The organism is Olsenella uli DSM 7084 (genome assembly GCF_000143845.1).
Classification (GTDB): Bacteria; Actinomycetota; Coriobacteriia; order Coriobacteriales; family Atopobiaceae; genus Olsenella; species Olsenella uli.
Genome location: NC_014363.1, coordinates 571694 through 628815 on the forward strand (window position 1 = coordinate 571694; position 57122 = coordinate 628815).

At 65.4% G+C, this 57122-nt stretch carries 51 protein-coding genes and 1 riboswitch (2 of these 52 running past the window's edge); of the genes, 37 read left to right on the top strand and 14 right to left on the bottom strand.

Annotated elements, in window-relative coordinates; genetic code table 11:
• On the top strand, positions 1–693 hold the 3' portion of the coding sequence (locus OLSU_RS02545; RefSeq protein ID WP_013251382.1) for a DUF2130 domain-containing protein. It extends 609 nt beyond the left edge of the window; only the last 693 of its 1302 coding nucleotides appear in the window; its start codon lies off the left edge, out of view; the stop codon is at positions 691–693.
• An 18-nt stretch (positions 694–711) separates the two neighbouring features.
• On the opposite strand, the gene OLSU_RS02550 is transcribed toward OLSU_RS02545, so the two are convergent.
• From OLSU_RS02550 to OLSU_RS02565, 4 genes are all read right to left on the bottom strand, one after another.
• Positions 712–1806, bottom strand: a complete 1095-nt coding sequence (locus OLSU_RS02550) for an ICP22 family protein (RefSeq protein WP_013251383.1) — start codon at positions 1804–1806, stop codon at positions 712–714.
• 210 nt (positions 1807–2016) lie between these two features.
• Positions 2017–3420, bottom strand: coding sequence for a PASTA domain-containing protein (locus OLSU_RS09050; protein ID WP_013251384.1), 1404 nt, complete (start codon positions 3418–3420; stop codon positions 2017–2019).
• Positions 3421–3944: 524 nt separating this feature from the next.
• The gene (gene glpK, locus OLSU_RS02560; protein WP_013251385.1) at positions 3945–5435 is read right to left on the bottom strand and encodes a glycerol kinase GlpK; all 1491 of its coding nucleotides are present in this window, start codon (positions 5433–5435) and stop codon (positions 3945–3947) included.
• 3 nt (positions 5436–5438) lie between these two features.
• A complete protein-coding gene (locus tag OLSU_RS02565; RefSeq protein WP_236697201.1) occupies positions 5439–6485 on the bottom strand; it encodes an alpha/beta fold hydrolase in 1047 nt (348 codons plus the stop codon).
• A 491-nt stretch (positions 6486–6976) separates the two neighbouring features.
• Between OLSU_RS02565 and OLSU_RS02570 the strand changes: the two genes are divergently transcribed.
• The gene (locus tag OLSU_RS02570) at positions 6977–7954 is read left to right on the top strand and encodes a flavodoxin family protein (RefSeq protein ID WP_013251387.1); all 978 of its coding nucleotides are present in this window, start codon (positions 6977–6979) and stop codon (positions 7952–7954) included.
• 75 nt (positions 7955–8029) lie between these two features.
• On the opposite strand, the gene OLSU_RS02575 is transcribed toward OLSU_RS02570, so the two are convergent.
• Positions 8030–9655 (bottom strand): PucR family transcriptional regulator, encoded by a 1626-nt coding sequence (locus OLSU_RS02575; RefSeq protein ID WP_013251388.1) that lies wholly within the window; start codon positions 9653–9655, stop codon positions 8030–8032.
• 175 nt (positions 9656–9830) lie between these two features.
• Between OLSU_RS02575 and OLSU_RS02580 the strand changes: the two genes are divergently transcribed.
• The 8 genes from OLSU_RS02580 (at position 9831) to OLSU_RS02615 (ending at position 16912) form a co-directional block, all read left to right on the top strand.
• Complete coding sequence (locus tag OLSU_RS02580; RefSeq protein ID WP_013251389.1) at positions 9831–10463, top strand: TetR/AcrR family transcriptional regulator; 633 nt, start codon at positions 9831–9833, stop codon at positions 10461–10463.
• A gap of 253 nt (positions 10464–10716) precedes the next feature.
• Positions 10717–12006: a thiolase family protein gene (locus OLSU_RS02585; protein ID WP_013251390.1), complete on the top strand. Its 1290-nt coding sequence runs from the start codon at positions 10717–10719 to the stop codon at positions 12004–12006.
• A gap of 38 nt (positions 12007–12044) precedes the next feature.
• On the top strand, positions 12045–12515 hold the full coding sequence (locus OLSU_RS02590; RefSeq protein WP_013251391.1) for a Zn-ribbon domain-containing OB-fold protein: 471 nt from the start codon (positions 12045–12047) through the stop codon (positions 12513–12515).
• 134 nt (positions 12516–12649) lie between these two features.
• Positions 12650–12889, top strand: coding sequence for an acyl carrier protein (locus OLSU_RS02595; protein WP_013251392.1), 240 nt, complete (start codon positions 12650–12652; stop codon positions 12887–12889).
• A gap of 136 nt (positions 12890–13025) precedes the next feature.
• Entirely contained in the window at positions 13026–14033 is a 1008-nt protein-coding gene (locus OLSU_RS02600; RefSeq protein ID WP_013251393.1) for a phosphate acyltransferase, read from the top strand.
• Positions 14034–14035: 2 nt separating this feature from the next.
• Complete coding sequence (gene buk, locus OLSU_RS02605; RefSeq protein ID WP_013251394.1) at positions 14036–15154, top strand: butyrate kinase; 1119 nt, start codon at positions 14036–14038, stop codon at positions 15152–15154.
• Positions 15155–15221: 67 nt separating this feature from the next.
• Positions 15222–16415: an MFS transporter gene (locus OLSU_RS02610; RefSeq protein ID WP_013251395.1), complete on the top strand. Its 1194-nt coding sequence runs from the start codon at positions 15222–15224 to the stop codon at positions 16413–16415.
• 218 nt (positions 16416–16633) lie between these two features.
• Positions 16634–16912, top strand: a complete 279-nt coding sequence (locus OLSU_RS02615) for a hypothetical protein (protein ID WP_013251396.1) — start codon at positions 16634–16636, stop codon at positions 16910–16912.
• A 46-nt stretch (positions 16913–16958) separates the two neighbouring features.
• Here OLSU_RS02615 and mscL read toward each other — a convergent pair whose 3' ends face one another.
• The 3 genes from mscL to OLSU_RS02630 form a co-directional block, all read right to left on the bottom strand.
• On the bottom strand, positions 16959–17396 hold the full coding sequence (gene mscL, locus OLSU_RS02620) for a large conductance mechanosensitive channel protein MscL (RefSeq protein WP_013251397.1): 438 nt from the start codon (positions 17394–17396) through the stop codon (positions 16959–16961).
• A gap of 156 nt (positions 17397–17552) precedes the next feature.
• Positions 17553–18017 carry a D-aminoacyl-tRNA deacylase gene (gene dtd, locus OLSU_RS02625; protein ID WP_013251398.1) on the bottom strand — a complete coding sequence of 155 codons (465 nt, stop codon included), beginning with the start codon at positions 18015–18017 and terminating at the stop codon, positions 17553–17555.
• A gap of 4 nt (positions 18018–18021) precedes the next feature.
• Positions 18022–19665, bottom strand: a complete 1644-nt coding sequence (locus OLSU_RS02630; protein WP_013251399.1) for a carboxypeptidase M32 — start codon at positions 19663–19665, stop codon at positions 18022–18024.
• A gap of 168 nt (positions 19666–19833) precedes the next feature.
• Between OLSU_RS02630 and OLSU_RS02635 the strand changes: the two genes are divergently transcribed.
• The 3 genes from OLSU_RS02635 to OLSU_RS02645 all read left to right on the top strand — a co-directional run bounded on the left by OLSU_RS02635 (position 19834) and on the right by OLSU_RS02645 (position 22965).
• Positions 19834–20778, top strand: coding sequence for an ROK family protein (locus OLSU_RS02635; RefSeq protein WP_013251400.1), 945 nt, complete (start codon positions 19834–19836; stop codon positions 20776–20778).
• 177 nt (positions 20779–20955) lie between these two features.
• Positions 20956–22467, top strand: coding sequence for a PTS fructose transporter subunit IIC (locus tag OLSU_RS02640; RefSeq protein WP_013251401.1), 1512 nt, complete (start codon positions 20956–20958; stop codon positions 22465–22467).
• A 45-nt stretch (positions 22468–22512) separates the two neighbouring features.
• Positions 22513–22965 (top strand): fructose PTS transporter subunit IIA, encoded by a 453-nt coding sequence (locus tag OLSU_RS02645; protein WP_013251402.1) that lies wholly within the window; start codon positions 22513–22515, stop codon positions 22963–22965.
• Positions 22966–23122: 157 nt separating this feature from the next.
• On the opposite strand, the gene OLSU_RS02650 is transcribed toward OLSU_RS02645, so the two are convergent.
• Positions 23123–24043, bottom strand: coding sequence for a 1-phosphofructokinase family hexose kinase (locus tag OLSU_RS02650; protein WP_013251403.1), 921 nt, complete (start codon positions 24041–24043; stop codon positions 23123–23125).
• A gap of 64 nt (positions 24044–24107) precedes the next feature.
• Positions 24108–24959 (bottom strand): class II fructose-bisphosphate aldolase, encoded by an 852-nt coding sequence (locus OLSU_RS02655; protein WP_013251404.1) that lies wholly within the window; start codon positions 24957–24959, stop codon positions 24108–24110.
• 442 nt (positions 24960–25401) lie between these two features.
• Between OLSU_RS02655 and OLSU_RS02660 the strand changes: the two genes are divergently transcribed.
• The 3 genes from OLSU_RS02660 to OLSU_RS02670 all read left to right on the top strand — a co-directional run bounded on the left by OLSU_RS02660 (position 25402) and on the right by OLSU_RS02670 (position 28514).
• Positions 25402–26199: a DeoR/GlpR family DNA-binding transcription regulator gene (locus OLSU_RS02660; RefSeq protein WP_013251405.1), complete on the top strand. Its 798-nt coding sequence runs from the start codon at positions 25402–25404 to the stop codon at positions 26197–26199.
• A gap of 152 nt (positions 26200–26351) precedes the next feature.
• Positions 26352–27521, top strand: coding sequence for an N-acetylglucosamine-6-phosphate deacetylase (nagA, locus tag OLSU_RS02665; RefSeq protein WP_013251406.1), 1170 nt, complete (start codon positions 26352–26354; stop codon positions 27519–27521).
• Positions 27522–27668: 147 nt separating this feature from the next.
• The gene (locus OLSU_RS02670; protein ID WP_013251407.1) at positions 27669–28514 is read left to right on the top strand and encodes an HAD family hydrolase; all 846 of its coding nucleotides are present in this window, start codon (positions 27669–27671) and stop codon (positions 28512–28514) included.
• A 9-nt stretch (positions 28515–28523) separates the two neighbouring features.
• Here the strand turns inward: OLSU_RS02670 and OLSU_RS02675 are convergent, their stop codons facing one another.
• The gene (locus OLSU_RS02675) at positions 28524–29699 is read right to left on the bottom strand and encodes a GGDEF domain-containing protein (RefSeq protein WP_013251408.1); all 1176 of its coding nucleotides are present in this window, start codon (positions 29697–29699) and stop codon (positions 28524–28526) included.
• A gap of 477 nt (positions 29700–30176) precedes the next feature.
• On the opposite strand from OLSU_RS02675, the gene OLSU_RS02680 reads away from it, so the two are divergent.
• The 7 genes from OLSU_RS02680 (at position 30177) to OLSU_RS02710 (ending at position 40748) form a co-directional block, all read left to right on the top strand.
• Positions 30177–32735, top strand: coding sequence for a Cna B-type domain-containing protein (locus OLSU_RS02680; protein ID WP_013251409.1), 2559 nt, complete (start codon positions 30177–30179; stop codon positions 32733–32735).
• A gap of 115 nt (positions 32736–32850) precedes the next feature.
• Positions 32851–32928: riboswitch (cyclic di-GMP riboswitch) on the top strand.
• Between the two features lie 64 nt (positions 32929–32992).
• Complete coding sequence (locus OLSU_RS02685; RefSeq protein WP_013251410.1) at positions 32993–33607, top strand: hypothetical protein; 615 nt, start codon at positions 32993–32995, stop codon at positions 33605–33607.
• A 433-nt stretch (positions 33608–34040) separates the two neighbouring features.
• Positions 34041–35108 (top strand): phenylalanine--tRNA ligase subunit alpha, encoded by a 1068-nt coding sequence (gene pheS, locus OLSU_RS02690; RefSeq protein WP_013251411.1) that lies wholly within the window; start codon positions 34041–34043, stop codon positions 35106–35108.
• Positions 35109–35178: 70 nt separating this feature from the next.
• On the top strand, positions 35179–37650 hold the full coding sequence (gene pheT, locus OLSU_RS02695) for a phenylalanine--tRNA ligase subunit beta (RefSeq protein ID WP_013251412.1): 2472 nt from the start codon (positions 35179–35181) through the stop codon (positions 37648–37650).
• A 150-nt stretch (positions 37651–37800) separates the two neighbouring features.
• On the top strand, positions 37801–38577 hold the full coding sequence (locus tag OLSU_RS02700) for a hypothetical protein (RefSeq protein ID WP_013251413.1): 777 nt from the start codon (positions 37801–37803) through the stop codon (positions 38575–38577).
• A complete protein-coding gene (locus OLSU_RS02705) occupies positions 38578–39315 on the top strand; it encodes a GntR family transcriptional regulator (protein WP_013251414.1) in 738 nt (245 codons plus the stop codon).
• Positions 39316–39377: 62 nt separating this feature from the next.
• Positions 39378–40748, top strand: a complete 1371-nt coding sequence (locus OLSU_RS02710; RefSeq protein WP_013251415.1) for an alpha-amylase family glycosyl hydrolase — start codon at positions 39378–39380, stop codon at positions 40746–40748.
• A 581-nt stretch (positions 40749–41329) separates the two neighbouring features.
• Here OLSU_RS02710 and pyk read toward each other — a convergent pair.
• Positions 41330–42772, bottom strand: coding sequence for a pyruvate kinase (gene pyk, locus OLSU_RS02715; protein WP_013251416.1), 1443 nt, complete (start codon positions 42770–42772; stop codon positions 41330–41332).
• A 136-nt stretch (positions 42773–42908) separates the two neighbouring features.
• Entirely contained in the window at positions 42909–43910 is a 1002-nt protein-coding gene (locus tag OLSU_RS02720) for a 2-hydroxyacid dehydrogenase (RefSeq protein ID WP_013251417.1), read from the bottom strand.
• 287 nt (positions 43911–44197) lie between these two features.
• Here OLSU_RS02720 and rsgA point away from each other — a divergent pair, with 287 nt between their 5' ends.
• The 13 genes from rsgA to OLSU_RS09610 all read left to right on the top strand — a co-directional run bounded on the left by rsgA (position 44198) and on the right by OLSU_RS09610 (position 55553).
• Entirely contained in the window at positions 44198–45457 is a 1260-nt protein-coding gene (gene rsgA / locus OLSU_RS02725) for a ribosome small subunit-dependent GTPase A (RefSeq protein WP_013251418.1), read from the top strand.
• Between the two features lie 278 nt (positions 45458–45735).
• Positions 45736–46425: an SAF domain-containing protein gene (locus tag OLSU_RS02730; RefSeq protein WP_013251419.1), complete on the top strand. Its 690-nt coding sequence runs from the start codon at positions 45736–45738 to the stop codon at positions 46423–46425.
• Complete coding sequence (locus tag OLSU_RS09055; protein WP_013251420.1) at positions 46422–47807, top strand: AAA family ATPase; 1386 nt, start codon at positions 46422–46424, stop codon at positions 47805–47807. The genes OLSU_RS02730 and OLSU_RS09055 overlap by 4 nt, the downstream gene beginning before the upstream one ends.
• Complete coding sequence (locus tag OLSU_RS02740; RefSeq protein WP_013251421.1) at positions 47807–49141, top strand: CpaF family protein; 1335 nt, start codon at positions 47807–47809, stop codon at positions 49139–49141. The genes OLSU_RS09055 and OLSU_RS02740 overlap by 1 nt, the downstream gene beginning before the upstream one ends.
• Complete coding sequence (locus OLSU_RS09060; protein WP_013251422.1) at positions 49105–50043, top strand: type II secretion system F family protein; 939 nt, start codon at positions 49105–49107, stop codon at positions 50041–50043. Before OLSU_RS02740 ends, OLSU_RS09060 begins: the two co-directional genes overlap by 37 nt.
• Positions 50043–50684, top strand: a complete 642-nt coding sequence (locus tag OLSU_RS02750; RefSeq protein WP_013251423.1) for a type II secretion system F family protein — start codon at positions 50043–50045, stop codon at positions 50682–50684. Before OLSU_RS09060 ends, OLSU_RS02750 begins: the two co-directional genes overlap by 1 nt.
• Positions 50685–50748: 64 nt before the next feature.
• Positions 50749–50916, top strand: a complete 168-nt coding sequence (locus OLSU_RS09780) for a class III signal peptide-containing protein (RefSeq protein WP_236697218.1) — start codon at positions 50749–50751, stop codon at positions 50914–50916.
• 3 nt (positions 50917–50919) lie between these two features.
• Positions 50920–51393, top strand: a complete 474-nt coding sequence (locus tag OLSU_RS09605) for a hypothetical protein (RefSeq protein ID WP_156407857.1) — start codon at positions 50920–50922, stop codon at positions 51391–51393.
• 285 nt (positions 51394–51678) lie between these two features.
• Positions 51679–52113 (top strand): pilus assembly protein, encoded by a 435-nt coding sequence (locus OLSU_RS02770; protein ID WP_236697199.1) that lies wholly within the window; start codon positions 51679–51681, stop codon positions 52111–52113.
• On the top strand, positions 52085–54145 hold the full coding sequence (locus OLSU_RS02775; RefSeq protein ID WP_013251427.1) for a hypothetical protein: 2061 nt from the start codon (positions 52085–52087) through the stop codon (positions 54143–54145). Before OLSU_RS02770 ends, OLSU_RS02775 begins: the two co-directional genes overlap by 29 nt.
• A complete protein-coding gene (locus OLSU_RS02780) occupies positions 54142–54630 on the top strand; it encodes a hypothetical protein (protein ID WP_013251428.1) in 489 nt (162 codons plus the stop codon). Before OLSU_RS02775 ends, OLSU_RS02780 begins: the two co-directional genes overlap by 4 nt.
• Positions 54631–54688: 58 nt before the next feature.
• Positions 54689–55009, top strand: coding sequence for a DUF192 domain-containing protein (locus OLSU_RS09900; protein ID WP_407635726.1), 321 nt, complete (start codon positions 54689–54691; stop codon positions 55007–55009).
• Positions 54990–55553, top strand: a complete 564-nt coding sequence (locus tag OLSU_RS09610; RefSeq protein WP_013251430.1) for an FHA domain-containing protein — start codon at positions 54990–54992, stop codon at positions 55551–55553. Before OLSU_RS09900 ends, OLSU_RS09610 begins: the two co-directional genes overlap by 20 nt.
• A gap of 81 nt (positions 55554–55634) precedes the next feature.
• On the opposite strand, the gene OLSU_RS02790 is transcribed toward OLSU_RS09610, so the two are convergent.
• Entirely contained in the window at positions 55635–56150 is a 516-nt protein-coding gene (locus OLSU_RS02790) for a ferritin (RefSeq protein WP_013251431.1), read from the bottom strand.
• 128 nt (positions 56151–56278) lie between these two features.
• Between OLSU_RS02790 and OLSU_RS02795 the strand changes: the two genes are divergently transcribed.
• A protein-coding gene (locus OLSU_RS02795; protein ID WP_013251432.1) for a DUF2207 domain-containing protein crosses the window boundary here: on the top strand, positions 56279–57122 show its 5' end (the start). It continues 1139 nt past the right edge of the window; the window shows 844 of its 1983 coding nt (coding positions 1–844); its start codon is at positions 56279–56281; the stop codon falls past the right edge of the window.

Genomic DNA, 57122 nt, shown 5'->3' on the forward strand with positions numbered 1-57122 from the left:
CACAGCAAGGGCGACTACGTCTTCCGTGACTTCGACGAGGAGGGCGTCGAGTACCTCTCCGTCATGTTCGAGATGAAGAACGAGGAGGACCAGTCGACCAACAGGAGGCGCAACCAGGACCACTTCGACAAGCTCGACCGCGACCGTCGCAACAAGGGCTGCGAGTACGCCGTCCTGGTGTCGACCCTTGAGCGTGACAACGAGTTCTACAACCAGGGCATCGTCGACGTCTCGGCGATCTCCGGGCATGAGCGCATGTACGTCATCCGACCACAGTTCTTCATCCCTCTGCTCACGTTCCTGCAGTCCGTCGCAAAGGGGACGCTCGACTACCGTCGGCAGGTCAGGCGCCTGCAGGACGAGAGCATCGACATCGCCTACTTCAACCAGGCCCTGGGAGAGTTCAAGGAAGGTTTCGGCAAGGACTACGAGCACGCCTCCAAGAAGCTCGCGGGCGCCATCGATGGCATCGACAGGGCAATCAAGCAGCTCGAGGCCATCAAGGAGTCGTTCCGCCTGACGGAGACGCACCTGAGCCGTGCCAGCAGGAAGGCCGAGGACCTCACCATCAAACGCCTGACGCGACACAGCCCCCTGCTCTCGGAGCGCTTCTCCGAGCTGGGAAAGGAACCACCCGCACCAGGGCTTGGGGAGGCCGTCGAGCCTGACAGCGTCGAGGGCCCCGTAGAGTAGCCGGACTGTGGGGTAGGCTTACAGCGCGATCTGTGCGTAGGCTGCATCGAAGTCGACCTTGGCGGCAGGTTGGTCCGATCCGCTGGCCTTGGATCCGTTCACGAGCTCCATGAGCTCGTCGGGATAGTAGTCGGGGTAGTTGTAGAGGACGCAGCGTGACCAGGAGTCGTTGATGGTCCCCATGCGGGTGACGAGGTCCTGGTAGCATTGGGCGACGAGAAGCAGCTGTGCGTGATAGGAGGACCCGTCCGTGATCCCCGCTGCGTTGAGCGCATCGAGGTCCGCCTGGATGGTCGAGGTGAGGGTGAGCGCCTCCTGGCGGGCGGCCTCTCGCACCGCATGGTCGCGGTTCGAGTAGGTGCCGGCGTAGGTCTCCTCCGCCTTTGTCACCTGGCCGTCGTAGTCCTTGAGCTTGTCGTAGTAACCCTTGAGGGTCGCATGGACGGCCTTCTCGGCATCCGACTCGTCTGCGGCGGGCTTCGACTCGTCCGTGGTCGCGTCGGCCGCAGACGAGTCGTCCCCGGGGTCGTCCGCGGCCTTGCCCTGCTTGCTGGCCGCAGCCGCCACCTGGCTCTTCACGATGTCGGCCTGAGGGTCGTGGAAGCCCTTGCCGCAGCTGCCCATCGCCGAGAACGCGGCGACCAGGCAGATGAGCGCGATGCCGCCGATGAAGTAGATGACCCGGTGGTCGCGGTACCATCCCTCCTGTTCGCGACGCGCGTTCTTGCGCGGGTCGAGGGGAAGGGGGGCTATGACGTCAGTCGTGATGGTGCCCAGTCCCTCCCGCTCGCCATCCGAGGGCTGCTCGTCGCCCTCGCGGGTGCCTCCCGTGGGTGCCTCTGCGGGCGTCTCGGCTGAAGGGCCCTCGCCGGGGGCGTCCTCGGCGGGGACCTCTTCGCCGGGCAGCGGGTCCTCGCCGGGCTCGTCTGCATCGGACGGACCGTCGCCAACGGGCTCCTCCGAAGGATTGCCAGCCTTGGCGTCAGGCGCAGCGTCCGGGGAGGGGACGTCTGTGTCGCAGAACGTCTGGGACTCCTGTTCGGAGTCACAGGAATCTTCACGACTGGAGGGGGTTTTCAGGCTCATCGTCTGCTCCGAGGACGTCGGTGGCATGTGGTTGCTCCTCAACTATACGTCGGCATCCCTGCCAGTATCGCATGATTGGTGGATTTTGGGGAGGCTGGAGGTTTCAAGGTCGGTCGCGCCGCCGTGTGAGGCAGCGCATGGTCAGTCACACGTATCCATACGACATGCACTTCCGGCACCGCAGCCGCGCGGCCGTCCATGCGATTGGGGGACCGATCGTGCGTGCGGCGAGGGGTCCTAGCGGTTCGTGCCCGTGGGGACGGCCATGTGCACGACGACCGTGCCCCCGACTCTCACGTCTGTGTTCACGGGCGGATCGACCTGGGCGACGGTCCCGTTGGCGAGGATGTCCGTGGCAACGTCCTCCCCGCGCTCGACGGTAAGGCCCATTCCCTCGAGGAGCACGAGTGCGTCATCGTAGTCCATGCCCGTGACGTCCGGCACGGAGATGCTTGTCAGGCCACCTTCGTCCTCGTCGTCCGAAGAGGACGGGCCCATGGACACGACCAGGTCGATCTTGGTCCCCATGGTCCTCAGGCTCCCTGCGACGGGGCCCTGGCTGATGATGTGGCCCTCCTCGACGGTGTTGGAGTGCGTGTACGTGATGTCATCCTTCACGAAGAAGGCGCTTGCACCGATCTGGTCGACGGCCTCCCGTTCGGTGAGGCCGACGAGTGCCGGCACCTCGCGCGTCTCGATGCCGACGTGCCCCACCTTGAGGACGATGATGGCTCCTGCGGGAACTTGCTCGGAGGCGACGGGGTTGGTGGCGATGACCTTGCCACCGTCGTTGACGACCTGGGTCTCCTGCTCCTCGATCTTCACGGAGTAGCCCTCCGACTTGAGCAGCGAGCTGGCGTCCTGCTCCGAGTAGCCCACTACGTTGGGGAGCGTCTTCCCCGCGAGTAGCCCAAAGCCCCTCGTGAGGATGAGGGCGGAGACGAGCGCGGCCGCCATGACGGCCGTGAGGGCACCACGCATCCAAAAGGGCATGTGCCGGATGGCCTCGACGGGAGGCGTCGCTTCGGGTTGGGGGTCACGGTAGGTTGCGGGCACATAGAGGTCACTGCGAGGCTCGGGCACGTCCGGGGCCTCAGCCACGCTTGGCACGCTCGCGCCACGCCCGCCTGGCACGGCCCGTACGTCTCGCACGCCTGCGTCTGACGCATCAGACGCGTCTGGGGCGGGGGGCGCTTCCATAGCGGGGGAACTCTCTGTGGCGAGGGAATCTCGAAGCGAGGAGGGACCGACGGATGCGTCGGGGACCGGAGGCTCGATGGGAATCTTGGGAACGCCCGGAACGGCTGGAGCGTCGATGACGGGAGGGACCTGGTCGGCGGGGACGTCAAGCCCGTCGAAGATGAGTCCTTGTCGCTCGGCGGGATCTGACGCGGGGCCATCGGCGGGTCTGGGGTTCGCTGTGCGTGGCGTGGGACCTGCGGTATCTCCGTCGGCGGGAACGGGCTTGGCGGTGAAGGAGAGCTTGCCAGCGAGGGGGGGCTCGTCGGTGGGGACGGACTTGCCAGTGGGTTCGGCCTTGGGGGTCAGGTGCTTAGGTGCCTGGCGGGATGTGCCGCCCTGCTTCGATGAGCCGGACGGGGACTGGTCGCTCTGCTCGCCTGTGCCGAACTCGTTGCTCACGCAGTCTCCCCTCGAGGCCCATTAGGACAGGCGCAAGGTGCAACGCCAAAACAAATACTATAGAACATCGCATGTCGGTGCAAAACGGGTCGCTTGCCACGCGTCTTTCGCGTGCGGGTGGGTTGGCTGCGGTGGTGGGAGGAACTTCCGCACGGTTACTCTGTACAGTTAAATAACTGATTCACAAAAGTTTCCCTGCCATCCAGTTTTTGAGCTTTGCTGGACGGTAGGCGAGCTTTTGTGAAAAGTTCTTGTCCTAACCAAGGAGCGGGCTCACACTAGTTCACCACGCATCCCATGCACTGCTCAGAATGGATGGCTGGAGAGTTAGTGTGAGCCATAACGTTCAGCACACTCACACAGCCTGCCCTCCCATCCATGAGACCCCGTAAGATGGACGTCAGGAGAGAAATTGTGAGCGTCGTTCTCATAGGCGCGCCCTCATGGCGCCGCCCTCGTGTGCCACGCCCGTGAGCGATGCGGCGGTTGCCCGCCATCTCCCTTTTGCCGCCCCCTCGCATCGCCTACGTCGTGCGGCGTACCGCATCTGCCCATCCCGCGAGAAGGGCCCTCGCCCTTCCTTCGTCCATGTGCGGGACGTAGACGTCATCGGTGGCCCTGAGTGCCGAAAGCTCGTCGGTGCCCGCCCAGAAGCCGCTTGTCAACCCTGCGAGATAGGCTGCACCCAGTGCCGTGGTCTCGACGCTTTTCGGTCGGCGGATCTCGCTGCGCAGGACGTCCGCCTGGAACTGCATGAGGAAGTCGTTCCTCGACGCACCGCCGTCGACGTTGAGCGTCGCAAGCGACACGCCCGCGTCCGCCTCCATCGCACGCACCAGGTCGACGGTCTGGTAGGCGAGGGCCTCGAGCGCCGCCCGCACGAGGTGGGCCGTCGTGGTGCCTCGCGTGATGCCGCAGATGAGCCCCCGCGCGTCAGGTTGCCACCAGGGGGCACCCAGTCCCGTGAACGCAGGGACTATGTAGACCCCTCCCGTGTCGTCCACGCCGCGCGCGAGAAACTCGCTGTCCTCGGCGTTGCGGATGAGATGCAGCTCGTCGCGTAGCCATTGGACGAGCGCGCCCGCCACGAAGACCGATCCCTCGAGCGCATACTCCGTGCGGTCGCAGCCCGGTGGCGTGGCGACGACGGTGGTGACCAGGTTGTTGTGCGAGAGGGCCGCCTCGGCCCCCGTATGCATCAGCAGGAAGCAACCGGTCCCGTAGGTGTTCTTCGCCTGTCCCGGCTCGAAACAGCACTGCCCAAAGAGGGCCGCCTGCTGGTCGCCGGCCACGCCGCAGATGGGGATCCCGGCGGGCACGCCAGGGTAGCTCGTCTCGCCGAAGTATGCCGCAGAAGGTCGTACCTCGGGCATCATCTGCATGGGGATGTCGAAGAGCCTCAGCAGCTCCTGGTCCCAGCGGCCCTCGTGGATGTTGTAGAGCATGGTGCGGCTTGCGTTGGTGGCATCCGTGGCGTGGACGAGCCCGCCTGTGAGCACCCAGACGAGCCAGCTGTCCACCGTGCCGAAGAGGAGCTCGCCCGCCTGGGCGCGCTCACGGGCCCCCGCAACGCTGTCGAGCAGCCACCTGATCTTGCTGGCCGAGAAGTACGCGTCGGGCAGGAGCCCGGTCTTCCGCTGGACCATGCAGCGCACGTCCTCGCCGCCGCAGAGCTCCTCCACGAGCGCCGCGGTGCGCCGGCACTGCCAGACGATGGCGTTGGCGATGGGCTCGCCCGTAGTGGGGTCCCAGACGATGGTGGTCTCGCGCTGATTGTCGATGCCGATGGCGGCCACGTCGCCCGTGACGAGCCCGTGGCGGACGACGAGCTCGTTCAGGGCTCCCAGCTGAGAGTAGAGGATCTCCTGGGGGTTGTGCTCGACCCATCCGGGCTGGGGGTAGATCTGTGGGTAGCTTCGCTGGACGCAGTCGACCATGCTGCCAGCGCGGTCGACGAGGATTGCCCGCGAGGAGGTCGTGCCCTGGTCCAGTGCGATGACGTAGCGTCCTTCCATGCCCTAGACCCCCTCTGGGTTGGTGTGGGCGTCCAGCCAGTTGCGGATGTCGCCGTATACGATCCCACGGTCGTCCTCGTTCAGGATCTCGTGGCGCATGCCGGCGTAGATGGTGCAGACGACGTCCGTCGATCCCGCCTGGCGTGCGAGGCCAGCCGCCGCCTGGACCCCCTTGCCGCATGCGCCCACCACGTCCTCGGATCCGGAGACGTAGAGCAGCGGCAGGGCGTGGGGTACGCGCTGTGCGCACTCGAGCGAGCAGGCCTCGGCCGTGAGGTCGGCGAGGGTTGCGTAGCCACCGGCCCCGAACGCGAAGCCGCAGGCGTCATCTGCCAGGTAGCGCTGGACGTTCTCCCTGTTGTGCGAGAGCCAGTCGTAGTCCGTCCGCGCCCCCTCGATGGCCCTGCCATAGGCCCCCTCCGCCAGTGAGTGCAAGAGGCTGCTGCGGTGGTCGGCACCGCAGACCCGTGCGACGAGGCGCGCCAGTGCCCCACCAACGCGCGAGGTGGCGGCGGGGACGGTGCCCGTGCCACAGATGATGCCGCCCCCGACTCGGTCTCCGTAGAGCGAGAGGTAGACGCGGACGACGAAGCTACCCATCGAGTGCCCGAAGACGAACAGCGGCGTTGCCGGCGCACAGAGCCCCACCACGAGCTGGCGTAGCCGCTCGACATCTCCCACCAGGATGTCCTTGCCGCCATGGGTGGGAAGGCAGCCGTGTCGCTCGGGGGCGCAGCTCCTGCCGTGCCCCAGCTGGTCGTGACCGCACACCAGATAGCCCGCACCCACGAGGGAGCGGGCGAACTCGTCGTAGCGCTCGATGTGCTCCGCCATGCCGTGGACCAGCTGTACCATGCCGCGTGGGCGCAGTGGGCGTCTCGCACGGAAGGGGTTCTCGTCCCACCAGACGAAGCCGCGGATCCTCGTGCGGCCATCCTCCGAGTCGAACTCTATCGGCCAGCGTCCCATTGTCCGTGACACCTCGCGCATCCTCTCGTCCGCATTGCGCGTCCCTGCTCGTGCGCCCAGGTTGCGGGCCTTCTTCGGCATGCTGTGGCAGGCACGTCGCGCCCGTGCGCCCCGATGCCTTGGAGTGTACGGGCGCCTGGGCGTCTGCGCAGCCACTCATCGCCGAGCTGTGTCGTTCCGTCCGTATTAGGTTGGGGGTCACCGTCAGCGTCGTGAAGGATCCTGCCGCGCGGCTCGCCTGAGAGTTCCCGGTTGCCGTTGACATCCAGCACGCGGACGGCGAGCCCGTCCTCGTCGCAGGTGTCGTACGCACACGCCGTGCCGAAGCGCACCTCGGCCCGCCCGATGCGGCCCCCCTCGCCCTCCCCCTGGCTGTGAATCCGTCGTTGTCCGCATGCACGAAACGGACGGGAAATACGTTCCTATCTTAGGGTCGCGAGACGGTGCCGTCTTGCCCCGCGGACAGCATACTTGCGGATGGGGAAGGGGCGTGGGAGCACATCTGTGGGCGTGCGTCCGCACGTCAATCGCTCGCGTCGCTCACGCAGGAGGTTCTTGGAGAGGAGCCACACATGTCCTTCAAGGTAATGGCGGTTTGCGCCGGACGTAAGGGCGGCAACGGCGAGATGCTCGCGAAGGAGGCGCTGAGCGCCGTCCGGGAGTCTGGCGGCGGGGTCGAGCTGATCAACCTGTTCGACTACAGGATGCTCCCCTGCACCGGCTGCGAGGGCTGCACCATGCAGATGGGCAAGATGGCCGCCGGCTTGCAGAGGGAGTACCACGGCTGCGTCCTGAAGGGCAAGGACGACGTCGACGCCATCATCACCGAGATGCAGACCTGTCAGGGGATCATCTTCGCGGTGCCCACCTACGACCTCACGCCCAGCTCGCTCTACCTCCGTCTGGCCCAGCGCTTCCTGGCCTACGAGCTGTCCTTCCTGCTGGCCGTGGGCGCGGTCAAGGAGAACCCGCACACCGTGGCCGGCCTCATCGCCGTGGGCGGCTCCAAGCATGACTGGCAGACCCTTGCCCTCGAGGGCATGCAGGCCACCATGTTCACGCAGTCCGTGCAGGTCGTGGACCGCTTCATGGCCACGCGTGACGGCCGCCCCGGCAACGTCGCGCTCTACGACGACCAGCTTCCCCGCGCCCGCAAGATGGGCGAGAACATCGCGAGGGCCATCAACACCCCCGTCGAGGAGCGCGGCTGGCTTGGCGACCCCAATGACGGCGTCTGCCCCAACTGCCACTCCAGCCTGGTGTACCCTGGCGACGAGCACTGGGATGGCGTGCAGTTCCCATGGGAGTGCGCCGTGTGTGGCTGCGGCGGCACCCTGGGGGAGAACCCCGAGACGGGCAGGCCCATGCTCGTCATCGACCCGCGTAACGGCAGGATACGCGACCGAAACGACGACAGGGCACGCGCCGAGCACCTCAACGAGATCAACAAGACCCGCGACGACTTCTTCGCGCACATGGACGTGGTCAAGCCCATCATGGAGAAGTATAGGAGCATGGAGTTTCCGACCCTCGTCATCGACCGCGGGTAGCGGGGGCTGCGACAGGCGGCGTTGCCTTCCGGGCGCCCGGCCACAGGCCGGGCGCCCTTCTGTGTCCCTGGCCAGCTATGCGTCCGACTTGTGCAGGTCGCTGCGGTCGAGGTGCACGCGCGGCTTGAAGAGGTCGAGGTAGAGAAGGACGCGGAAGGAGACCTGCAGCATGAAGCAGTCCTCGCCCGAGCTGAGGTCGCAGCCAAGGATCTCGCGAATGCGGCCCATGCGGTAGAGCAGGGTGTTCTTGTGCAGGCTAAGCATCTTGGCCGAACGTCGGGTGTTTCCCGAGTTCTGCAGGTAGATGAAGAGCGTGTCCATGAGCTCGGAGCCATGGGCCTGGTCGTAGTCCATGACGCGCCTGAGAGCGGGATGGCAGAAGTTCAGCAGGTTGGCCCTGTGATTGGTGATGTCCAGCATCTGGGCGTAGGCGTAGTCGCGGTAGTGATGGACCGAGCGGTCGTCGAGGAAGACCGAGACCAGCTCGCCAAACTTGATGGCCGCAAGCGCCTGGTGATAGAAGTTCCTGATGTCGGTGAGGTCCGTGAACATGTTGCTGACGCCCACGACCAGGTTGTTGAGGGCGGCGACCTCGCGCAGGCTCCCCTCGGTGTACTTGCCAAGGGGCCTTTCGGCGTCCCTGGAGAAGAGGATGACGAGGCGTCCCTCGTACGAGGCATAGATGCTGGCGGTCATGGTTCCCGAGAGCTGCGAGGCTATGTGGTCGAGATCGTGAGGGGTGAGGTCCTCGCTCTTGGACTCGCATACCGCGACGTAGAGGTTGGGCAGGGGCTCCCAGCCCAGCACCTTGAGGCGCCTCTCTATCACCGCGCAGCTTGGCTGGTCATCGTTCAGGAGGTTGACGAGGAAGTAGGACTCCATCTGGCCCTGGCTCGTCTCGTAGAGCGAGGCCTTCTGCATCTCCTGGCCCACGAAGAGCGTGAGGCGGGCGAAGCACTCCGTGTCCGTCTCGCGAAACTCGTGGTTGCGGGCAAGCATCATGACATGGGCTATGCATATCCCATGGACCGTCACGGCACTGATCATCGTGTTGCACTGCAGCAGCTCATGGTAGTGGAGCAGGGGCCTTCGCGCCCGGAGGACCTTCTGGTTGAGGCCGGCGTCCCTGATGTAGCTCACACCGGGCTCGAGGATCGTCTCGAAGTCAAGCTCCTGCTGCAGCTGCCGGTCGAGGGCCCTCTGGCCTGCCGTCGCGGCGGGGGAGTCGCTCAGGTGGCTGGCGATGTAGTGGTAGGCCGAGTCGACCACGAGGATGGGGTTGTCGAGCGCCCGGGACGCCTCCTCGACGAGGTGCTGCAGCCCGTTATTGGAGAAGTGGGCCGACAGCATGCGCCGGACGATGTTCGTGACCTCGATGTCCTCTATGAAGTAGTTCTGCAGGGCGTTGTAGCACGCGAAGGGATCCGCCTCGTGCGAGAGCACAATGACATTCGATGCCTTATGCCCCTTCAGGTGCCGGGGAATCCCCTCGCAGCCAAACATCACGAGGTTCACCAGCTGGTCTGAGGACAGGTTGGAGGGGATGAGGGTCTCGTCGCCGAAGTACAGCACATCGGGGCGCAGCCCCACGCTATGGGGCGTAAGGAACGAGAGGTTGTACACCTCGGCCGTGGCATCGGCGTAGCGTTCGTCCGCGATGGAGCCTTCTGGCAGACGTACCAGCAGTTCCTTGAGCTCCATGCGACCAGCTCCTGTTTCGGGTGCCCTATGGGAGACGTGCTCTAATGATGCTGTGCAGACACACAAATGGCAAGCGACATTTTAGGGGTTCCTTGTCTCCCGACACGGTGAAACGGGACAAAACGATCGGTAATGTCCTGCGTATGCAGGGGCTGTCGGACGTTGGAGGTGCGTCGTGCGAGGTGCCGTGAAAGGTGGCCAACCTGATGTCGAGTCGCGCATCGAGGATGCCGTCTTCGACCTCATGGAGATGACGGACATCCCGGACATCAGGGTCAACGACGTGATACGTGTGGCCAGCGTCTCGCGCTCCACGTTCTACCGCCACTATGCCAACGTCGACGAGGTCGTCAAGCTCTTCGAGGCGGACATCCTGGACTCAATGAGGTCCATCAACAGGGACGCCCTCAACGTACGCTTCGGTCGATCCGAGCTTGACCCCACCACCACGATGGTCTCGCGCATGAAGGTCCTGCACGACAATCGCAAGAAGATCATCGCGTTGAACGGCCCCCATGGGGATCCGCAGTTCGTGCACAAGGCAACCGTCGTGATGCATGATCACTTCCGTGCGCGCCTGCGCTCGGTCCCTGGCGACGCCACCTTGCGCGACCTCTATCTCTCCTTCGTGATTGCCGGCCATAACAACCTGGTGCAGTACTGGCTCGAGGTCAAGCCTGACGTCACGCCCCATCAGGTCGCGGCGATGCTCAACCGCCTGGTCTACTCAGCCTTCTTCCTCGATGACGAGAGCGCTCTCGCGCATCCCTTGTCCCCGTCGTTTGGGGATGAGGTGGGACATGCGTAGCTGTGCTCCGCCTTCGGCCCCGTCGTGCGTGCCCCTGGGAGTCTCGTCCGCCCGCACAGTCCCCCTGCGAGGTAGGGGGCGGTTCCCCCCTGGCACTCAAGTGGCCTGTTCCAACAGCGAAAAGGGACGTTCTAAGGAAAAAAGTCCCATCTTATGACACAGAATCCGTCCGGAAGTCCCGTCCCCTGGGGCTATGCCTTCGTACCATTCGTCTTGCAGGCATGTTGGGAGCTTCGAGAAGGAGTGATCGATCGTGAGGGTGAGGCTTGGGAAGCAGGCGCGCAGCGTCTCCATCGTGGGTGTGGGCTGCACACCGTTCAAGAACTTCGAGGACCATCCCGAGACCAAGGGCATGAGCGAGGGCGACGCCTTCGGTTACGCCGCGCTCGAGGCCGTCAGGGATGCCGGCCTTCAGCCGCGCGACGTCCAGTACTTCTACCACGGTGCCGCCAACCCCTTCATGATCGGCGACTCCCTGACCCCCAACATGCAGGTTGCCGACTGGTTCGGCGTCCGTGGCATCGGCTCGGTCCACCATTCCGAGGCCTGCTGCACCGGCTATGTCGCCCTGCAGGAGGCCGTCCAGGCCGTTGCCTCCGGCAGCTATGACGTCGTCCTCTCCGGTGCCGTCGACCTGGCCGCATCGCTTCCCGTCGTGGGTGCGCCCGGCTGCTATCGTCGCGACTTCCCGCTCGAGGAGATGCTCCCCTCGATTCCGATGGTCTACGACCGCGCCTATGGCCGTCCTTTGGACTCCGCCTTCGGCATCTCGTTCGACAACTGGATCAACAAGTACCGCTGGGAGTTCGACCTCACGGACGACCAGGTCGACCAGGCCCTCAACGGCATGTCCAAGAGCCTGCGCCGCGACGCCGTCCTAAACCCGCTCGCCTTCTACACCTCCGACTTCGATGATGCCGCCGAGGCCAACGGCCTTGAGGGCGCGGACGCGTTCTTGTCCTCCATGTTCAACCCCAAGGTCACCCAGTACCTGCGCGTCACCGGTTTCGAGACCAAGTGTGACGGTGCTGCGGCGGTCGTCGTCATGCCGACCGAGATGGCCGTCGCCCGCGGTCTCGACCACAAGGTCATCGACGTCTTGGGCACCGGTGCCGCCGCCTTCGAGGGTGCCACTCCCGACAACGAGTACAACGGCACCAAGGCCGGTGCCCAGCAGGTGTACGAGTATACCGGCGTCAGGCCCGACGAGCTGGACCTCCTGTTCGTAAACGACTTCTTCCTGGCCGGTGACATCGTCGCCGCCGAGGAGGTCGGCTACATCCCTCGCGGCGAGGCCTGGCGCTATGCCATTGACGGCCGTTGCGGCTTCGACGGAGACAAGCCCATCAACACCCACGGGGGCCGCTGCAACTTCGGTCACGCCCACGGCGCCTCGGGCGTCGCCGACATCTGCGAGGCCGTCAGGCAGATGCGCGGCGAGGCCGGCCCCACCCAGATGCCAACGGTGCCGAGGACCACGTTCCTGCGCGGCTTTGGCGGCGGCCAGAACATCCGCTGCCAGATCCTGCGCACCCACGAGTAGCGCACGTCACCCAGACTTCCACGAGGAGGAACCGAACAATGCTTCTTGAAGACATGGAGCCGATCGCTAAGAAGTTCTACGACGGCGTCGCCGAGGGCAAGTACCTCGGCCGCAAGTGCGTCGAGTGCGGTGCCATCGAGTTCCCGCCCCATCTGGGCTGCAACGCCTGCGGCTGTGCCGACACCGAGTGGGTGGAGCTCAGCGGCAGGGGGACCCTCGAGTCCTTCACCGTCCCGGGCATCCAGAACGACAAGCCCTACCTCAAGTCCGTGGAGCCCTATGGCTACGGCAAGGTCAGGCTGGACGAGGGTCCCGAATACACCTTCGTCATCTTCTGTGGCAAGAAGAGGGTCGTGAGGGGCCTGCAGGAGCGCCTCTACAAGGGCCACGAGGAGATCCGCGTCCACGCCATGCCGATCAAGCGCGTCACCCCGCTGAAGCCCGGCTCCGACGAGACCATCGAGTGGTACGAGCTCTGCTTCCAGCTCGATGAAGCCGGCGAGGCCTAGGCCCTCCGACGTCGGTCCCGGGCTTCGCGCCTGCCCGTCCCAAGTTCCGCGTACCAGTGCGTCCCCCACACGCCCCGTAGCCACCCATCCATACCCGCCGCGCAGCGGCGAACGTAGAAAAAGGAGTTTGCATCATGGCAACCCAGGAGCTTTTCGACCAGATCGCCGGCTTCGCCAAGACCGCCTACCAGTACGACGGCGACATCACCGCAGACACCACCTTCGACGAGCTTGGCAAGGGCTCCATGAAAATGATCGCCCTCACCTCCACCATCGAGAACGAGCTTGATGCGGAGGTCACCATCCACGAGGTCATGAAGATGAAGACCTTCGGCGAGCTCGTCGAGCGCGTCGAGGAGGAGATGGAGGACTAGCCCTACCTCCGAGCCCGTTGCCTCCCCTTGCGTGGCGGGGCCACCCAAGCGGGTGTCCCGCCATTCTCGTGGCGACCTCTCCCGGCAACGGTGGCTTCCCCCAACAACTTCGAGACAGGAGAGACAGGAGATACCCATGGATCTGATGGAATCCCTGCGCGCACGTGCCGCCGCCGACCCCCAGCGCGTTACCTTCTTCGAGGGCGACAACCCCAAGATGATGCGGGCGGTCGGTGAGCTGAGTTCGGCCCGTCTGGCCAAGTGCTGCCTGGTCGGCGAGGCTGAGGCCCTGCATAGGGTTGCCGAGGAGGTCGGAGTCGACCTTGGAGGCATCGAGGTCGTAGACGTCTGCAATGAGGAGGCCAACGAGGCCTTCGCCTGCCGCTTCGAGCAGGTTCCCGGCTGCCCCTGGAAGCCCAAGGTCATCCGTCGGCATGCCAAGCGCCCGATGGATCGTGCCTTCATGATGCAGCGCGCGGACGAGACGGATGTCACCTTCGGCGGCATCGACTGTTCGACCGGCGACGTTATCACCGCCGGGCAGACCATCGTCGGACTGGCTGACGGCGTCGACGTCATCAGCTCGTTGGGCATCTGCAACATCCCTGGTTGGGAGGGTCCCGAGGGATCGCTTCTGGGCTTTGGAGACGCTGCCGTGTGCATCGACCCCAACCCCGAACAGCTGGCCTCCATCGCCATCGCCTCCGCCGAGACCGTCCGCGCCCTCCTGGGCTGGGAACCCCGCGTGGCCATGCTGAGCTACTCCACCGACGGCTCCGCCGAGTCCGAGCTCGTCGAGGGCGTGCGCGAAGCCGTCGGGCTCGCCCGCGAACGCAGGCCTGACCTCAAGATCGATGGCGAGTTCCAGCTGGACGCCGCCATACGTCCCGACGTCGCGGCCAAGAAGGTCAGACGTGACTCCGAGGTCGCCGGTAGGGCCAACGTCCTGGTGGTCCCCAACATCAACGTGGGCAACATCGGCATCAAGCTGATCCAGAACTTCGCGCACGCCGACGCCTACGGACCCCTGCTCCAGGGCTTCAGGAAGGTCGTCTGCGACTGCTCGCGCTCCGCACCGGTCTCGGAGCTCGTCGGCAACGTCATCATGTCCTGCGTCCGCTCCCAGGCATTGAAGGAGGGCTAGCGATGGCCGAGAAGAGCTTCCGCATCCTCGTCATCAACCCGGGATCCACCTCCACCAAGGTCGGTGTCTTCGAGGGGGACCGCGAGGCCCTCGCCAGGACCGTCAGTCACGACGCCTCCAGGCTTGCCGAGTTCGAGGGCGTCTCCGAGCAGATGCCCTACCGCAAGGAGACCATCCTCGCCGCCCTTGAGGAGGGGGGCATCGATCTTTCGACCATCGACGCCTTCGTCGGACGCGGCGGTGGCCTCATGCCACTCGAGGGCGGTACCTACGAGGTCAATGACGTCATGCTCGACCACGCGTTCCGCGGCGCCAACGGGGTCCAGCACCCCGCGCAGCTGGGGAGCCTCCTCGTCCACGGCTTTGCCGAGGAGTACGGCAAGCGCGCCTTCGTGGTCAACCCACCCGACACCGACGAGCTCTGCGACGAGGCCCGCATGACCGGCGTGCGTGGGGTCTACCGCCACGTGCACCTGCACGCGCTCAACCTCAAGGAGACGGCGATCCGTCACGCGTGCTCCCTCGGACGCCGCTACGACGAGTGCAACTTCATCGTCTGCCATATCGGCGGAGGCATATCCGTCTCGGCCCACGAGCATGGCAAGATGGTCGACGGCTTCGACATCGTCGAGGGGGAGGGGCCCATGGCGCCGACGCGCTGCGGTGGTCTGCCGGTGGCCGGGGTCCTCGACTACCTCGAGGCCGGCCATGCGACGGCGGAGATACGCAGGGCGTGCATGAAGACGGGCGGCTTCGTCGACCTTCTGGGCACCTCCGACGCCATCGAGGTCACCGAGCGTGCCGCTCGCGGCGACGAGGCAGCGAGGCGCACGTGGGAGGCCATGCTCTACCAGATCAACAAGTGCATCGCCTCGATGGCCGCCGTCCTTCGCGGCAAGGTGGACGGCATCCTGCTCGGCGGCGGCATGGTCAACTCCGACGAGCTGGTCCAGTCCGTCAAGGGCGGCTGTGGCTGGATAGCGCCCGTCGCGGCCTATCCCGGCGAGTTCGAGCTGGAGGCCATGGCCGCGGGTGCCATGCGCGTGCTGTCCGGCGAGGAGGAGCCCAAGGTCTACACCGGCGTTCCTGTGTTCCAGGGCTTTCATTGCTTCGAGGACTAGCGCCATACGATCAGGCCCCAGCGTGCCGACTTCGTCAGCTGCGAGAGACAGAGAGAGTGACATCCAAATGACCAGTGAACAGAAGAGGTACATCGTCGGCATCTATGCCGCTGCCATGTGCATCATGGGCATGCTCGTGCCCGTGCCCATCCTTGCCAACATCGCCCGGTCGTTCCCGGACGCCAACATAGCGACGGTCCAGATGTGCATCGGCATCATCCCGCTGTGCATGGCCCTGTCCGCCATGTTCCTCTCGTCCGTGCTCGCCTCGCGCGTCCTGAAGCGCCATACCGCGCTTGCCTGCCACATCCTGATCATGGTGGCGGGGCTCTCGGTCGTGGCCTTCCACGACTCCCTCGCGCAGGTCCTCTGCGCCTCCGTCTTCGTCGGCATTGGCATCGGGGGCATACAGAACGGCACCGACGCACTCATCGCCGACTACTTCGAGGGCGAGCAGCGCGGTTCCATCATGGGCGTCTACTCCACCTTCGTCGCCCTGGGTGGCATCCTTTGGACCGCGCTCTCCGGCATCCTCGGTCATGACCAGTGGTGTATGGCCTATGCCGCCTATGCGGCCGAGCTCCCCTTCATCATCGTGGAGTTCGTCTGCCTGCCCAAGGGCCACCTCGAGCCCAAGCCAAAGGGTGGCAACGTCCTGAAGTCGATGCCACGCGAGGTCGCACTCATCACGTTCATTAGCTTCGTCTTCGTGCTGTGCTTCCAGCTCTTCTCGACCAACGTCTCGCTCATCGTCGCCGACCGCGGCTTTGGCGGCACGGCCGAGTCCGCCACGGCCTCCACGGTCATGACGGTCGCGGGCATCTTTGCCGGCCTGCTGGTCGGTCCGCTCTTCAGGCGCTTCAAGAACCGTTCCATGCCCCTCGCATGGTGTGTGACCATCGTCGGCCTGCTTGCGGCGCTCCTCGCCCCTTCGCTTGCCGCCCTCTGCGCCGCCGGCTTCGTGATCTCGCTTGGCAAGGAGACCTACGTGCCCCTGCAGGGCAACTTCGCCGCAGGGAACAGCAGCAACGAGGGGCGTGCCTTCAACCTGGCCATCGGCATGGCCGGAACCAACTTCGGCATGGCCCTCTCGCCGCTCTTCTTCGAGGTGGCGACGGCCCCCTTCGGCGCGCAGATTCCCCAGAAGTTCGTCCTGGGCATCGTCATCATCGCCGTCCTGGTGGCGTTTGGCGTCGTGCACTACAAGAGCCTGACGCCCGCTCAGCTGGCCGAGGAGAAGGCTCACTCCGCCGCAAAGTAGTGCCGTACAGCCAGGCGCAGTGCCACTAGGCGCCTCGCGGGCACCGTCTGACGTCTGTGGACCGTCGCATCCACGAGGGATGCGACGGCTCCTTTGTGTCGGTCATGTGCCGACATCTGGACGCGTGGGGCGTGGGGTATGATACTCGGCTTGTGGTGTGCGACTCACGACAGGTGTGACGCGGCCATGATTCCGGTTCGCGACAGGGGGCTGTAACAGTGGCTGGACTACATTGCACGGACTGCGTGTATGGTTCGTTTTGTCGGAACGAGGACTTCGACAAGTTCCAGGGAACATGTAGCAGGGGCTTCACCCTCGCCGATCCCCATGTGCATACCAAGCCCGACATGTTCTTCGCCGAGGTGCCCGAGCGGCTCGTGCCCATCATCGATCCCTTTGGCAAGGAGTATCTGCGAACGAAGAACATCTGCGAGCAGTTCACGCGTCCCACGCAGGGCACGGTCAAGGGGAAGGACGTGCTCGGCGGGCGTTTCTGAGCCGAGGGTGGGCCAGGGTCGCGAGTCGTTGCCCGGCCTCGTGGGCCTATGCCTTGGCGCCGCCGGGAATCCCCGCGCCACAGTGCGGGCAGCGGGTGGCACCGGCCTTGACCTCCTCCAGGCAGTGAGGGCAGGTGGGTGTCGCGGGGACTTCCCCCTCCTGCCTTCCGGAGAGCCTGGCGGCCTGTTCCTGGAGCTTGTTCAGCGCCTTGACCATGCAGAAGACCACGAAGGCGATGATCAGGAAGTTGATGATGGCGCTGATGAACGAGGAGAACGAGATGGTGTTGGCGCCGACGGTGATGTCCAGGCCCGAGACCTCGGTCCCGCCGCCGGAGACGATTGCGATGAGCGGCTGGATGACATCGCTCGTCAGCGAGGTGACGATGGCCGTGAACGCCCCGCCGATGATGATGCCGACGGCCATGTCCATCACGTTGCCCCGTGCGACGAACTCCCTGAACTCATGCATGAACTTCTTCACCGGTATCCCCCTCCTGGGACGGCTGTGCGGCCAGCCGGACCACTGTAGCGTGAAGCCACCGTCTGCTCGGTGGCGTTCTGCCTGTCGGCAGGAAAATCACTGTCGGACCGCGACCGGGCCACCGCCGGGCCATGGCCGGACCGAATCCCGCACCCATCAGCCCACCCCACGGCGAGAGAGCTCGTCGGTGTCGAGCCAGATGGTGACGGGGCCGTCATTTACCAGCGAGACCTGCATGTCGGCACCAAAGACGCCACGGCCCACGTGACTCACGTCCCTCTCGGCCAGAGCACAGAAGCGGTCGTAGAGGCGCCGACCCAACTGGGGGTTGGCGGCGCCCGTGAAGGATGGGCGCAGCCCCCGGCGGCAGTCGGCGTAGAGCGTGAACTGGCTCACGACGAGGACCCCTCCGCCCACGGCCCCGAGGGCGAGGTTCATCCTGCCGTCGGCGTCGTCGAAGACCCTGAGGTCGCGGACCTTGTCCCAGAGTCGCCGGCAGCTCGTCTCATCGTCATTTGGCCCCACGCCCAAAAGGACGACGAGTCCCCTGCCACACTGCCCCACGACCTCGCCGCCCACCGCGACCGAGGCCTCGCTGACGCGCTGCACCAGGGCGCGCATGCTCCTACAGCCCGTAGAGGGCGGAGAACTTCTCCACCAGGTAGTCGGTGTAGTAGCGTGCGTCAAAGGGCTCCCCGCAGGCAGAGGCGATGAGCTCGTCGGGGTCCTTGGAGCGGCCGTACTTCCAGATGCGGTCCTTGAGCCAGGCCGAGATGGGGGAGAGGTCCCCCTGGGCGAGCAGTCCCTCGAAGTCCATCCCCTCGTCGATCATCCGGTGGCGCATCTGTGCCCCGTAGGCCCCGCCCAGCGCGTAGGTGGGGAAGTAGCCAAAGAGGCCATCTGCCCAGTGGGTGTCCTGCAGGCAGCCGTGCGCGTAGTCCACCACGTCGACGCCCAGGTAGTCCTTGTACCCCTGCTTCCAGAGCGTGGGCACGTCGGCGGCGGTGGCCTCGCCCGAGAAGAGCTCCTGCTCGATCTCGTAGCGGATCAGGATGTGCAGGGGATAGGTGAGCTCGTCTGCCTCGACGCGCACGGGCGTGCCCTCTGCGCGGTTCGTCGCCTGGTAGAACTGGTTGGGCGTGACGCGTCCCAGTTGCCCGCGGAAGTGCTTTGCCATGGCGGCGAGCAGGTGTGGGGCGAAGGCGCGCGAGCGGCCCACGTAGTTCTCGAAGAAGCGCGACTGGGCCTCGTGGATGCCCGAGGAGGTGCCTCCCTTGAGGACCGTGTAGTCGTAGCTGGGGTCCACGCCCGTCTCATAGAGGGCGTGCCCGCCCTCGTGCAGCATCGTGAACACGTTCGAGATGACGTCCTCGGGGTAGACGTGGGCGGCGATGATGCCGTAGTTGGTGGTGAGCGCGTCCGAGAAGGGATGCTCGGTGCTGGTGAGGAACACCGTCCTCTTGTCGAGGCCCTCCAGGTCCATGAGGTCGCGTGCGAGCTCCCACTGGCGGCCCTCGTCGAATTTGCCCTCGATCACCGAGCGATCGGGCTGCCAGCCCTTCGAGGCTATCTCCGCCAGCAGCGGGACGACCACACCCTTGACCTGTGCGAAGAAGGCGTCGTAGAAGGCACGGTCGGTACCATGCTCGAAGTCGTCGAGCCAGACGTCGTAGGGGTTCCTCTGGGGATCGCGGAAGCCGGCGATGTCGACCATCTGGTGCACCACGCGGTCCAGGTACGGCTCGAAGGACTCCCAGTCGTTCGCAGCCTTCGCACGGCGCCAGACGTCATCGGACTCGCTGACGAGGCGCGTGAAGGCGCCCTGGACCTCGCCCGGCACGTCGACGAGACGGGAGCGGTCACGCTTGAGCACCCTGACCTCGGCGGCTTGGGTGGGGGTGAGAAGCTCGGCCACATGGGGCAGCGAGAGGCGCTCGAGCATCGCGCCGGTCTCCGGCGAGCAGAGCAGCGCCTGGTCCTCCTCCTCGAGGATGGCTTGGGCCTCCCCGCGGTCCGCTGCCGCAGCCGCCGGGTCGATGGATGACCCGTAGCATGCGATTCCGATCTGTGCGTAGCGGTGCGCGTAGAGGTGGCGCTCGAGCTCGGCGAGCGCGGCTATGTCGGTCTTGGGGTTGATGAGCACGGCGGGTTCGACGCCAGCGCCGGCAGTCGCGCCGGCTGCGTCGGCGTCCCCGTCGTTGCCGGCGTCAATGCCGGTCGCTCTGGCGCCGAGGGTCCCGACGTCGTCTGTGGTGTTAGTGTCAGCCATGGCTCTCCTCGTTTCTCGTGCGTTCAGGCGACGCTTCCCAACACGCAGAATTCTAGCGTTGATCGGCCCGCCTGGCTGTGCCAAGTGGGATACTGACCCTGAGCCGGGCGCGTGTCGGACGCTCGCCCGACCCCTCTGGGATGGCACCGATCGTAGCGGGAGGCAGCAATGGCACATGTTTTGGGCATCGACATTGGCGGAACCTCCATCAAGGCAGGCCTCTTTGCCGAGGGTGGCAGGCTCCTGGACGTCAGGCAGATCCCCACGGGCTCGCTCGTGTGCGCGGAGGCCTTCGCCGGGGTGGTCACCGGGCTGCGCGAGCTCTGCTCCGTCAACGACGTGGACGAGGGGGACGTGCGTGCCGTTGGCCTTGACGTGCCTGGTCCCGTGGACGACCAGGGCCGCGTGGGCATGCTCCCCAACATCGAGCTCGACCCCGACGGGCTGCAGGATGCCATCGTCAGCCACTTCTCGGGCGCGGCCCTGGCCTTCGTGAACGACGCGAACGCGGCGGCGTTGGGCGAGCTCTGGCAGGGGTCTGCCAAGGGCGTCGGCAGCTTCGTGCTGGTGACGCTCGGCACGGGCGTCGGTGGTGGTGTGGTCGCAGGTGGCCATCTCGTCTCGGGGGCGTCCGGTGCCGCGGGGGAGATCGGCCACGTCACGGTCAACCCCGAGGAGGAGCGTACCTGCGGCTGTGGTCGCAAGGGCTGTCTGGAGCAGTACGCGTCCGCCACGGGCATCGTCCGTCTGTATCGGCAGGAGCTCGCGCGCCGCGGCATCGAGGGCGCGCGCGTTCGGCATGACACCGACACCCTCACCGTGTTCGAGGCGGCGCGCGCAGGTGATGAGGCTGCCGTGCGTGCGATCGATTCCATGTGCGATTACCTGGGGTTCGCGTTAGCGCAGATTTCCTGCGTCATCGACCCCGAGGTGTTCCTCATCGGAGGCGGCGTCGCGGGCGGCTTCGAGCAGTTCTCAGTTCGCCTCTCTTCGGCATTTCGGGCTCGCTGCCTGGCATCCTGCGCGTCGACCAGGATCCTGCCGTGCTCTCTGGGCAACAAGGCGGGCATGTACGGCGTCGCCTTCGCAGCCCTGCAGAAGGCTGGCGAGTAGCTGTGGGCCTGCGTGCGGTCGGGGCCTGCGTGCGGCCGAGGGGCTGGCTCGCGGCCGGGGCCGACCCATGCGAGAGGGCGTTGGTTGCGAGCACGTATATTGTGCCGCAACCTGTGGAAGGGCCTTGCTAGAATTGTGGTGGAATTGTCGGTAAACAATAAGAAAGGGGAAGTGAAGATGGCTGAAGAGACCTATGACATCATCGCCGCGACAGGCTGTCCCACAGGCATCGCTCACACCTTCATGGCCAAGAAGGCGCTCGAGGATGCCGCGGCGGCAAAGGGGCTGACCATCAAGGTGGAGACCCACGGCCAGGTAGGCATCGAGAACGAGCTCACCCCCGCCCAGATCAAGGCCGCAAAGGCCGTTGTCATCGCTGCGGACAAGGACGTCAACGCAGAGCGCTTCGAGGGCAAGCCCCTGGTTTCCGTGGGCGTCTCCAAGTGCCTGTCCGTCGAGATGGCCGAGGGCCTGATCGACCGTGCCCTCGCCGCGAAGCCCGAGGGCGAGCTCGCCGAAGAGGTCGCCAGCGCCTCGGCCTCCGACGAGGGGGCCGAGAAGGAGTCCGTCGGGCATGTCATCTACAAGCACCTGATGAACGGCGTCAGCCACATGCTGGTCTTCGTCGTCGCGGGTGGCGTCCTCACGGCGGTCTCGTTCCTGTGGGGCATCACCTCCTTCGACTCCACCGCGGCCGACTACAACAGCTTTGCGGCCTGCCTGAAGATCGTCGGCGGCATCGCCATGAACCTCATGGTCCCGGTGCTCGCTGCCTACATCGCAGAGTCCATCGGCAAGCGCCCGGCGCTCGTTCCTGGCTTCGTCGCCGGCATGATCGCCATCCAGGGCCTGCCCGTCTCGCCCGAGACGGGCCTCATCGACGCCGGAGGCAGTGGCGTGGGCTTTGGCTTCCTGGGTGGCATCGTCGGCGGTTTCCTCGCCGGCTATGTCGTCCTGGGCCTGGAAAGGCTCCTCTCCGGCATGCCCAAGAACCTGGACGGCCTCAAGGCCATCTTCCTGTACCCGCTGCTCTCCACCTTCGTCGTCGGCCTGGTCATGCTGGGCATCTCGGGTCCCATGGCCACGATCAACACCGCGATGATGGACTTCCTGAAGGGCCTCTCCGACTCCGGCCCCGTCGTCTTGGGCCTGGCCATCGGCTGCATGTGCGCCTTCGACATGGGCGGTCCCGTCAACAAGGCGGCCTACGTCACCGGCACCGCCCTCCTGACCGAGGCCCTGACCGCAGGCGTGGGCACCGACACGTACAACTTCGGCACCAACTTCATGGCAGCCGTCTCCGCCGCCTGCATCGTCCCGCCACTGATCACCACCTTTGCCGTCATCGTCGGCAGGAAGTACTTCTCCCAGTCCGACCATGACGCCGGCATCGTCAACCTCATCCTGGGCTGCACGCACATCACCGAAGGCGCCATCCCGTTCATGACCAAGAACATCTGGCCGGTCATGCCCATCATGATGCTGGGTTCCTCCATCGCGGCCATCCTCACCATCTTCTTCGGCGTCCACGATCCCGCCCCGCATGGCGGCTTCTTGGTTCTGCCGGTCGTCGATGGCGGGCTGCTCTGGGTCATCGCCATCCTGATCGGCGCCGTCGTTGGTGGTATCCTGTACACGGTCTTCAAGGCGTCCGAGTACAAGAGGAACGGCAACAAGGTCGTCGAGTAGCGAGGCCGTCGAGTAGTGACTGGAAGCGACTGAAGGAGCGCGCCAATGAGTGACTTCGTGCAGGCATCCCACGTATTCCTGGACAATCCCGCCAAGACCGTCGATGAGGCGCTCGCCTTCCTCTCGGCGCAGGCCGTCGCACTCGGCATTGCCGAGGACGAGCGGGCCGTCCTGGATGCGTTCAAGGCTCGCGAGGCCGAGGGCACCACGGGCATGATGGAGGGCTTCGCCATTCCGCATGCCAAGAGCGAGGCCATCAAGCAGGCCTCCGTCATGGTCGTCAAGTTTGCCGGAGACGTCGAGTGGGAGTCCATGGACGGCAAGCCCATCAGGGTCGCCATCGCGCTTTGCGTCCCCGGTGGCGAGGCGGGTACCACCCACCTGCAGCTTCTCTCCAAGGTCGCCGTCATGCTGATGGACGAGAAGTTCCGCAACGAGACCCTTGCCGACGTCGACACCGCATCCATAGCCGCCCGCATCAACAGCGGTCTCGACTAGCATCCTAGCGACGCGACGGACGTCGTCGCATCAGCACCTGGCATGGCCTGGGGTCCGGCGCGTCTGCGCCGGACCCCTTTCGCTTGCATGCCTCTACGTGCGTACAACCGGATGCCACGTGCCGCACGGTTAGACGCCGCGCGCCGTACGCCAGGCCTTATGCCACGACCTCCACGCGGATCTGGCCCTCGAGTTCGGCGACCCTGGCGAAGTCGCCGAGCCCGGCGCACATGGCGACGCTGCCGCCGGTCGCCATGGCGCGGCGCAGCGCGCCTTCGACGTTCTCGCGGTCGGCGAACCACAGGGACAGGAAGCTCGCAAGCGTGGCATCGCCGGCGCATGCGGTGGAGTACACCTCGACCCGGGCGGCACTTGCGCGCCAGACCCGTGCCCCGTCGTAGAAGTACGCGCCCCTCTCGCCCAAGGTGAGCAGGATGTTCTTGCAGCCGTGCTCATGGATCAGACGCAGGGCGGACACGATGTCGGCCTCGCTCTTCACGTCGACGCCGAAGATGGCCGCAACCTCCTCGTCATTGGGCTTGATCAGCAGCGGCCTCTTCTCCACGAGCTCGGCCAGGCGCGCATGGCTCGTGTCCAGCACGACCTCTGCGCCCCGGGCGTGGACGTGGTGAATCACCTCGTCGTAGAACGTGGGCTCGATCTGGGGCGGGAGCGAGCCGGACACCACAAGGCACTCGAGGTCGGCGAGACCGTCGATCAGCTCCAGCATCTTGAGCTGCCTCCCACGGGGTACGGCACAGCCGGCGCTGGGGAACTTGTACTCGTCTGGTCCGCAGGTCACAAAGGTGTTGATGCGCGTGATGCCGTCGACCATCACGGGATGGGCCTCGCAGGCACGCCCCCGTGCCCCATCGATGATGTAGCGACCCGAGAAGCCGCCGAAGAAGCCCAGGATGGGCGCCCGTATGCCAAAGTGCTGCAGCGTGAAGCTGACGTTGAGCCCCTTGCCGTTGGGCGTGTAGACCGCGTCACGGGTACGCGAGACCACGTTCTTCTCGACCGAGTCCGCCGTCACGTTCATGTCGATGGCGGGATTGGGCGTAAGGGTGTAGATCATGATGGCTCTCCGGTCTGCTACGGCTTGCTTGCTCGTGTCTGCGGCTCGCCTGGTCGAGAGGGACCTAGGCCTTGCGGGTGGAGCCCAGGTTGTCCATATGGGACGCCACGACTGCGAAGATCTGGTCCATGCCGGGAGCGGCGGGCTTCTTGGGGTCGAAGCAGCTGGGGTTCTCCTCCATGTAGCCCATGAAGCCGCGCGTGTAGGCCTGACGCAGCTCGGTGGCATAGTTCACCTTGCAGATGCCGTTCCTGATAGCCTCGGCTACCTGGTCATCGGGGACGCCCGAGGTACCGTGCAGCACCAAGGGGACGTCCAGGCGCTCGCGGATGGACGAGAGGATGCCCTGCTCGATGTGCGGGGTGCCCTTGTAGATGCCGTGCACCGTGCCAACGCCGACGGCGAGCGAGCTGCAGCCCGTGCGCGCGACGAACTCCTCGGCCTGGTCGGGATCGGTGTAGGGGCTCTCTCCCTCGACCGCGGGGCCGTCATCCTCCTTGCCGCCCACCTTGCCGAGCTCGGCCTCCACGGGGATGCCGACGGGTCCGGCGACCTTGGTCACGGAGGCGGTCAGGGCGACGTTTTCCTCGAAGGGCACATGGGAGCCGTCGATCATGACCGAGGTGTACCCAGCGTGCATGGCCTGCACGCAGCGGCCGAAGCCGTCTCCGTGGTCCAGGTGGATGGCGACGGGGACGCTGGCCTCCTCTGCCGCGACCCTGCACAGCGCGGCGAAGTAGTCCAGGTTGGCATACTTGACGGTGCCCGGGGTGGTCTGCATGATGACCGGCGACCTGCGGTCCTCGGCCGCGCGAATGACCGCCATGACGAACTCGAGGTTCTCCACGTTGAATGCGCCGACCGCGTAGTGTCCGGCCTGTGCGTCCAGGAGCATTTCCTTGGTGGTGGCAAGCATGTCGCTCTCCTTCTCGTCTGCGTCCGGCGTTCGTCGGGCTTTTCGGGCACTGGACCTTTCGGGTCGCCCGGCCTCTGGGTCGCCGGACCTTGGGCGTGTGTCTGGCCTCATTGTAGGGACGGGCTCGGTGGGCCGTGGCACACGTTTCCCTCGTCTTTCGTCGATTGGCCAGGGAAGTGAAAGGAAAAGCAAAGGTCTTTGCCTTGACCCATGGCGCATGCCGTTCGAAGCATGGAGTGCGCTACGGAGAATTTGCTGTACGATGACCATAGAATCCATGGGAGGACGATTGGGGTGCCGCAGCGCCGGCGCTTGCCCGTCACAAAAGGAAAGTGAAGGGAGAGTACTATACTTTCCCTTTAGAAAAGTAAAAGGAACACATTCCCATCACATGAGACGCCTCATGCCATGGCATGGCATACGCGTAGGGGAGGGGTATCTTATGGCGCTTGAGGCCCGGGGGAGTGGCCTTGGCATCGACGAGCGTCGTGCGGCGATCCTCGCCCTGCTCGATCGTGAGTCCACGGTGAGGGTGTCCCAGTTGGCGCAGGCCTTCTCGGTCTCGCGCGTCACGGCGCGCGGGGACCTTGACGCCCTTGAGAGGGCCGGCAAGCTCCGCCGTACACATGGGGGCGCCGTGTCGCTGTCACGCCAGCTGACGGTGTCGGTGCAGGAGCGCCGCGTCAACGTGAACGCGGGCGCGAAGCGGGCGATCGCGCACGAGGCGGCGCGGCTGGTGTCGGACGGCGAGTCGCTCCTGCTCGACTCGGGAACCACGGCCCTCGAGTTCGTGCGGGCGCTCTCGTCGCACAGCTCGCTGACCATCGTCACGGCGGATCTGACCATCGCCGAGTACGTCGACCGCTCCATGCCCGGCTGTGACGTGGTGCTGCTTGGCGGCCTTTTGCGCAAGGCGCACCGCTACACGAGTGGCCCCCTGGCCCTCGCGGCCCTCGCGGGCCTGCGTACGGACTCCGCCTTCCTCTGCCCCGGCGCCTTTGCGCCCGAGCGGGGCTTCATGACCGACTACCAGAGCATGGCCCAGCTCAAGCACGAGATGCTCCACGCCGCCGGAAGGCGCTACTGCCTCATCGACGCGAGCAAGGTCGGCGCGGGCGGCCTGATGCGCTTCGCCGGCCCGGGTGACTTCGAGGCCATCGTGATGGACCGCGACCCAGACGGGATCGTCGCCGGTCAGACCGAGGGGTTGGGGGTCAGGCTCGTCCTCGCGCAGGCATAGCCGACCGCCCGCCTGACATGCCGAGAACGGGGGACATGGCGATGGGCGGCCGTGCCCTGATGGCCGGGCGGACCGTCCTCCCCCGTCGGGCCTCCAGCCTGTACCATGGGAGAGGACATGCCTGTGCTCCGTCTTGTCTTGGAGGGACGCTCATGAGTGACTATGCAGTGAAGGCTGACAGGTTCGTACTGCCCGGATATGTCGCTACGGGTGGCTACCTGGTGATCTCCGGAGGTGTCTTCGGCACCTGGTCCGCCGAGGCGCCCGAAGGGATGGAGGTCGTCGACAGGGGTGGTCGCTGGGTGGTCCCCGGTTACGTCGACACCCACATCCACGGGCAGGCCGACCACGACGTCATGGACTGCGATGCGGCTGGCGTGAACGAGGCGTCGCTCGCGCTCGCCCGTCGGGGCACCACGTCCTGGACGCCTACCACGCTCACACAGCCGCGCGCGCAGATCACCTCCGCATGCGCGAGCGTCTACGAGGCGAGCGAATCGCGCGACGACGACTTCCCTGGTGCCCGCATAGAGGGAATCTACCTCGAGGGACCGTTCTTCACCGAGAGGCACTGCGGGGCGCAGAACCCCGCCCACATGTTCGACCCAAGCGTCGAGGCCTTCAGGGAATGGCAGGAGGCCGCGCACGGCCTCATCTGCAAGAGCGCGCTCGCGCCCGAGCGCAAGGGCTCGCAGGAATACTGTGCCACCCTTGCCGACCTGGGCGTCGCGTGCGTCCTCGGGCACTCCGACGCCAGCTATGAGCAGGCCCTTGCCGCCGTCGCCGCAGGCGCCAGCTGCTTTGTCCACACCTACAACGGCATGAGCGGCCTGCATCACAGGGACCCCGGTCTCGTGGGCGCCGCCATGAGCACGGTGGGCACCTACGCGGAGGTCATCTGCGACGGCAAGCACGTTCTGCCAGGTGCCGTCAAGGCGCTCGTCGACGCAAAGGGCTGGGAGCACACCGTGATAGTCTCGGACGCCCTGGCGTGCGCGGGGATGCCCGATGGCGACTACGTGCTGGGTGACCTTCCCATACGCCTTGGTGACGACCTGGCGCACCTCATCCTGGAGGACGACACGATGGGCTCGATCGCCGGCTCCGTCACCTGCGTCGCCCAGGAGGTCAAGAACCTGGTGGACTGGGGCATCGTCACGGCCGAGCAGGCCGTCCGCATGGGGTCCGAGATACCGGCACGCTCGGCGGGCGTGGATGACGTCTGCGGCCTCATCCGTCCCGGGCGCTGCGCGGACTTCAACGTGTTGGGGCTTGACCTCACACTGGAGGAGACCTACGTGGGTGGCGTGCTGGTCCAGTAGCGCGCCGGTCCGGCGCGTGGGCGTGGGGATCCCCTCTCGACGTCCGATGCTCGCTGCGCCAGCCCTCGGCCTATGCGGTGCCGTCGGCACCGTCCGTCCCGCCTGTGTCCGCGCCAGACTTGCGGCATCGTCAATCCGGAGGCACCCGTGGCAGTCAAGCTCATCCTCGCTGACATAGACCGCACCATCCTTCCCGAGGGAGAGAGGAGCGTGTCAGCCCGTACGGTGGCGGCGTTTCACGCCGCACGGGATGCGGGCATTCATGTTGGACCTGCCAGCGGACGTGGGCATGCCTGGATGCCCTCCCTCTTCGGTGGGGACGAGCGTTGTTGCGAGACCTGCATCGCCACCAACGGCAACCAGGTCTTTCTCGACGGGAGGAAGCTGCGCGAGGCCCACTTCGACGAGGAGTCGCTTGCTGTCGTGGCCGCTTGCGTCAGGGACATAGGCGGAGCGGGCCTGGTTGCCTTTGATGGCGCGACGCCCGTCTTGGTGGAGGGCCGGCTCGAGGACCTTGAGCCCATCTTTCCTGCGTATGCCGATGCCTGCCGCAGTGACGGGGATGGTGGACCCGTGGGCCTGTCGGGTCTCTCGGCAACGAAGGCGAATGTGTTCATGGGTGCCGACGGTCGCCGTGCGGACGAGCGCGCGACACGCGACCTCGTCGCCATGCTGAACCGTGACATACCTGGCCTTGACTTCGACTTCCCCGAGCTTGGCTACGTCAATGTCATGCCTGAGGGCTGGAACAAGGCGTCGGGCATCGACTGTCTGGTCGAGGCGCTGGGCATCAGCTTGGACGAAGTCGTCGTCTTCGGTGATGCCGGCAACGATCTCAGCATGTTTGCGCACGTGCCCGATTCGGTTGCCGTTGCCAATGCGACCGAGGAGGCCGCCGCAGCCGCACGCTGGCACATAGGCGCCTGCCGGGACGACGCGGTTGCCGCGGCCATCGAGGCGCTCGTCCGTGGCGAATGGCCGTTCGTGGGATAGGGACGACCCCTACTCCCGCCCGTGCCCCTGGCCCTGCTTCTGCTTGTCCCTGTACATCGCCGCATCGGCTTGGTCCGTGAGCGCCACTACGTCGGCCATGCCGTCGATGGTCCCTCGGGCACATCCAAAGGCGAAGCTCAGGGGCTGCCCGCCTATCAATAGGCCGTCGGCACTCGTGTTAGATTCGAAGACACGCCTGCCGCGGGTGAGTCGGCGAGTGACGTCGGAGGCCATGTCAGGTGAAAGCAGGACGAACTCGTCGCCCCCAACGCGGTAGAGACGCTCGGCGTGGCTGAGTTCCATGGAGACCGATGCCGACAGCAGCGCGAGGGTACGGTTGCCCGTCTCGTGACCAAAACGATCGTTGCATGACTTGAAGTCGTTGACGTCCATCACGGCGATGGTGACGTCCTGCCCATGGCGGCCTTGGATGTCGTGACGGAAGGCGCGTGCGTTGCGCAGCCCCGTCAGGACGTCGTGGTAGGAGTAGCGTTCGAGCTGAGAGCTTAGGCGGATGTCGCGGATATGCGTGTAGTATCTCACGCAGCATGCGACGATGAGCACCAGGCCGAGGGCCAAGGTGTTGGTCGCCGTCCCGTGGCTGAGGTGGTCGGTCTGCAGGGCGAGGCAGAGCATGATCGCGTAGGACAGGGCGATGCCCGGGATGAGTATGACGGGCCTGATCGCAAAAATGCAGACGATGCTCACCATCTGGATGAAAAAGGCGTAGAGCCCGTTGCCGCGCTGCAGGTCACCATATGAGATGAGTATCCCAAAGGCCATCGCCACAACGACGAACTGGCCGATGATGAGGTGCGATGACAGCGAGTCCGTGCGCATGGCCCCCCTGCGGCGTTTGAACAGGTATCCCGCAAGCAGCAACGCCGCACTCAGGAACATGGTGATGTAGGCTGCCTTGTGCCAGGCGATCCATGCCCGACCCACGGACTCGACGACTCGGGGGTGCCTTGACATCAGGACGTTGTTGATGGTCAGGTACGTCTCCATGAGCATGGTGATTGCGGCAAGCACTGCACCGCAGCGGAAGTTCAACGCCGAGAGGGCTGCGCGCTCGTCGGGTGCGAGGCGCTCTGCGCCGAGTATGGCCCTCAAGGTGGAGGGCATGCGGCGAGGGGGCCATCCTGTCCTGAGGTGCTCGTGACCGGGCCTGTTTGGGGACCTCATGTGATATGTCCTCGCACTCTCTGCGAATCGCTGTCGATACCGTTGCATTTGCCGATGCCGTTGCATTGTAAGGTTACGCGAACCGTTCGGTGTGCCGATGTCGGGACGCTCCCATCTGCGCCTCGTCCTTTAAGCCATCTTGTGGCCAGCTCCCTTCTCCTCTAGAATGGGTCTTGACAGACCCATCGAAGGGCAGGGGCGCAAAGCTATGGGGTCTGGAGCGGCAGCCACCCGTAGTCTTTTCGGACAGGGGAGTGGCAATGTCGCTCCCTTCCATGAGGCCTGCGCAATCCTGAAATCAGGGCTGTCCACGTATGGTCCTACCCGAGGTGGCCGGCGCGTGCCGTGTCGTGCCAGCTCGACTTGTCTTGTCACTTGGTGACAGTCGCATTTGATCGTCTTGCTTCTCTCCTGGTCATGCTGTTGCCCCCGCAGGCTGATGTGCCCGTCTGCGAGGACAAGGGAAAGGAAATGAGGATGTTACTGAAGAGGTTGCGCTACCTTCTGGCGGTCGCCCTTGCCGTGGGGATAGTGGTCGTGGGGGGAGGCCGCGCCCTCGCCGAGCCGCAGTCTCCCCGCGTCGAGCTTCCGAATGTCGTCACGAACGCCCACGTGACCACCTCCACCGGCACCACGCCGGTGAACGTCGGTCCTTGGCAGGCGTTCAAGATCCACTTCCACTACGTTCTCCCCAACCTCACGGTGCACGAGGGGGATACCACCACCATAGAGCTGCCGGCCGGGTTCAGGAGCGCCGCCCCGACCGACTTCGTGATCAAAGACGGCGACCACATCATCGCCAGAGGCAAGACCGATCCCACCAACACGAAGTACATCCTCACCTACACGGACTACGTGGAAGGCAAGTCCGACATCTCGGGCGACTTCTCGGTGAACGCCCAGATCGATAGCGACGTCCACACCCAGTCCGGTGTGCTGCCGGTGAACCCCGTGGTGAGCGGCGAGACGGTGCCGGCGGGTTCCGTCAACTACACGGTGCATGTCGAGACGGCCTTGCCCATCATCAAGTCTGGCTGGGCGAACGCCTTCGATACCACCAAGGGCGTCTGGCAGATCAAGATCAACCAGGACGGCAAGGAATATACGGATGCCGTGCTCGACGACACGCTCCTGACCCCCGGCGTGTCGATCGATCCCGATTCGCTCGAGGTGTTCGAGGGCACCTGGCAGCTGCAGGGCACGAGCTACAAACTTGTCGGCCAGACCGACGTCACCAGCCAGTACCTCCCCCAGTTCATTTCCACCGGCACGACGTTCAAGCTCGGGTTGGGTCATATCCCCGCTTCCAAGGGGCTGCTGGTGCGCTTCCAGACCAAGATCTCCTACACGCCTCTCCCTGGAGAGAAGTTCGAGAACAAAGGGACCCTTACCGACAACGGCGTAAGCAAGGAAAGCAAGGCCTATTACCTTCTGCCGACTGCTGGCGGCACCGGAGAAGGATATAACTACACGATCAACATCAAGAAGACCGACGAGATGGGCGCCCCTCTTGCAAACGCGGTGTTCGATATCGTCCGCACCCGCACCGGTGCGGTTGTCGGCCAGGTGACCACGAACGCTTCCGGCGAGGCGAGCCTGTCAGGCCTTCTGCGCGATAGCTACGTCATCAAAGAGACCACTCCGCCATCGGGGTATCTTGCGGCTGACGACCAAGCGGTCATCGACACCGACTTTCCCCTCACGACCAAAAGCGTGACGAAGACGTTCGTCGATAAGGCCGCTCCGACCACGGTCGACGTTGCGGTCGAGAAGGCATGGAACGACAACGGCGATCAAGACGGGATCCGCCCCTCCTCGGTCAAGGTCAGGCTGTTCGCCGACGGTGCGCCCACCAGCAAAATAGTGACGCTCGATTCGGCCGGTTCGTGGAAGGGCTCCTTCACGGGCCTTGACCAGAAGGATGCATCGGGCAACGATATCGCCTATACGGTGGAGGAAGATCCGGTTCCGCTGGGATACACTTCGGCGGTGACCGGTGACGCTGCGGCGGGATATACGGTCACGAACTCGCACGACCCCGAGACCGTCGACGTCCCGGTCGAGAAGAGGTGGGTCGGGCCCGCGGGCTCCGAGGTCACGGTCAGGCTGCTCGCCGACGGCGCCGACACCGGCAGGGAGCTCAGGCTCAACGAGGGCAACGGCTGGAGGGGCTCCTTCGACGGCCTCCCCAGGTACGACCACGGCCGCGAGGTCGCCTACGCGGTGACCGAGGCCGAGGTCTCGGGGGTCGACGGCTCCAAGTACGAGACCTCCGTCGAGGGCAACGCCTCCGACGGCTTCACCATCACCAACGTCAACACCGAGACCGTGGGGGTCTCCGGGACGAAGACCTGGGACGACGATAACGACCGCGACGGAGCCCGCCCCGCTTCGATTACGGTGAACCTCATGCGCGACGGCGCGAGGGTCCTCTCCCGGACGGTCGCGCCCGACGCCTCCGGCGCGTGGGCCTACTCCTTCGCGGGCCTCCCCAGGTACGCCGATGACGGCCACGAGTACGCCTACACAGTGACCGAGGAGGCGGTCCCGAACTACGCGACCACCATCGACGGCGCGGACATCACCAACTCCCACACGCCCGGCAGGACCTCGGTCACCGTGACCAAGGCCTGGGACGACGCCAACGACCGGGACGGCCTGCGCCCCACCTCGGTCGAGGTGCAGCTCTACGCGAACGGCCATGAGCTCGGCGCTCCGGTCACCCTGAACGCCGCCAACGGCTGGGCCCACACCTGGACCGGGCTGTTCATGAGGGAGGCCGGCAAGGACGTCGCCTACGAGGTCAGGGAGGTCTCGGTCCCGAGGGGCTACGAGGCCTCGGTCTCGGGCGACGCGACGGCGGGCTACACGATCACCAACGCCCACGTGCCCAAGAGGGTCGTGAAGGCCGCCACCAAGGCCGCGACCGGGCTGCCCCAGACCGGCGACGCCGCCGGCGCCCCCGCGCTGGCCGCCCTCGCCGCCTCCGGCCTCGCCGTGGCCGCAGGCGCCCTCCTGCGCAGGCGCGAGGGGTAGGCTCCCCCGCCCCCACGTGCGGCAGGCCACCTGCCCGGGCGGCCCCATCGGGGCCGCCCGGCCCTTTGTGTCTCGTCCTTTAAGCCATCTTGTGGTCAGCTTGCCTCTCCTCTAAAATATGTCCTGGCAAACCCATCGAAAGGTGGGGACGCAAAGCTATAGGGCCTTGTGCGCATGGCAGCCAGCTGCGGTTTCTCTGAGGGGATCGTGGCTGGTTTTTCATACGTCGTGGCCTGTCTGTCCACAGGAGGAGGATTATGTCCATCACAAGCAAGCTAAGCAGGGTCCTGACGCTGGCGTGCACCGCCGTCTTGGCCAGTACGCTGATGATCGGCCTGACTGCGTGCTCCAATGACGAGCAGGCCATCAAGGACGGCATCAGCACGGAGCTCGGCGCCTTCAAGAATCCCACCAAGGAGTCCTTGGAGCCGTACGTCGGTCAGCTCAGCAGCTCCGACCTCAAGGAACTCGAGACCTACGGCATCGACATCTACGAATTCTTGGGTCACTGCTTCAGCAAGTTCGATTACTCGGTCGGTAAGGTGAGTGCGAGCGGCGATACCGCCACGGCAGAGCTCTCCCTCACCAACGTGGACGTTCAGTCCGCCGTGAAGGCCACTTCGGACGAGTTCCAGTCGAGCGACATGCGCGACGAACTGGCACAGATCTATACCGACGGTGGCGAAACGGCGCTGATTCAGAAGTTCTTCGAGATGTTCTATAGCAAGCTCGACGAGACTACCGAGACCGTCTCCAACGACGTGACCGTCAAGCTCACCAAGAGCAACGGCAGCTGGACCATCGATGACGACAGCCTCAACGACCTCGTCAGCGCGGCATATGGTGGCGCGGACTTCTCCAGCATGCTGTAGTTCTCCGATACGTCGCAGTCATACGCATTGGCCATCAATTGGTCCTCAGATGCTGTGAGTTGGCACAGGCTGGCGCTTCCACGCACCAGCCTGTGCTACCCTGTGGCACGAGGCAGTGACGGAGAGGTCCGCATCGTCGCGTCGCCCACGGACAGAGAGGGAGCCCATCGGCTGAGAGGCTCCCACGGGGGCTGATGGGCGGAGTTCACTCTACCAGCCGCGACCTGAACGTTCCTTTCGCCTTGTTCCCGGGCCTTTGCCCAGGCACCCTGGCGAGAGTGCCAGTAGGGGAGCCGTACGTCCCACGGCACGGGACTCAACGAGTGGGTGCTCGCGAGAGACAACGTGCGCATCAATCAAGGTGGTACCGCGGAGACATCCGTCCTTGGGCACTGAGCCTGGGACGGTTTTTTGTTTTGGAAGGGGTTTCGCGATGGCAATGTCCGATGACCTGAGGGCCATTCAAGCACAGGTCGAGCAGGGAGTCCTCGGGGCGGACACCCTCGATGCGCTCGACAGGATCCGCGTGGCGTCGCTGGGGAAGAAGGGTTCGCTCACGGCCATCATGCGCTCGATGGGCAAGGTCCCACCCGAGGAGCGCCCGGCCATGGGCCAGCTCGCCAACACGGTGCGCGCCAACGTGCAGGCCGCCATCGAGCAGCGCAAGCTGCAGCTCGCCAAGGCTGCCCTCGACGCCAAGATCTCCGCCGAGGCGGCCGACGTCACGCTGCCCGGCCGTCGGCTGGCGCCAGGCACGCAGCATCTCATCAGCCAGATCCGCGAGGAGATCGAGGACATCTTCTGCGGCCTTGGCTACACCATCGAAGACGGCCCCTTCGTCGAGACCACCTACTACAACTTCACGGCCCTGAATGCCCCCGAGGACCATCCCAGCCGCTCGGCCAAGGACACCTTCTATGTGGTGGACAACGCCCCCGAGGGCAAGGAGACCCACGCCCTAGGCGAGTCGGACGTGCTCCTGCGCACCCAGACCTCTGGCGTCCAGGTGCACGTCATGGAGACGCGCAAGCCCCCCATCTACATGGTCTGCCCGGGCACGGTCTTTAGGCCCGATACTGCCGACGCCAACCACCTGCCGCAGTTCACGCAGGTGGAAGGCCTGGTAGTGGACGAGGGCATCACCTTCGGTGACCTCAAGGGCACGCTTGACTACTTCTGCCGGGAGATTTTTGGTAGGGACCGCGCCACGCGCTACCGCCCGCACTTCTTCCCGTTCACCGAGCCCTCCTGCGAGGTGGACGTCTCCTGCGGCGTCTGCCACGGCGAGGGCTGTCGCTTCTGCAAGAACACCGGCTGGCTCGAGATCCTGGGTTGCGGCATGGTCGACCCCAACGTCTTGGGCTACGTGGGTATCGATTCCGAGAGGTACTCGGGCTTTGCCTTCGGCATCGGCGTGGAGCGCGTGGCGGCACTCCGCTACGACTTGCCCGACCTGCGCATGCTCATGACCGGTGACATGCGCTTCCTCAGGCAGTTCTAGGACTCCTCGCCCCATCCCACCGACATCCCTGCGGGTCACGCCCGCCCCTCCTTGAGAAAGGCAAGTAGACATGCGCGTCTCTTACGAATGGCTCAAGACAATGGTCGACGTTCCGGACGACCCGCACGAACTCGTGGATGAGTTCGTGCGGACCGGCACCGAAGTCGAGGCGGTGGAGCGCCTTGGCGCCGACATACGGGGCGTCGTTACCTCACAGGTGCTGGAGAAGGTCCCCCATCCCGACTCCGACCATCTGTTCGTCTGCAAGATGGACGTGGGGGCATGCAACGTCGATGCCGACGGCAAGCCGGTTCCGCTACAGGTGGTCTGCGGGGCGCAGAACTTCGAGCAGGGGGACAAGACCGTGACGGCCCTCGTGGGCGCCAGGCTCCCGGGTGGGATCGAGATCAAGAGAGGCAAGCTCAGGGGCATCGAGTCCCTTGGCATGAACTGCTCGTCACGCGAACTGGGCCTTGACGGCGACCATTCGGGCATCATGATCCTGCCCCCAGACGCTCCGGTGGGCGTCGACTTCACCGAGTACCGAGGCATGTGCGACACGGTGATCGACTGCGAGATCACGCCCAACCGTCCCGACTGCCTCTCCATGTGTGGCATGGCGGTGGAGGCCGCCGCAGTGCTCGACAGGGACACCCACATCGAGCTGCCTGCCATCAAGGGGGAGTCTGCGGACTTCGGCCGCACGGCGGATCTGGTGGACGTGCACATCGAGGATCCCGAGCTCTGCGGTCGCTACACCGCGCGCGTGGTGAGGGGCGTGAAGATCGCTCCCAGCCCCGAGTGGCTCGCAAGGCGCGTCATCGCCTGTGGCGCACGCCCCATCAACAACGTCGTGGACGTCACGAACTACGTCATGTTCCTGACCGGCCAGCCGCTACATGCCTTTGACCTGGGAAAGCTGGGTAAGCGCGCAGGCAAGCGACACATCGTCGTGCGCGCCGCACGAAAGGGCGAGCTCCTCACCACCTTGGACGGGCAGGAGCGCGCGCTCACGCCGGACATGACCGTCATCACCGACGACGGGAAGACCCCCATCGCCCTCGCGGGCGTCATGGGCGGCCTGGACTCCGACATCGACGAGGGTACCGTCGACGTGCTGCTGGAGAGCGCCGTCTTCGATGCGGGGCACATCTCTCGCACCAGCCGCAACCTCGACCTCATGAGCGAGGCCTCCATCCGCTACGAGCGCCAGGTGGATGGGGCACGCTGCGCCATCGTCTCGGACGTCGCGGCCGCCCTCTTCGAGCAGTGCTGTGCGGCCCAGGTCTGCGAGGGCATGGTCGACGCCTATCCTGCGCCCGTCGCCGCCCCCGAGATGGATTTGCGTCCCGACCGTGTCCGCGCCCTCTGCGGTGCCCCCATCACGGACGAGTTCATGGTCAGCCGTCTCGAGCGCCTGGGATGCTCCGTCGGCCACGCCGAGGCGTGCGGCGGCGCCCTGCACGTCGTGGCGCCCACCAACCGCCCGGACCTCGTCCGCGAGATCGACCTCGTGGAGGAGGTCCTGCGCCTCTGGGGCGAGGGCGACGTGGAGCCCACGCTGCCTGCCGCCCGCAACCATGCCGGCGGGCTCACCGTGGAGCAACGTCGCCTGCGTGACATCGGGAGCGCCCTGCGCGCGAGCGGCCTTGCCGAGACGTCCACCTACAACTTCGCCGACCCGCGCGACCTTGAGCTTCTGGGCATGGACGAGGTGGGGAGGGGCGTTCCCGTCAAGATCATGAGGCCGCTTGTGGCCGACCAGTCCGAGATGCGTCGAGACATGATGCCGGGGCTGCTCCGCTCCGTCGCCTACAACATCGACCACGGCGTGGACAACGTCCACCTCTACGAGATCGGTCGCGTCTTCTTCGGCCATCCGCACAGGAGCCAGCCCGACGAGCCCCTGTTCGTCTCGGCTGCGATGTGCGGCTCCTGGTCTGATGACAGCTGGTGCGCCAAGCGCCTCCCCCTGGACTTCTTCGACGCCAAGGGTATCGTCGAGGGTCTCCTGGATGCCCTGCGCATCGTCAGGGTCCGCTTCAAGGCGGCCGATCCAGCTCGCTACGGCTGGCTGCAGCCGGGTCGTTCCGCCGAGGTCATCGCCCAGGGCGAGCTTCTGGGCTGGGTGGGCAACATCCATCCCACGTCACTCAAGAACTTCGACATCGACGTTCCCGTCGTCGCCTTCGAGCTCTCGGTCGCCGCGCTCCTGCGCCTGGCACAGCGCGAGCTTCCCTACGAGGACGTCCCCACGCTTCCCGGCGTCTCCATCGACCTCGCGCTCGTCGTGGACGAGGCCATGACCTTCGAGCAGGTCGTCCAGCGCATCAGGAGCGCCGGCGGCAAGCTCCTCTCGGACGTGCGACTCTTCGACGTGTACCGTGATGCGGTACGCGTGGGCGTCGGCAAGAAGTCCATGGCCTTCTCGCTCACCTATCGCGCGGCAGACCATACCCTCACCTCGGAGGAGGTCGACCGGGCGCATGGCAGGCTCGTGACCAAGGTCATGAGGAGCACGGGCGGTGAGGTCCGTGGCTAGGCTTGCTGACGGCCTCGTGGCCGGGCCTACGGATGGTCTCGTGGCCGGGCCTGCGTCGGTGGCTGCGGCGAGGTCTGCGACCGGGCCGTTGCGGTCGACTTGCGGAGCTCTTGGGGCCAGCGGAGCCCCCGAGCTGTTAGGATAGGTCCCATGCCAAGCTGGAACATACATACCGCCCACGTGGAGTCCCTGCTCCGTACGCATGACGTTGCGGAGCTGGGCATCCGTGACGCCAACGCCTTCCTGTTCGGCAACGTCCTGCCAGACGTGTATGTGGGCTACATGGTCACGGACGTCAGCCGGAGGCTCGAGTACGCCGAGACGCACCTTGCAGACCCCACATTCGTCCCCGAGCCTCGCTACCAGGAGTTCTGGGAGCGCTATGGCTGGCCTAGCAACTCCCGGGGCGTCGTGTCCGACGTGGTGCTGGGCGCGTGGTGCCATCTGATGGCGGACAACGTCTACAACGCGCGCAACAACGCGTTCATCCGTGAGCGCGGCATCAGGCCCGGGGAGCGGACGCGCATCCGTAAGCAGAGGGACTTCGACACCTTTGGCCGTACGCTCGACATCAGCTCGACCTTCGTGGTCGATGCCGGCCTGCTGGCGCAGTGCGCAGCCTTTCCCCAGTATGCGGTGGCCGAGAGGGACGTGCGTGCCGCGGTGGAGGTGGCCAACCAGGTGGTGGCGGCCAATCGCCGCGACCACATCGACGGCGCAGCTGCGTACTCCATGCTCACGGCCGGCTTCTTCCGCGAGGCGTTCGACGCGGTCGAGAGCCTCATGGCCGAGAGTCTCGCGGCCTATGCGGCAGGCACGTTCGCGCGAGGGGGTGGCTCCGGTGTGCAGCCAAGCGGCCAGGGCGTTCGTGTGGGCAGCCGGTGCGCACAGGGGGACGGCCGGGCGATGCAGGGAGGCGAAGAGTAGATGCCGACGTTTGACAAGTCAGAGGGTGCGCTCCTCTACGTGCAGGTCTCCGACTTCGTTCGCGAGAAGATCTACTCCAAGGACTGGGGTGTGGACGAGCCCATCCCGTCCGAGCACGAGCTGATGGGCATGCTGCACCTCTCGCGTGGCACCGTCCAAAAGGGCATCCGCCAGCTCGTGGACGAGGGGCTCCTCGTCCAGCAGCGCGGGCGGGGCACCTTTGTGGTGCAGCCGGTCATGGCGCGTCCCAGCAGCAACCGGCTGCTCTCCTTCGGCGAGTCCATGAGCGCCCAGGGCGTGGAGTTCGAGACCAGGGTCGTGGAGCGCCGTGTTGAGCGTGCTGGTGCGATCTGTGCGGAGAACCTGCAGATAGAGCCCGGAGATGACTACCTCTACCTCTGCCGTGTGCGCTACGTGCGCCACCGCGCGGTCATGCTCATCGAGAGCCACCTGAACCTCTCCGCCTGCCCGGGGCTCGAGGAGGTGGACTTCTCGAGCGAGTCGCTCTTCGCGGCGGTCGAGCGCATGAGCGGACGCGAGATCGGACGCTCCGAGATGGTCTACACGGCACGCGTCGCCGGCAAGAAGCGCGGGGGCTACCTGGAGTGCGACGAGCACGCACCCGTGCTCGAGCTTGACCAGCTGGTCCGTCTGGCCGACAGCACGCCGTTCGAGTGGGGTAGCGTATGGCTTCCGGCGAACCGCTGCGTCATATCGAACGAGACGCGTCGCGCGTAGGTCGCACGTGAGTGGCACGTGGGTCGTATGGGAGGGCCGAGAGCCCATAGGGAGGAGTTCGCATGAGCTGGTACGAGGAGTCCGTCATCTATCAGGTGTATCCGCTGGGGCTCACGGGCGCCCCGTACGAGAACGACGGCACGTCCGAGCCCACGCCACGTCTGCTGAAGCTGGTCGACGACGGTTGGCTCGATCACATGCGTCGCCTGGGCGTCAGCTGCCTCATGCTGAACCCGGTGTTCGAGAGCGGCTCACATGGCTATGACACCTGCGACTACACAGTCGTCGACCGGCGCCTGGGCACCAACCCAGACCTTCGTGCGGTGGTGGACGCCGCCCACGAGCGAGGGATGCGCGTTCTCCTCGACGCCGTGCTCAATCATGTGGGACGCGGTTTCTGGGCCTTCGAGGACGTGCTCAGGCGGCGTGAGTCCAGCCCGTATGCCGGTTGGTTCAACGTGGACTTTGGTGGTGACGACGCCTATGGGGACGGCCTCTCATACGAATGCTGGGAGGGCGTCGACTCCCTGGTGAAGCTCAACCACGCCAATCCCGAGCTCAATGCCTACCTGGCCGACGTCATCCGGGGCTGGGAGCGCGAGTTTGGCATAGACGGCCTGCGCCTAGATGTGGCCTACTGCTTGGACCAGGGCTTCTTGCGCTACCTTCGTGAGGTCGCCGACGAACTTGGCGCTGCCCGCACAGAGCGTCTGGGCGAGAGGGATGCGAAGTTCGTGCTTGTGGGCGAGACCCTGTTTGGCGACTACAACCAGTGGATGGGCGATGACCTCTGCGACGCCGTGACCAACTACGAGGCCTACAAGGGCCTGTGGTCGAGCATGAACTCCCACAACATGCATGAGGTCGCCTATGCGCTGGACCGCCAGAGCGGAAGCCAGCCCTGGAACCTCTACACGGGTCGCCATCTGCTGAACTTTGTCGACAACCACGACGTGGTGCGCATCGCGACCAAGCTCGATGACGCCCGCCAGCTGCGTCCGCTCTACGGGCTCCTCTTCGGCATGTGTGGCGTCCCATGCGTCTACTACGGCAGCGAGTGGGGCATCGAGGGCGAGAAGTGTCCCGGTGACCATGAGCTGCGCCCCGCGCTGGATGTGCCCCAGTGGAACGAGCTCACTGACTGGCTGCAGGCGCTTGCGGCCTGTCGCGTGCCGGGCCACGCTGGGTCGGAGGCCCTTTCGTGGGGAGACTACCACCAGGTGGAGGTCCAGCCCAACCAACTGCTGTTCCAGCGCAAAAGCAAGCGCGAACGGCTCTTCGTGGCCGTCAATGCGGCTGACGTGCCGTATACCTTCCACTTCGACGCCGGCTGCGGGCGGGCTATCGACGTGATCACGGGCGAGGACCACGACTTTGGCGGCGGTAGTGAGGTCGCGCCCTTCTCGGCACACTTCTGGCTCTGCGAGCGCTAGCTGACCCCGTGTGCCGTCTGGTGTTGCCGCCGGGCGGGGCCTGGTGTCAGGCTGGCGCTGGCATGTGGGCGGCGGGTGATAACAGGTGAGGCCCCGCTAGTCCGCCGGTCGTGGGCCGGTCGTAGGTTTTGTGGGCGGTATTTTGTGGTCCATGGATGGCAGGGGAGCTTTTGTGAGTCGTTTGGGACGTTGGCTCACAAAAGCTCCCCTACCATCCGTTTTCCAGGCCCTGTGGGATGGGAGAGGAACTATTGTGACTCTGGTCTCCTGGGCGACTCACAATATCTCTCCTGGCATCCCAAACGGAGCTGATTTGCGGACGTATAGTGAACTATTGTGAAAATGATTAAAAAATTTTTCACAAAGATTCCCCTGCCATCCACAGACTGACGAAAACCGGACGGCAGGTGAAGTTCTGTGAAAAGTGCCCGTACATCCATGGAGCGTCCGTCTGACATTCCATCCGACAAAAGAGCCCCACCTGGCGTTTGCCGAGGTGGGGCTCCATGCAAGGACCTTGCGGCATCACACGCGCCGCACGCCGGACGTTGCATGTGCGCGGCGTGCGGGGAAGGTGGCGGCTACTGGATCTGGGACACCATCGTCATGTTGGTGGACGTGATGTAGTCACCCTGCGACGGGGAGGTCTGCGGGTCACCCGCCGTGATGACGACAAGGTCACCGGTGTTGACGACACCCTGCTCCTTGGCGATGGTCAGTGCGTTGTAGCAGGTGGACGAGAGGGATCCCTGCTCGGTCGTCTTGTAGCCGTCGACGCCCCAGAGGAAGCAGGTCTTGCGGATGGCGTGGTTGGACGGCGACATCGCGACGATGTTGAGGTGGGGACGGAAGTTGGAGATGAGGCGCGCGGTGCGGCCTGAGTGCGTCGGGCAGATGATGCACTTGGCGTCGACGCGGTCGGCGATCTCGACGGCGGCCAGGCCGATGGCGGCATTGACGTTGCGCAGGCCGCCGCGGTCGTGGTACTGGTGGCGCTCGGCCAGGTACTTCTCGGTCTCCTTGCAGACGGACGCCATCATCTTGACGGCTTCGACCGGGTACTTGCCGGCTGCGGTCTCGCCGGAGAGCATGACGCAGTCGGTGCCGTCGTAGATGGCATTGGCGACGTCCGTGACCTCGGCGCGGGTCGGACGGGGGTTGCGGATCATGGAGTCGAGCATCTGGGTTGCCGTGATGACTGGCTTGTAGGCCGCGGCGCACTTGCTGATGACCGTCTTCTGGACGTGGGGGACCTCTGCGGGTGGAATCTCGACGCCCAGGTCGCCACGGGCGACCATGATACCGTCGGAGTGCTCCAGGATCTCGTCGAAGTTCTTGACGCCCATGGCACTCTCGATCTTGGGGAAGATGTAGACGTTGCGCATGCCGCTCTCGGCACAGATCTCGCGGATCTCGTCGACGGCCTCGCCGTTGCGGATGAAGGAGGCGGCGATGGCGTCGATGCCCAGCTCGCAGCCGAACATGATGTCTGCCTTGTCCTGCTCGGTGACGGAGGGCAGGCCCACCTCGACGTTCGGGACGTTGACGCCCTTCTTCTCGCCCAGCTCGCCGCCGTTGTCGACCACGCAGTGCATGTCGTTGCCCTCGACGTGGTCGACGGTGAGCTCGATGAGGCCGTCGTCGATGAGGATGGTCGAGCCCTTCTCGACCTCCTTCGGAAGCTCCTTGTAGTCGAGGGAGAAGCGCTCTGCGGTGCCCACCACGCCGTCATCGGTGGTGATGATGGCGCGATTGCCGGTCTCGAGGGTGACCTTCTCGTGGTTCTCGAGCTCGCCGGTACGGATCTCGGGACCCTTGGTGTCGAGCATGATGGCCACGGGGATGCTCAGCTCGTCCGAGATGCGGCGGACGCGTTCGATGTTGTTGCGGTGATAGTCGTGCGAGCCATGGCTGAAATTGAAGCGCGCCACGTTCATGCCGCTCTTGATGAGCTCGCGCAGGACGTCGTCGCTCTCGGTGGCGGGTCCCATGGTACAGACGATCTTGGTCCTCTTGGTAGACATCTGGTTCCTCTCGTCTCATAGAAACTGACCGACAGGATGCGTCGGCCAGCGGATACACTCACACTTGCGTCTCCCGAGCGAACATGGCCGTTCGTGGAAACTTACTTGCGAATTATAGTCGTTGTGCACGTGCGGGTCAGCAGACGACGCTACGGTTGACGAAATCCTTCCCATTGGCATATGCCTCGGCGTTGTCTAGCGTGACACGAGCGATCTGACCCAGCGCCTCCCTTGTGAAGAATGCCTGGTGGGAGGTCATCACCACGTTGGGGAAGGAGCAGAGGCGTGCCGTGACGGAGTCGAAGACCTCGCCGGCACGGTCCTCGTAGACGTTGGGATTCTCCTCCTCGTAGACGTCGAGGCCGGCCGCCCCGATCTTGCCCGAGAGGATGCCGCGGATGAGGGCCTCGGTGTCCACCAGGCCGCCGCGTCCGGTGTTGACGAAGATCACGCCGTCCTTCATCTTGGCGATGCTCTCGTCGTTGATCATATGGTGGCTCTCGTCGTTCAGGAAGGCGTGGAGCGAGATGAAGTCTGCGTTGGCGTAGAGCTCGTCGTAGTCCACGTAGCGATCGACGACGCCCGTCGCCACGAGCTCCTGGTTGGGGTAGAGGTCCGAGCCCAGGACCGTCATGCCGAAGCCCTTGCAGATGCGGCAGAGCGCCGCCCCGATGCGTCCGGTGCCCACGATGCCGGCCGTCTTGCCGTGCAGCGTCTCGCCGACGAGGCCGGTCAGCGAGAAGTTGTTCTCGCGCACGCGGTTGTAGCCCTTGCAGATGCGTCGGTTGGCAGCGAGCGCGAGCGCCATGGCGTGCTCGGCGATGGCCTCGGGGGAGTAGGCGGGCACGCGGGTGACCCGCATGCCGACTTGCTTGGCGAAGTCGACGTTGACCGCGTCGAAGCCCGCGCAGCGCATGAGGACCAGCCCGACCCCAAGGCCGCGCAGGACCTCGAGCGTCATGGCGGAGACGTCGGCGTTCACGAAGGCGCAGACGGCCTCGTAGCCCTGGGCCAGCGTCGCGGTCAGCGGGGTGAGGTTCGTCTCGGTGAAGTCGACCTTGAGGTCAGGATAGTCGGCAAGTTCCTTCTCGAAGGATTCCCTGTCGTAGCTCTTGGTGCCAAAAACGAGGATCTTCATGCCTTCGTTCCTTTCGCCCGCGGCTTGCGCCTTATCCAACCTGCCGGATCACAACATTGATTTTACCGCAGCGGGCAGGTGGTGGGCGCGTCGGCGGCGCACCTTTGCTCAAACGGGCTCCATGAGATACGGTATCGGCGTATCGTGGGCGTGACGTGCGACCCGGCGGCAATGCTGTCGCGACGTTGCGGCAGGCGCACGACATGCTGCGGCAGGTGCGTGGCACACCGCGGCTGGCGTGCGGCAGAAAGGGACGCAGCCGGGCGAGAGAAACGGACGCAGCGCGAATGGCACGACGCACGCACAGATCTGGCACCCCCGGTGCCACCGCTTGCAGGACCTCTGCTCGCAGGGTGCCCGCGCACGGGGGTGGCGGGGTGCGTGAGGGTGGTACGGCTCGCAAGAACCTTGCACCCGAGACCCTGCCAACCCTGTCATCCCTTACGGAGCTTCCCGCGTTTGACGAGCTGATCGCCACAGATCGTCAGCTCTCAGCCTTCTCGCGCGAGCGCGAGCGACTGGAGTGCGCGGAGGGCGTGCCAGTCGGGGAGGTCGAGCTGGGCTGCGTGGTCCGTCTTGACCGCGGCTTCCCCGCCGTGGTTACCGCAGGCGGCCTCTACCGCGCCGAGTTCGCGGCCGCCCTCAGCAAGGGAGGCGCAAACTCGCGCGCGGCGGTGGGCGACTGGGTCTGCGCGCGACGTCCGGCGGGGCATGACATGGGCATCATCTGCGCGATCCTCCCTCGCGAGAGCGACATCTCGCGCTGGCGGGGCAAAAGTCGCGGCGAGCGCCAGACGCTTGCGGCAAACGTCGACATCGTGCTGGTGACGCAAGCGCTCGGCGCACGCGAGGTCTCCTGTGAGAGGGCAGTGCGCTCCGCCGTCGTGGCACGTGACTGCGGGGCAGACATTGCCGTGGTCCTGACGAAGGCGGACCGCACCGGAGACGACCTGCTCGCACATGATATTTCCCTGATCAGAGACGTTATCGGTCCTGGCGTTCGCATCGTCGTTACCTGTGCCGGCACACGAGGGGGGCACGACCCCTCCGGTCTCGAGGCCACTGCGCGGAACTGTGCCGTCGGTTGGGGCTCCGACGACCTCCTTGCCCTCGTCCCCACGGGTGTCGTGGGCATTGTCCTGGGCGAATCTGGAGCCGGAAAGTCCACGCTTCTGAACGCCCTCTTGGGACGCGAGTCCCTCGAGACGGGATCCGTCCGCGCCTCTGATGATGCGGGGCGCCACACGACGGTCGCGCGCAGGATGGTGTCGCTTCCCGGCGCAGGCGTGATCGTGGACGAGCCTGGCCTCAGGAGCCTTCCTCTGGTGGGGCACGAGCGGGGGCTGGCTCTCGTGTTTCCCGAGCTTGCGAGCGCTGCGGGTGACTGTCGCTTCAGGGACTGCACCCATACGCACGAGCCGGGTTGTGCCGTCCGGCGCCTGATCGGTGACGGACTCGTCCCCTCCGCACGCGCCGATGCATACCTTTCCCTTGCGGCCGAGATGCGCCTCTCGGCGCGGTCGCTCGATCCCGACGTCACGCTCTGACGAAATCACTCGAGCCCTCGGTGCCTGTCCTGCCAGTCATTCTTGTGGGGCATTCGCTCGGGTTGCTCGCGATGGCCGTGCGCGAGAGGTGCCATGCAAGGCGGCCTACGCGACAAACTCCCGTTTAGGGCCTGCTCCTTCCGGGCGTGTGACAGACGTGCGAGATATGCACGACACTGCGGCAGAGCAGAGTTCGAAAGACGCCGCCATGGACCCGTCTTGACGGGACAATTTTCCCACGGGCGATTGCTTTGGGAAGCCACCGTGGGGGTCCTCGCATGTCTTTCAAGTTCAGGATTGCATTCTCGCTGGCATGTGCGGCGCTCGCCGCGCTGCTCTGCGTGAACTACGCGGAGTCGGTGCGCGCGGAAGCCGAGCGAACGAGGGACGAGGCCATAGCGCGCTATGGCGGCGAGGTCGTGCGGCTGGTTGTGTCCAGGGGACCGCTCGAACCGGGGGACGTGGTCGACCAGGCGGACGTGTCGGAGCGCGACTGGGTCACGGATCTGGCCCCCTCCGATGCCCTCACGTCATTGGACGACGTGGTCGGCCGCGAGGTGACGGTCCCCGTTGCGGCCAATGCGCCGGTGACTGCGCTGGCCTTTCGCGACGTCGCCGCGATGGCGGACATTCCGGCCGGGCATGTGGCGCTGAGCATTCCTATCACAGACAAGCTGGGAGTCTCCAGAAGCATTGGCGTCGGGACGAGTGTCATCGGCTACGTGGTGGACGACAAGGGGTCAACCCCCATAGCCACAGACGCGACCGTGCTCGCAAGCCCCGGCGAGACATCCGGACTCGGTACGGGGGGCCAGCTGACGCTGGCGATACGCTCCGAGGACGTCGATGCCGTGCTTTCCGCGAGCGCTGCGGGGACGTTGCGCATCGTGGTGCCGGCGGACGATGTCGAGGGTCTGGACAGGTTACGGACGAGTGCTCCCCAGGAGATTGCGGAGGCCGAGCGATGACGGACATGTGGATGGGGTATGCGGCCCTGGCGCATAGGAGAGACCTTGCACGTGCCCTGAGGGAGATTGAACCCTTTGCGGCACTGGGCTTCGCGTCGGATGGAGGAGACCTCAGGCTGAGTCTGCTCGATGAGGAGCCAGGGACTGTCGGCGCGATCGTGGGCTTGACTGACAAGGGCGTGTCGGACGTCAACCTCGCAGCGGCCTTGGTTCGCGATGGACGTGCGGAGCGGGTCGTCCTCGTGGCGCGCGATGTCTCTGGATCCTTGCGCTCTCGTGCACGCCAGGCGGGGGTCGACCAGGTGATAGACCTTGCAGAACTGTCTCCCGCCTCCGGTGTGGCGCGGTCCCAGAAAGGTGCGGGGGGTCGCTTGGGCGAGGCGTCCACCGAGGCGGGAGGAGGAGGGCGGGACATGGTGCCGTCCGTGCGAACTGTCCCTGACGTGCCGCCCGTCCCGTCTGCGCCGGTCGACGACGCGGCCAAGCGGAACGTCCTGGCGGGGCAGGTCGCCCCAGACGCACAGGGTCCTTCCATGGATCTCGGTGGGGTGGGCGAGAGTTCGCCCGTGCTGTGCTTTGTCTCGGGCAGAGGCGGGGTAGGAAAGACCACGCTTGCCGCGACCTGTGCCTCCGTCGCCGGCCTTTGGGGCATGAGCTGCGCCCTGGTCGACCTCGATCTCTCGTGTGGCAACCTCTCGAGCTGCTTCAGCATGGTGAGGCCCATTGACCTGTCTCGGATCGGGGGACCGACTCCGCCCTCGTGCGAGGCGATGGGCCGTGCCTGCGTACGCTGCACGGACGGAGTCTTTCTCTGGGGGCCATGCGAGCGCCCCGAGATGGCCGAGACCGTGATGCCGCACGTGGGCAGGCTGCTGGGCTATCTGGCAAGCCGATATGACCTGGTCGTCGTGGACACCTCGACCACGTTCACGGATGCCGTCGCCCAGGCGGCGCAGCAGAGCGATCGTCTGTTCGTCGTGCACGACGGCGCCCGTGGGTCGGCCTCGTCCTTGGGTAGGACGAGTGCCCTGGCAGTCCGTCTGGGTGTGGCACGCACGCGCATAGCGCGCGTGGAGAACCTCTCTGAGCCGCGCTCCAAGTTCGATGCCGACCTCGCGCGAGCGGAGGCTGGGCTTGAGGGCGCCCGCGCCTTTCGGGTGTTCGATGGCGGGGAAGAGGTGTCGGAGCTCCTCTCGTGCGGCCATACCGCCGACCTCGTTGCCGGTGGAGGTCGCTACGTCGAGTCCGTGTCGTCGCTCCTCTCGACCGTGCTGGGCGAGCTTGGCTGCGTGCCGGACAAGGCCGCGCGTGCGCCTGCGGGCGAGGGGAAGGGCAAGAAGGGCAGGTTCTCTCTGTTCGGTCACCATAGGGAGGCAGTCTGATGTCGGTGCTGGAGCGGGTCCGTGCGGCCGAGGGCGAAGACGCGGTCGGTCATGTGGCACGACAGGATCGTCAACTCGTCGATCGACTCAAGAGAAGCCTCATAGAGCGTCTTGGCTTGGGCGCCATTGCGGGGATGGTCCAGTCGGAGGCGCCCGAGCGGACGCGCGAGGAGCTGGCGGTTACCTGCCGCGCCCTTCTGAACGGGTCCGACTTCGCCGGCGTCCTGAACGAGGACCGGGAACGCGTCATCTCGGAGACGCTGGACGACATCTGTGGCTATGGCCCCATACAACGCCTGCTGGATGATGACACGGTCTCGGAGATCATGGTCAACGGCACCGGGGGACTCTTCTATGAGCAGGACGGCAGGGTCCGTCCCGCCGAGACCGTCTTCGAGTCGTCCGATCAGATCATGACGGTGATCGACCGCATCCTGGCCCCCTTGGGCAGGAGGCTCGATCGCAGCAGTCCCATCGTGAACGCCCGCCTCGCCAACGGGGACCGTGTGAACGCCGTCTCGGACTCCGTGGCGATAAACGGTCCGATAGTGGACATCCGTAAGTTCTCCGATCGGATCACGTCGCTCGATCGGCTGGTCGAGGTAGGCTCGCTTCCCAGGTGGTATGCGCGGCTCCTCTCGTGGGCGGTGAGATCGCGACAGGACATTGCCGTGGCCGGTGGCACGGGCTCGGGCAAGACCACGCTCCTGAATGCCCTCTCCTGCGAGATCGACCTGTCCGAGCGCATCATCACCATCGAGGATTCTGCGGAGCTGCGCTTCTCGTCTCATCCCGACGTCGTGCGCCTGGAGGCACGTGACGCATCCATCGAGGGGTCAGGTGAGGTGACGATACGTGACCTGGTCAAGAACTCGCTGCGCATGCGGCCCGACCGGATCGTCGTGGGGGAGTGCCGTGGCGAGGAGACCATCGACATGCTCCAGGCCATGAACACGGGCCATGACGGGTCCCTGACGACGCTCCACGCGGGCACTGCGGGCGAGGCCATCCTCAGGCTCGTCCTGATGGCACGCTTTGGCATGGACCTGCCCGCCGACATCATAGAGGAACAGATCGCCTCGGCGCTCGACCTGCTGGTCATGTCCGAGCGCCTTCCGGACGGGTCGCGCTATGTGACCTCGCTCTCCGAAGTCAGACGGGCGGATTCCGGTGGCGTCGACCTCGTCGAATGCGTGAGCTTTGACAGGCCCTCCCGGACCTGGTCCCTGTTGAGGGAGCCCGACTTCCTCGATGTCGCGATGAGGCTCCGGACGATAGGCGGAAGGGAGGTGGAGCAATGGAGGGGCTCGTTACCTGCGCCGCCTGCGGCCTGACGGCCTTTCTCTCGGGCTTTGCCCTGCTCGGAAGGGTGGGTCCTACGCTGCGGGGTGGTGCTCGCGCCTTGGTTATGACGAGGCGGGCCACCAGGGTGCTGGATGCCTTGGGTGACACGGGGCTCGTACGATGGCTCGGCAGCCTTCCCTCGTGGCATGGGGTCGCCGGTGGGGTCAGCACGCTGCTGGCTGCCCATGCAGTCTCGCTGGACCTCCGCCAGGCGGTCTCGTTGCTCTGGGTCTCGACGGCAGCGCTTGCGCTGATCGCCATGGCGACCTCTCGCGTCTTGGTCCTGGGGCCGATCGCCATCGCGCTCTCCTTCGTGGCGATGCCCATCGCCTCCGCTGCTCTGGAGTCGAGGCGCCGGCGGGCAATAGAGCGGGAGATGCCGGCCGTGTTCAGGACGCTCGCTATGGCCATGGGGTCGGGCGAGACGCTCTCCCAGGCGGTCGATTACCTTGCGGCGCACGGCGGGGGCGAGGTGGCAAAGGCGTTCACGCGCACGTCCCTCAGGATGCATTGTGGCTACCCGGCGCGAGAGTCGCTCGACCTTCTCGCGCGCGAGCTCGATGCGCCGGGAGTCGGTCTGCTGGTCACCGCCCTGCTCATCTCCCAGAGGACGGGGAGTCCCCTGAGGTCGCTGTTCCGACGCTCGGCCCGTCTCGTGGAGCGTCAGGGGGAGTTCGAGCGCATGCTTGGCGTGAAGACGGCCCAGGTCCGCCTCTCGGTCCGTGTCGTCTCCGGCCTCCCCGTCATCATGATCGCCCTGCTCAGCCTCATCTCGAGCGACTTTCAGCGAGGCCTCTCCACCCCCGTAGGCGCGGCCTGCATCCTTGCCGCCGCGTTGATGGACGGTGCGGCAATCCTCATCATCCGTCGCCTCATGAGGGGGGTCGTCTGATGGACGCCGCGCTTGTCGCTTCCGTCGCAGGCATGGCCTCGGCCTCGTTTCTGGGGTCATTCGTCGTGGTGGGGACTGGTGGCTCGCGGTCGCACGAGAGGCTTTCGATGATGGCCGATGAGCTTGCCGGTCGCATCAGGGAGATTCCGGCCGTCCGCTCTCTGGAGTTGGCCGCACGATCGCGCGAGCTCCGCTCGTCGTGTCTGTCGGAGCTCCCTACGATGCTCGATGTCGTGAACCTCGGGCTGTCTGCCGGCCTCTCCTTCGATGCCTCCCTCGAACTGTACTGTGACAACTACGAGACGGAGCTGTCGAGCGAGTTTGGCGGTGCCCTGCTCTCCTGGCGTGTAGGGGCCGTCGGCCGAGGCGATGCCCTGCTCGGCCTTGCGGAGCGACTGGATCTGGCGGCGCTGAGGACCTTCTCCACGTCGGTTGTCCAGGCGCTGGAGTTTGGTTCTCCACTTGCGGAGGTGCTCGAGCGCCAGTCGGAGGTGATCCGCGAGGAGCAACGCTCGCAGGTCGAGGAGGAGATAGAGAAGGTTCCGGTCAGGATGCTCATCCCCCTGGGGACGCTCATCGTTCCCGCCATGTTGGTTGCCATACTCGGGCCTTTGGTCAGTGGGTCTGCGGCAATCGGATAGCCGGGATGTCCCGGTGGAGAAGGAGGAAGGTATGGGGTGCATGCAAAGGACTCTCTGGGCACTTATGTGGTGTCGAGGGGGCGGGGCCCGCGCGCGTCGCGGACAGGGCACCACCGAGTACGCAATCCTCGTGGGCGTACTGGTCGTGATAGCCATCCTGTCAATCATCACATTCCGCGGCAAGGTCCAAGAACTCTGGAATGCCATCGCCAGCGGAATCGGTTCCTTGTAAGGGATGGCTGTACGTCGACATCGCTTCCAGAACAGGATGCTCCCACTCGCCAGCATCCTCGTCCTGGCTGTCCTTGCGGCTGTGGTCCTGCTTCGGGGCCAGGGTCACGCGTATCGCGGGGACCTGTCCGAAACGACGGTCTCGGCCACCGAGGGGGAGGATCCGACTGGCGGGGAGTCGGATAGCGCCGGAGCATCCTCTAGTGCGGAGACGTCGCAGTATCTGCCGGGCGTCGACTTGGAAGGAGGTGCCCGGTCGGTGCTCCAGGGCTACATGGACAGCAAGGACTGTGCACTGGCGCGCCATGGCTATCTGGATCTTGGTGGCAGGGTGTGGAGTTGCGTGGTACAGGGGGATGGCTGGTCGGAGGTGTGCCTCGTCGTGGAGCGTGAGGGCGGCTGCAGTGTCAGGAGGGTTCGCTTTGACGGCAGGGCCTGGTGCGCCGAGCTGGGCGCGATGGGGGTGGAAAGGAAGTGAGGCATGGCAAGCGCGACAGGTGGCCCAGGGTCCGGCCCCTCGCGGTGGGGCGGTGCGGGCGAGGCCAGTCGACGGTGGAATACGCATTGGTGCTCGTGGCGTTTCTCGCTTCGTTGCTTGCGCTTGCGGCCGTGTGGCGCGCCTGGGCTGACGTGACGCTCCTTTCCACTGCCGTCGACTCCTCGTCACACCTGCTGTCTCCGGGGCTCGAGGGCGCACTTCAAGACATCCTTCTGTATTAGGGCGCGGGGGGACGCCGGGGGATGGGAGGAGGGCCAGGCAAGCGTGGAGGCCGCCGTGCTCCTCCCCACCCTCATGCTGCTCCTTGCCCTGCTCCTCGAACCCGCCTGCATGGGGTACACGCGATGCGTCATGTGCTCGGCGGCCTCCGAGGCGGTCCGGGTGGCGGGAACGGACTACGACGGTGACTTCGATGACTGCAGGAGCTTTGTCCTGAGGAGGCTCAGGGCCGTGCCGGAAGTCCCCCTCTTTCACGTGGGGGGACAGCGGGACTGGACGGTCGACATCTCCGGGGGAGACGGAAAGGCCCAGGTCAGGATTTCCGGGCACGTGCGGCCGCTTCCCCTTGTGGGATGTCTGGCAGCAGCCTTCGGGGAAAGCGACGCACAGGGCGTGGTGCTGCGTGCAGAGGCAAGTGGGGAGACGAGGCCCTCATGGGTGGGAGGCACATATGAGACGTGGCAGGAAGTGTGGGCGTGAGGATGGGCCCATCGATATCGTGCGGCTTGGCATCGGCATGTTCGTGCGTCGCGACGGCTATACGACGGTCGCCGTCGCCGTCGCCCTGCTCGTGAGCCTCTCCCTCGTACTTGCAACCGCGTCGGTGCAGTGGGGCGCCTCCCGTGCAGCCGACATTCAGGAGGTTGCGGATGCTGCCGCCCTGTCGGGGTCAAACTGCGTGGCGGCCTTCTCGACCATCGCACAGGTGCTCGACGCCTGCGTGCTGAGCATGGGGCTCCTCGGCGTGATCGTCTATGGTGCGGGCATGGTGGCAGCGGCCATACCCATCCTGCAGGAGAGCGCTCCGGCGATACTCGAGGCGGGGGAGAAGATACTCGATGCCCGCCGAGGCTTCGCCCGCTCGGCAGCTGAGGGCATACGCAGGCTTGAGGGTGCCCTGCCCGCCCTCATCGCCGCCAACTCGGCCTCGTGCGTGCAGGCCAACTCGCAGGGGCCTGTCGCATACGCCGGTCTCGCCGTGCCGTATCCCACGGAGTCTCAAAGCGACTTCTCGAGCCTGGAGGCGGATGTCGACGACAGCGAGATGAAGGAGGCGGCCGAGGAGCTGCGCAGCGCGTCAGCCGAGAAGGAGGAGGCGGACCGCCGTGCCAACGAGGCGAGGGAGAGGGCCTGGCGAGCAGACTGTGTGGATGACCCCATGTGCATGAGAAGTCGGGCCGAGAGCCTTGCGGGATTGTCTGGCCCGAGCAATCCCGACTACCCTGACGTCCGCACCTGGAAGTTCGACTACGCCCGCATACGGGCGGTCAACTACTACCGAACGCGCACCCAAAGCGAGCATCCGTCCTCGGGTTCCGCGGAAGATGTCCAGCGTTCTGCCGCTCGCAGGGAGTTCTATCGCTATGCGGCGAAGACCCTCTCCCAGGCAACGTGTGTGGAAGAGGGGGACAGCGTCGTCCTCGACCTGCCAGAGCTGCCGCATACGACCGACATGGTCAAGGCGACGACGCTCTATACGGACCCCATCTGGCCCTGCACGGCCGAGGATGGGGTGCGGACCCTGCATTGTTCGCTCGACTGCCCCGGCGCGACGGGGACTGGAGACGGGAATGCCTCGTTGGCAGACATCGATGCGGGGGTCGTGGCACGCTGCGGGACCTGTCGCATGGACGTTGCGGCCATGGGCAATGTCGCCGACGCGTCGACGAACATCAACAACGGCTTCGAGCATTACTGGCGGATCGTGTCGGAGGCGTCCAAAGACTACCAGAAGGCGGTCGAGGACGGGAAGGAGGCCGAGCAAAGGATGCAGGAGGCAGCCGAGAAGAGCGAGAGTGCCTTCCAGAGGGCGATGGATGCGCTCGCGGTCGACCGTCCCAAGCTCTGCCCTCCCGGGGCGTACGGATGCATAGCGTTTGTCATGAGGGGGTCAGAGGAGGAGCTTCCTGGTCGGTTGACGGGGGCCTTCCTGTCGGGGGCATCTCTGCCCGCCGGCGCCGCCATATCTGCGGCGACCCTGGCACCAGATGACGGCACGGACGGGCACAACGCCCTCTCCAGCGTGTTCGACGGCCTCAAGTCGGATGATCGGTCGATCATGTCGGGACTTGTCGATGGCGTGGCTGATCTCTGGGGGAGTCTTCTGGTGGGCTATGGGAGCGCATACGAGGGGGTGGCATCGGCGGCCAGCGACTTTCTGGATGGCGTCGGCAGCGTGTTGGGCCAGAGGGTGGCCTCGTGGCTCAAGGGGAAGATCGCGAAAGCAGTGGAAAGCGCCGGTCTGGAACCCGCTGACATGCGCATGAGAAAGCCCGTCCTCGTTAACTCCCAGAAGGTACTCGACAAGGCGGGGGCGTCGCAGGTGGCGCAAGTGCGAACGTTCGTCGAATCCCTCCACGAGGGCGGCGCGTCGATAGAGCGGTCGTGTATCGACGAGGTCCTGCGGCAGCTGGGTGGGGTCAGGTTCACCATCGCCGAGATTCCCATCCCCGGTGGCTGGGGATCCGTCCCCCTCACCATCGACCTCTCGACATTGGGGGTGGGGGCATGACGTGCCGGCCGTCCTCCCACATCGCCTTGCGCTCCCAATCGGGGCAGATGACCGTGGAGCTTGCGACCCTCATCCCCGTGATCGTCGTCGTGGCGCTGATCGGCTATAACGTCGTGCGCTTTGCCCAGGCCTGCGCCCTGTTCGACCGGGCGGCGCGGGAGGCGGTGGTGTCCTTTGGGGTCTCCCCTCCAGGCGAGCAGAGCAGTGCCAATGCGGCGCAGGAGGTACGTGGTGCCATCAGGACAAACCTGGCTTCGGACAGCTGCGAGGTGGAGGTCAGCTCCCAGCTGGTGAGGGGCGAGACGGGCGGTGACGGCCGGACGTTTGCCGTCTCTCCGCTCCTGACCACGTACACCTGCGTGCTACGGTACCGGCCTTGGCCCTTGTCCCTCTCCATCGGGGGCGTGGAGGGCGGGGTCCCTGCGTATCTCACGCACGAACGCACCCTGACGGTGGACCGGTTCAGGCCTGGGGTGGTGGTGTGACGTGCCGACCCTCACATTTGTCGATGCCGAGACCAGCTGGTGCTATGGCAGGTTCCGTGTGGCGCGGACTTGGATCGAACGCCTTGTGGGACTCTTGGGGACCTGCGCGGACGCGCGGCCCCTTCTGCTCCGGCACTGCTCGTCCGTACATTGCCTTGGCATGCGCTACGCGATCGACGTGGCATTTCTGGATGCAAGCGGGAGGGTGGTCTGCGTGGCTTCGGGCGTCTGTCCTGGGAGTCTCCTGAACGGGTCGGGTGCCGAGGTCGTCCTGGAGAGGCCCGCATCGAGGGAACCCTGGCCCCCCATGGGCAGACGGCTCGTGACCTTGGAGGATTCGACTACGTTGGGGAGACATGATGGAAGCGACGATATCTGACGAGGGCGGACCAACCAAGACGAAGGTCTGTCCGCGCTGTGGCGAGGAGCTGTTCGCGGACATGAACGTCTGCTACGGCTGCCTCTACGACTTCACGCATGCGCATGCCGAGGACATGGGCGAGCTGTTCGGGTTAGACGAGCCCGATGACCTCGACCTGCCCTGGGATGCCGGCATGCCACCCATGGACCTGGAGCTTTCGGCGGACGAGACGATGCCCCTCTGTTCCGAGCTGTCCCTGGCTTGCAGGGCGACGGTCCCGAGCCTGTGGATCAGGGGCGGGGACATGGACGTGACGATTCCCTTGGGTGAGGGGGTGTCGGTTGGTCGCATGCCAACCAACGACGTGGTGCTGCATTCTGGGTCGGTGTCGCGCCGTCACGTGGTGTTCGAGCCAGACGGGGAAGGGGCGACCGTTGCGGACCAAGGCGCGACGAACCCCGCGATGCTGCACGGACGTCCCGTCGCGGGGCCGACATCCCTTTCGCAGGGGGAGACGGTCTGCGTGTGTGGGACGATGTTCACGTTGGTGGGCTGCAAATAGAGGGGCACCGCACCCTTACCTGGTGCGGTGCCCCGATGCCCCCGGTGGCCATGGCCACCGGGGGCAGCCAGCCAGAAGACCCTACATCGCCATGGTCGGTGCGGCGAAGGTGCGGGCCTGGTACTCGCGGTCGAGGTCGTAGAGGCCCTTGGGGTCGCTGCCAAAGAGCTCCATGTTGGTGATCATGTCCCTGGAGTTTGTCTCCTCCTCGCCCTGCTCCTGGACGAACCAGTCGAGCAGCTTCATGGTGCGCAGGTCAAGGGCCTCGTGCGCCACGTGGTAGCACTCGTCGATGCTCTTGGTGATGTATTGCTCGTGCTCAAGCGCGGCAGTCAGGGGCTCCATGTCGTTGGCGAAGGTCAGCGTGGGCTGCTCTATGGCTTCCATCCGGGGAAGGACGCCGTTGTCCAGCAGGTAGCGACGCAGGATCTTGGCGTGCGCAACCTCCTCCTGGACCTGGATCATGTACCAGTTCGCAAAACCCTTGAGCCCACGGTCGTCGTAGTAGTCAGCAAAGGTGAGGTAGAGGTAGGCGGAATAGAGCTCCTTGTTGATCTGGTCGTTCAACTTCTCAGAGACGCGTTCGTCGAGTGCCATGTTCGATCCCTTCTCGGTCGGGTGCTCCTCCCATGGGGGCGGAAGGCTTTACGATGCCTGCTATACCCAACCCTTTGGTATATTTGCGCCAGGCAAAGGCACTCTACACATTCGGAACGGGAGCTGCTATGACTCCAATGACTTCTGCGAGAGGGGCGCATGGCGCGAGGTCCGCCCTCGCTTTCCTCTGCGCGCTCGTCCTTGCGCTCATCCTCGTGCCGGGGGTTGCCCTGGCGGATGGCGAGTACTCGATCGACCGTGTGGACATCGACGCGACGGTGTCGACAGACGGTTCCGTGACGGTCAACGAGATGCGCGAGTTCGACTTCGACGGGGTGTTTCACGGTGTCTACTGGAAGATTCCAACTGGGACGCACGAGGGGCGCAGCATAACGACCTCCATCGGTGCCGTGGGAATCCTCCAGAATGGCAAGTTCGTGCCGTTCACGGAGTCCTACAGCGGCGAGGACGGGACCTACCAGATCAGCGAATACACGGGTTACACCCAGGTGAAGCTCTACTCCGCCCACACCGACGAGAAGGCGCAGTTCGTGATCAACTACACTGACACGAACCTTGCCGCCCGCTACCGGGACACCTCCGAGCTGTATTGGAAGTTCGTCTCCGATGGGTGGGACGTGGAGTCCCAGAACGTCACCTGCACGGTACACCTCCCCGTCCCCGAGGGGGCCTCGGTGGTAGGTGGGGACAACGTGCGCGCCTGGGGGCATGGGCCGCTCGACGCCTCCCTGGGCTTTAGCGGCAACGACGTCGTCTACGCCGTGCCGGGTGTGGGCACATCCGAGTACGCCGAGGCGCGGATCACCTTCCCCTCCGAATGGCTCCCCGGTGCCACACAGATCGACAAGAGTCGCCTCGACTCCATCATGAGCCAGGAACAGCAGTGGGCTGACCAGGCGAATGCCAAGCGCGAGCAGGCGCGCGTCCTCAACGGGGGCATTGCGGTCGCAG

What these genes read in the sequence shown, in the direction of transcription:
- OLSU_RS02550 (WP_013251383.1), bottom strand. Translation starts at nt 1,806, where the DNA reads ATGCCACCGACGTCCTCGGAGCAGACGATGAGCCTGAAAACCCCCTCC.
- glpK (WP_013251385.1), bottom strand. Translation starts at nt 5,435, where the DNA reads ATGGAAGGACGCTACGTCATCGCACTGGACCAGGGCACGACCTCCTCG.
- OLSU_RS02565 (WP_236697201.1), bottom strand. Translation starts at nt 6,485, where the DNA reads ATGCCGAAGAAGGCCCGCAACCTGGGCGCACGAGCAGGGACGCGCAAT.
- OLSU_RS02570 (WP_013251387.1), top strand. Translation starts at nt 6,977, where the DNA reads ATGTCCTTCAAGGTAATGGCGGTTTGCGCCGGACGTAAGGGCGGCAAC.
- OLSU_RS02575 (WP_013251388.1), bottom strand. Translation starts at nt 9,655, where the DNA reads ATGGAGCTCAAGGAACTGCTGGTACGTCTGCCAGAAGGCTCCATCGCG.
- OLSU_RS02590 (WP_013251391.1), top strand. Translation starts at nt 12,045, where the DNA reads ATGCTTCTTGAAGACATGGAGCCGATCGCTAAGAAGTTCTACGACGGC.
- OLSU_RS02595 (WP_013251392.1), top strand. Translation starts at nt 12,650, where the DNA reads ATGGCAACCCAGGAGCTTTTCGACCAGATCGCCGGCTTCGCCAAGACC.
- OLSU_RS02600 (WP_013251393.1), top strand. Translation starts at nt 13,026, where the DNA reads ATGGATCTGATGGAATCCCTGCGCGCACGTGCCGCCGCCGACCCCCAG.
- buk (WP_013251394.1), top strand. Translation starts at nt 14,036, where the DNA reads ATGGCCGAGAAGAGCTTCCGCATCCTCGTCATCAACCCGGGATCCACC.
- OLSU_RS02610 (WP_013251395.1), top strand. Translation starts at nt 15,222, where the DNA reads ATGACCAGTGAACAGAAGAGGTACATCGTCGGCATCTATGCCGCTGCC.
- dtd (WP_013251398.1), bottom strand. Translation starts at nt 18,017, where the DNA reads ATGCGCGCCCTGGTGCAGCGCGTCAGCGAGGCCTCGGTCGCGGTGGGC.
- OLSU_RS02630 (WP_013251399.1), bottom strand. Translation starts at nt 19,665, where the DNA reads ATGGCTGACACTAACACCACAGACGACGTCGGGACCCTCGGCGCCAGA.
- OLSU_RS02635 (WP_013251400.1), top strand. Translation starts at nt 19,834, where the DNA reads ATGGCACATGTTTTGGGCATCGACATTGGCGGAACCTCCATCAAGGCA.
- OLSU_RS02640 (WP_013251401.1), top strand. Translation starts at nt 20,956, where the DNA reads ATGGCTGAAGAGACCTATGACATCATCGCCGCGACAGGCTGTCCCACA.
- OLSU_RS02645 (WP_013251402.1), top strand. Translation starts at nt 22,513, where the DNA reads ATGAGTGACTTCGTGCAGGCATCCCACGTATTCCTGGACAATCCCGCC.
- OLSU_RS02650 (WP_013251403.1), bottom strand. Translation starts at nt 24,043, where the DNA reads ATGATCTACACCCTTACGCCCAATCCCGCCATCGACATGAACGTGACG.
- OLSU_RS02655 (WP_013251404.1), bottom strand. Translation starts at nt 24,959, where the DNA reads ATGCTTGCCACCACCAAGGAAATGCTCCTGGACGCACAGGCCGGACAC.
- OLSU_RS02660 (WP_013251405.1), top strand. Translation starts at nt 25,402, where the DNA reads ATGGCGCTTGAGGCCCGGGGGAGTGGCCTTGGCATCGACGAGCGTCGT.
- nagA (WP_013251406.1), top strand. Translation starts at nt 26,352, where the DNA reads ATGAGTGACTATGCAGTGAAGGCTGACAGGTTCGTACTGCCCGGATAT.
- OLSU_RS02675 (WP_013251408.1), bottom strand. Translation starts at nt 29,699, where the DNA reads ATGAGGTCCCCAAACAGGCCCGGTCACGAGCACCTCAGGACAGGATGG.
- OLSU_RS02680 (WP_013251409.1), top strand. Translation starts at nt 30,177, where the DNA reads ATGTTACTGAAGAGGTTGCGCTACCTTCTGGCGGTCGCCCTTGCCGTG.
- OLSU_RS02685 (WP_013251410.1), top strand. Translation starts at nt 32,993, where the DNA reads ATGTCCATCACAAGCAAGCTAAGCAGGGTCCTGACGCTGGCGTGCACC.
- pheS (WP_013251411.1), top strand. Translation starts at nt 34,041, where the DNA reads ATGGCAATGTCCGATGACCTGAGGGCCATTCAAGCACAGGTCGAGCAG.
- pheT (WP_013251412.1), top strand. Translation starts at nt 35,179, where the DNA reads ATGCGCGTCTCTTACGAATGGCTCAAGACAATGGTCGACGTTCCGGAC.
- OLSU_RS02700 (WP_013251413.1), top strand. Translation starts at nt 37,801, where the DNA reads ATGCCAAGCTGGAACATACATACCGCCCACGTGGAGTCCCTGCTCCGT.
- OLSU_RS02705 (WP_013251414.1), top strand. Translation starts at nt 38,578, where the DNA reads ATGCCGACGTTTGACAAGTCAGAGGGTGCGCTCCTCTACGTGCAGGTC.
- OLSU_RS02710 (WP_013251415.1), top strand. Translation starts at nt 39,378, where the DNA reads ATGAGCTGGTACGAGGAGTCCGTCATCTATCAGGTGTATCCGCTGGGG.
- pyk (WP_013251416.1), bottom strand. Translation starts at nt 42,772, where the DNA reads ATGTCTACCAAGAGGACCAAGATCGTCTGTACCATGGGACCCGCCACC.
- OLSU_RS02720 (WP_013251417.1), bottom strand. Translation starts at nt 43,910, where the DNA reads ATGAAGATCCTCGTTTTTGGCACCAAGAGCTACGACAGGGAATCCTTC.
- rsgA (WP_013251418.1), top strand. Translation starts at nt 44,198, where the DNA reads ATGGCACGACGCACGCACAGATCTGGCACCCCCGGTGCCACCGCTTGC.
- OLSU_RS02730 (WP_013251419.1), top strand. Translation starts at nt 45,736, where the DNA reads ATGTCTTTCAAGTTCAGGATTGCATTCTCGCTGGCATGTGCGGCGCTC.
- OLSU_RS09055 (WP_013251420.1), top strand. Translation starts at nt 46,422, where the DNA reads ATGACGGACATGTGGATGGGGTATGCGGCCCTGGCGCATAGGAGAGAC.
- OLSU_RS02740 (WP_013251421.1), top strand. Translation starts at nt 47,807, where the DNA reads ATGTCGGTGCTGGAGCGGGTCCGTGCGGCCGAGGGCGAAGACGCGGTC.
- OLSU_RS09060 (WP_013251422.1), top strand. Translation starts at nt 49,105, where the DNA reads ATGGAGGGGCTCGTTACCTGCGCCGCCTGCGGCCTGACGGCCTTTCTC.
- OLSU_RS02750 (WP_013251423.1), top strand. Translation starts at nt 50,043, where the DNA reads ATGGACGCCGCGCTTGTCGCTTCCGTCGCAGGCATGGCCTCGGCCTCG.
- OLSU_RS09780 (WP_236697218.1), top strand. Translation starts at nt 50,749, where the DNA reads ATGTGGTGTCGAGGGGGCGGGGCCCGCGCGCGTCGCGGACAGGGCACC.
- OLSU_RS09605 (WP_156407857.1), top strand. Translation starts at nt 50,920, where the DNA reads ATGGCTGTACGTCGACATCGCTTCCAGAACAGGATGCTCCCACTCGCC.
- OLSU_RS02775 (WP_013251427.1), top strand. Translation starts at nt 52,085, where the DNA reads ATGAGACGTGGCAGGAAGTGTGGGCGTGAGGATGGGCCCATCGATATC.
- OLSU_RS02780 (WP_013251428.1), top strand. Translation starts at nt 54,142, where the DNA reads ATGACGTGCCGGCCGTCCTCCCACATCGCCTTGCGCTCCCAATCGGGG.
- OLSU_RS09610 (WP_013251430.1), top strand. Translation starts at nt 54,990, where the DNA reads ATGGAAGCGACGATATCTGACGAGGGCGGACCAACCAAGACGAAGGTC.
- OLSU_RS02790 (WP_013251431.1), bottom strand. Translation starts at nt 56,150, where the DNA reads ATGGCACTCGACGAACGCGTCTCTGAGAAGTTGAACGACCAGATCAAC.